This window comes from Actinoplanes palleronii (assembly GCF_016862315.1).
In the GTDB taxonomy this organism is placed as follows: Bacteria; Actinomycetota; Actinomycetes; order Mycobacteriales; family Micromonosporaceae; genus Actinoplanes; species Actinoplanes palleronii.
In genome coordinates this window covers 55,409-100,221 of sequence record NZ_BOMS01000122.1, presented here as the reverse complement: position 1 = coordinate 100,221, position 44,813 = coordinate 55,409, and the positions used below count along the sequence as shown (strand labels likewise).

The following is a 44,813-nucleotide window of genomic DNA, read 5'->3' as shown; positions in this document are numbered from 1 at the left end:
AGGCCTCAGCTCACCGTGGCGTGGGGGGTTGCTGCGGATGCCCGGCGGTCGCGGGCGGGGCCGGCGGCCAGGTGCAGGCCCGCGCCCACCGCCCCGACCGCGGCCACGATCATCCAGTGCGCCGAGCCGAAGTACTCCAGCCCGGCGCCGCCCAGCGCCGGCGCCACGAACGACGCCAGCGGGAAGCTCAGATAGAAGACCGCCTGGTACCGCCCGCGCAGCAGCGCCGGCGCCAGCTCCGAGTTGATCGCCGCGTTCGGTGGGGCGGCCAGCATCCCGCCGACCGTCCAGATCGCCGCGGCGAGCAGGTACACCGGCAGGCTGCCGGCCACGGTCAGCACCGCGAACCCGCCCGCCATCACCACCATCGACAGCGCCAGCACCCGGTCCTTGCGTCGCCGGTCGATCACCGCGGGTACGAACAGCTGCCCGAGAACGATCAGCGCCCCGCCGAGCGCGGTCACCAGGCCGTAGTCGCCCGGCCCGAGCCCGTCGTCGTGCATGGCGAGCGGCACGATCGTGTTCGTCTGGCTGGTCAGCAGCGCCTGCAGCACGGTCAGCCCGACGAAGGCCAGGAAGATCCGGTCGGCGAGGACGGTGCGCAGGCCACCCACGGACGACCCGGACCGCACCGTGGAGCCGAGCGTCTCCGGCACCTTCCAGGCGATCACCAGTGCGGTGATCAGAGTGCTGGCCGCGTCGATCAGGAACAGTCCGGGATAGCTCCACCGCGCCAGCACCCCGGCCAGCAGCGACGCCCCCGCGGTGCCCAGGTTGAACGCCCAGAACTGCAGGTTGAACGCCCGCAGCCGATGGCCCGCGGGCACCACGTCGGTGATCGCGGCGACGAAGGCCGGTCCGGGCATCGCCTGGGTCAGCCCGAGCAGCAGGCACAGCCCGGCGATCACCGGCAGCGGCGAGCTGAGCGCCAGCGCCACCAGCACCGCGGTGCAGGCCAGGTGGGACGCGAGCAGGGCCGGGCGGCGTCCCCACCGGTCGGTGAGCACCCCGCCGAGCAGGGTCCCGACCACCCCGCCGATCCCGTAGGTCCCGACGATCAGCCCGGCGAGCGCCGCTCCGGCACCGCGTTCGGCGGTCAGGTAGAGCGACAGGTAGAGCACCGCGAACCCGCCGACCCGGTTGATCAGCAGTCCGGCCCAGAGGTACCAGTACACCGGCGGCAGTCCACCGACCGCTCCGCGCAGCCACCCCCGCACGCGCACACTCCTCCCACTACTGGAAACTTTCCTAACCGTAGTGGGGAGGGGCGGGAGCGCGAAACCGGGTCACTCCGTGGCGTCCCGGCGCGAGGCTGCGGCCGGGGTGCGATCGTCCGGCGGGGGTGCGGCGGCCGCGGCGACGGCCGGGTCGAGGTCGCCGGCCGGCACCGGCGGCGGGGGCGCCAGGTGGGCGATCTCTTTCGTACGCTGGGAGGCCGCGCGTCGCTCCCGGGCCGGACCGGCCAGCAGGTGGCCGGCGCCCGCAAGGGCGCACAGACCGAAACAGCCCAGCCACAGCGCGGCCGGCCCGAACCCCTGCAGGGTCAGCCCGCCGAGGATCGGGGCCAGCGAGGACCCGATCGACCAGGACAGCGAGTTGAGCCCCTGGTACCGCCCGCGCAGCGAGGCCGGCGACAGTGCCGCGACGGTCGCCGCGTTGCTGGGCGACTGGAGCATCTCGCCGAGCGTCCAGATCACCACGGTCAGCGCGTAGACCCAGGCGGAGTGCGCGAACGCGACCAGCCCGAACCCGATCCCGACGATCAGCGCGGCGCCGGCCAGCACCCGGTCGCTGCGGCGGCCCTCGATCAGCCGGGGCACGAACAGCTGACCGACGACGATCAGGATGCCGTTCACCGCGATCACCCAGCCGTAGGTGGCCGCCGAGAATCCGTCGGCGAGCATCGCGATCGGCAGCGTCGACAGGTGCTGCAGGAACACCAGCACGGTCAGCAGGTTGAGCACCAGGTAGACGACGAAGACCCGGTCCCGCAGGCCGGTCAGCATGCCGCCGGTGGGCGCGGGCGCCTTGCCGGCGGTGACCGGTGGCCGGGCCGGCCGGGTCTCGGCCAGGAAGATCAGCGTGATCGTCGCGGTGGCCAGCGTGGTGGCCGCGTCGACCGCGAAGAGCAGGAAGTAGTCGGCCTGCGCGGCCTGGCCCGCGGCGATCGCGGCGAGCGCGAAGCCCAGGTTGATCGCCCAGTAGTTCAGCGAGAACGCCCGGACCCGGTCCTTCTCCGGCACGACGTCGACCATCATGGCCGAGAACGCCGGCCGGACCGCCTCGGCGAACATCCCGAGCACGCCGGTGGCGACGAGGATCTGGGTGTACGAGTGCGCGAACCCGAGGGTCAGCATCAGCGCGGCCGCGCCGAACTGGGCGACGAGCATCGTCGGCCGCCGGCCCCAGCGGTCGGCCAGCACCCCGCCGGTCATCGTGCCGATCGCGCCGCCGACACCGTAGAGGCCGAGGACCAGGCCGGCCTGGCTCTGCGTGAGGTGCCGCTCGCCGGTGAGGTAGATGCTCAGGAAGAGCACCACGAACGAGCCGACGCGGTTGATCAGGGTGCCGGTCCAGAGGAACCAGAACTGCCGCGGCAGTCCACCCGCGGCTTGCCGTAACCAACCCCGCACGTATGCCTCCCCGTAAGCAGTGAAACCCGCTTTGCTCCCTTACAACCTAGGGGATCACGCAATCGAGTTTCCACCCGCCCGGACGCGTGCCGGGAGCTGGAGGAAGATGTGGGTCATGACTGGAACCCTGGTGCTGTTGCGGCACGGCAACAGCGAGTGGAACGCCAAGAACCTCTTCACCGGCTGGGTCGACGTGGACCTGGACGCCAAGGGTGAGGACGAGGCCCGGCGCGGCGGGGAGCTGCTCAAGGAACAGAACGTGCTGCCCGACGTCGTGCACACCAGCCTGTTGCGTCGCGCGATCCGGACCAGCGAGATCGCTCTGCACCTGACCGACCGGCACTGGATCCCGGTGAAGCGCTCGTGGCGCCTCAACGAGCGGCACTACGGCGCTCTGCAGGGCAAGGACAAGAAGCAGACGCTGGAGCAGTACGGCGAGGAGCAGTTCATGCTCTGGCGCCGCTCGTACGACGTACCGCCGCCGCCGATCGAGGACGACTCGGAGTTCTCCCAGGCCGCGGACCCGCGGTACGCCGCGCTGCCGCCGGAGATCAAGCCGAAGGCCGAGTGCCTGAAGGACGTGCTGGACCGGGCCCTGCCGTACTGGTACGACGCGATCGTCCCGGACCTGCAGGCCGGCAAGACCGTGCTGGTCGCCGCGCACGGCAACTCGCTGCGCGCGATCGTCAAGCACCTGGACGGGATCTCCGACGACGCGATCGCCAAGCTGAACATCCCGACCGGCATCCCGCTGCGCTACGACCTGGACGAGAACCTGCGTCCGATCACCGCGGGCGGGACGTACCTGGACCCGCAGGCGGCCAAGGAGGCCGCCGCGGCGGTCGCCAACCAGGGCCGCTGACCGTAGCGAACGATGGAACGCAGGAGGGCCGGGTCACCCCCGTGGTGACCCGGCCCTCCCGTTCCCCCTGCGGTCAGTCCTGCTGAGCCGAGGCCGGTTCCCCGGTGATCAGGTAGATGGTGTGCTCGCTGATGTTCACGGCGTGGTCGGCGTAGCGCTCGTAGAACCGGCCCAGCAGCGCGCCGTCGATCGCGGTCTCCGCGCCGTACGGCCAGTCGTCGGCCAGCATGATCTTGAAGAGTTGACGCTCCAGGTCGTCGATCGCGTCGTCGTCCTTCTCCAGCTCGCCGGCGAGACCGGCGTCCGGGTGGACGAGCACGTTGGTGATCTTCTCGGCCATCTGGTCGGCGACCTCGGCCATCCCCTTGAAGACCGGGCGCAGCTCGGCCGGCACGGCCGGGGACGGGTGCCGGCGAGCGGCGGTCTTGGCCACGTGCTCGGCCAGGTCGCCCATCCGCTCGAGGTCGGCGGAGATGTGCAGGGCGGTGATGGCCCGGCGCAGGTCACTGGCGACCGGTGCCTGCCGGACGATGATGTCGGCGACCTTCGTCTCGACCTGCTGGTGCAGGGTGTCGACCTCGGTGTCGCGCTGGATGACGGACTCGGCCGCCTCCAGATCGGCGGTCAGCAGCGCGGTCGTTGCCTTGCGCAGCGCGCCGCGCACCGACTCTGCCATGGTCACCAGCAGGCGGCTCACCTCGGTGAGATCGGCCTGGAACTCCTCGCGCATGTTTTACAGTCCCGATTGTCGGGGCCGTCCCGCGACTCGGGCACGGCCAGGGGTGTGTGCAGCTCACGCTAGGTCGGCGGGGCTTCCTCAACATGAACGCCGGTGAACGACGCCAGACCTGGTGGTGAACATTATTCGACGCGTGCCGGATTTGCCGCTTTGGCCCTATGGCCCAGGTAAACAATGACCCTACGATCGCAGCGTGGAATGGGTATACGCCGTCGGCTTGGTTTCAGCCGCGCTCGCCGTCGGTGTCGGTGCTGGGCTGGTCATCGCCCGTTTCCGCCGGCCGGCGCCGGGGGACGTGGCAGTGGCCGGTCCGCCGGAGGGGAGAGCTGCCATCGAACCGGACGACGACCGCCCGGCAGGCAAACACGGACTCAAGGGGCTCGGCCGTAAGAGCCTCGACTCGCTGCGGGTCGGCGTGGTCGTGCTCGACGCGGACGATTACCCGGTATTGGTCAACCCGGCCGCGCGGGCGATGGGCCTGCTGCGCTCCGGCGGTGCCCCCGGCACCATCGCGGCGCACCCCATTCTTCGCACGCTGGCCGGCCAGGTCCGGCGCACCGGCGTACGCCGGGAGGTTGAACTTGATCTTCCTCGGGGACGGGCCGGCGGCGCGCAAGCACCGCTCGGTCTGCACCTGCGCGCCGTCGCGCTGAACGCGACGCATGTCGCCGTCGAGGCGGCCGACGTGACCGAGTCGCACCGGCTGGCCCGGGTCCGGCGGGACTTCGTGGCCAACGTCAGCCACGAGCTGAAGACCCCGATCGGCGCGCTCCAGCTGCTCGCCGAGGCGCTGCTGGACGCGACCCAGCTGCCCGAGTCGGTGCCCGAGGCGCAGTCCGAGGACCTGATGGCCGCCCGCCGGTTCGCCGAGCGGATCCACCACGAGTCGGCCCGGATGGGCCGGCTGGTGAGCGAGCTGCTCGAGCTGACCCGGCTGCAGGGCGCCGAGCCGCTGCCCAGCCCGGAGCCGGTCGCCCTGGACTGGGTGATCGCCGAGGTGCTCGACCGGACCAGGACGACGTCCTCGGCCAAGGGCATCGAGGTCGTGCACACCGGGCCGAAGGGCCTGATGGCGTACGGAAGTGACAGCCAGTTCGCCACCGCGGTGACGAACCTGGTGGAGAACGCCATCGCCTACTCCGGGCCGGACACCAAGGTCGAGGTGACCGTCCGGCAGGAGAATGAATGGATCGAGATCGATGTCGAGGACCAGGGCATCGGCATCTCGCCACAGGACGTGGAGCGGGTCTTCGAACGGTTCTACCGAGCCGATCAGGCCCGGTCCCGGGCGACCGGCGGGACCGGACTCGGCCTCGCCATCGTCAAGCACATCGCCACCAATCACGGTGGTCGGGTGGACGTGACCAGCGCCCTCGGCGACGGTTCTACGTTCACCTTGCGCCTACCGGCGCGCCCTCCGGAATCCCCCTCGCCGTCATCGACGGCAACTGAGATCGAGTCCGGTGTGGCCGGGCGTTGACCCGGCCACCGACGACGGAAGGAACCACATTGGCCCGCGTGCTCGTGGTCGAGGACGAGGAGTCGTTCTCCGACGCCCTGTCGTACATGCTGCGGAAGGAGGGCTTCGAGGTGTCGGTCGCAGCGACCGGAACCTCGGCGCTCACGCAGTTCGACCGGACCGGTGCCGACATCGTGCTGCTCGACCTCATGTTGCCCGAGATGTCCGGCACCGAAGTGTGCCGCCAGCTCCGGCAGCGATCCGCTGTCCCGATCATCATGGTCACCGCCCGGGACAGCGAGATCGACAAGGTGGTCGGCCTGGAGATCGGCGCCGACGACTACGTCACCAAGCCGTACTCGCCGCGCGAACTCGTCGCCCGGATCCGCGCCGTGCTGCGTCGCCAGGGCGGTGAGGCCGCCGAGGTGAGCACGCCGACGCTGGCGGCCGGACCGGTCCGGATGGACGTCGAACGGCACGTGGTGACGGTCGACGGCGCCGGCGTGCAGCTGCCGCTGAAGGAGTTCGAGCTGCTCGAGCTGCTGCTGCGCAACGCCGGCCGGGTGCTGACCCGCGGCCAGCTGATCGACCGGGTCTGGGGCGCCGACTACGTCGGTGACACCAAGACCCTCGACGTGCACGTCAAGCGCCTGCGCTCCAAGGTCGAACCGGAGCCGAGCGCGCCGCGCTACATCGTCACGGTCCGAGGATTGGGCTACAAGTTCGAGCCCTGATGGCCCCGCTTCGCTCGGTGGGCTGGGGTCAGATCTCTGCGGTGCGGGTGCTCTATTGCCGTCCGTCCTGAATTGGGTCGCCGGGGTTTGTCGGCCGGGCGGCGGGGTGGCTGCGTTGGCTTGCCAGGCGGCGGCCGCGTGGGGTCACGGTCCGCTGCGCCGGTCGCCATCCGCGGCCGGGCACGGCCGTCCCAGCAGATGGGCGGCCGGTCCCGGTCTATGGTCCGGCGCGAGCATTCCGGCGCGTTCCGAGCCCATGGTACGACGGTAAGTCCGCAATGTCCGCCTCTCGAGCCGGCGTGCGGCACCCCGGCTGGTGCTGGCGGCTGTCTCGAGGTCGCTGAGGCACCCCTCAGCGCCAGCCGGACTCGCGTGGCTGGTGTTCAGGGGTGTCTCGAGGTCGCTGAGGCACCCCTCAGCACCAGCCGAACTTGCGTGGCTGGTGTTCAGGGGTGTCTCGGGGTCGCTGAGGCACCCCTGACGACCAGCCGGGGGTCGTGACGCGCGCCGATGTCGTGCCGGGACTCGGGGCGGCGCGTTTTAGACGGTCGCGCCTGGCTGTGGGCGGTGAGCGGCGCGACGGGCCGTGACCCGCCGCCTCCGCCGCCTGGCTGCCCACCCCAGCCCCGCGCGGTCGGAAAGCGCGGCGGTGGCCGGAAATGAACGCGGTCGCCGGCGGTGGGAAGCGCAGCGGTGGCCGGAAATGATCGCGGTTTCGCGCAAGGTTTGTGCGGTCGGGAAGTGCGGCAGGGCCGGAAGGGAGCGCGGTGGCGCGCGGGATCGGAGCAGCGCGTGGCTTGTAGCCTGCGGCGGGGCTCTCGGTATTCGTACCCTATGGGGTTGGTTGGTAGTGCAGGCGGTTGAACGAGCAGCGGCGCCTGTCTGAGCACGTGGTCCGATTCGACCTGGTCGGGTGTCAGGCGGTGGCGGGTGGGGAAGCGGGCTGGCGGCCGCCGCGTTTCTTCGGGGCCGCGGCCGCTTGCGCGGCGGCGGTGGCCGGGTGGATGGCGATCAGGCCGGAGGCCAGGCGGGCGGCGCAGAGCTCGGCGAGTTTCCGGTACGCCGCCTCGCCGATCAACGCGGTCAGTTCCGGGGCGTAGGACAGGTACATCGCCTCGGTGCCCACGTGGGCGTCCGGGGACGACGTGCACCACCAGGCGAGGTCGTGCCCGCCCGGGCCCCAGCCGCGCCGGTCGAACTCGGTCACCGTGGACTGCAGCAGCTTCACGCCGTCCGGCCGGGTGACCCAGTCCTGCTCCCGGCGGACCGGCAACTGCCAGCAGACGTCCGGTTTGTACTCCAGCGGGTGTGCCCCGTCGCGCAGCGCCTGGGCGTGCAGCGCGCAGCCGCCCCCGCCGGCGAACGTCGCGTCGTTCAGGAACACACACGGGCCGTCACTCGATTGGGTGGCAGTGCGCCGGGCCGGCTTGGTGCCGTCCACGGTGTCCATCTCGGTCCAGTTCCGGAACCCGCGCCGGTGGTGCTGCCAGGTCTCCGGGGTGAGCTTGGTGACCGCCGCCTTCACCCGGGTCTCGTCGTCGGCGTCGGTGAAGAACGCGCCGTGCGAGCAGCAGCCGTCCTCGGCGCGGTCGGGCAGGATGCCGCGGCAGGCCGAGCCGAACACGCAGGTCCAGCGGGAGAGCAGCCAGGTCAGGTCGGCGCGGACCAGATGCTGCTCGTCGGCGGGGTCGAGGAACTCGATCCATTCCCGAGGGAAGTCGAGCGAGACTTCCACGGGGCGTTGCGTGCGGCTCATCCCGGTCAGCCTACGCGCGCGGGCCGACGACTGCCGGTCAAGCGGAGCTGCGGCGTGGCCCGACGGGATGACGACCGTTTGGAGCGGATATATCCGGCCGCGACGGACGTGGTTAGGCTGGAGGGCGTGAGTTCCCGCGTTCCCGTGCTTCTCTCCAGCTCCTCGGTCTTCCCCGAGCCGACGGCGGCCGCGTTCGAGATGGCGGCCACGGTGGGCTACGACGGACTCGAGGTCATGGTCTGGACCGATGCTGTCAGCCAGGATGCCGGCGCCCTCAAGGGCCTGGCCGATCACTACGGTGTGCCGGTTTTGTCGGTGCACGCTCCCTGCCTGCTGGTGACCCAGCGGGTGTGGAGCTCCGACCCGTGGGAGCGCCTCAACCGCGCGGCCCAGCTCGCCGAGTCGCTGGGCGCGCCGACCGTCGTGGTGCACCCACCGTTCACCTGGCAGCGTGACTATGCCAAGAATTTCGCCGCCGGCCTGGCCAAGGTCCAGGAGCGGCACCCCGGCCTGAGCTTCGCGATCGAGAACATGTTCCCGGTCAAGATGGCCGGGCGCTGGTTCGTGCCGTACACGCCGGGCTGGGATCCGACCGAGACCGGCTTCGACGCGTACACGCTTGATCTGTCGCACTGCGCCGCGTCCCGGATCGACTCGCTGGAGATGGCCGACCGGATGGGCGCCGCGCTCAAGCACGTGCACCTGGGTGACGGCACCGGCGAGGGCCGCGACGAGCACCTGGTGCCGGGCCGCGGCAACCAGCCCTGCGCCGAGCTGCTGCGGTCACTGGCCGGGCGGGGGTTCACCGGGTCGGTCGCGCTGGAGATCAACACCCGGAAGGCCGCGAGCCGGGCGGTGCGCGAGGCGGACCTGCGCGAGGCGCTGGAGTTCGCCCGCCGGCACCTGGCACCGGCCGGGGCGGCCACCTCGGCCTGAGGAACGCCTGCGCACAAAAAGCCGCCGCGCACAAAAGCCCGCCACGCAACGAAGCCCACCGCGCAACGAAGCCCGCCGTGCACAAGCCCGCCGCGCACAAGCCCGCCCTCCCTGGGGGAGCCCCCGCTGGACAGTCTGGCGGGGAATCGGCGGGCGGTGGTTCGGGGCTGTGGACGGCCCCGGCCTGTGGATTAGGCGGGCGTGAGGTCGGGCGCCGCGGCCGCGCGCTTGCGGGCGCGGTGCGCTGCCACGTGCGAGCGGGTCGCGCAGCGTTCCGAGCAGAACCGGCGGCAGTTGTTCGACGACGTGTCCAGGTAGACGTTGCCGCAGCGCTCGTCGGCGCAGATGCCGAACCGGGCGCTGCCGTACTCGCAGAGCCAGACGGCCAGGCCCCAGACCGCGCCGGCCAGGTATTCCGCGCTCACCGAGGAGCCGCGGCTGGTGACGTGCATGTGCCAGTCGCTGGCGTCGTGGCCGGAGATGCGTGGCTGCACCGGGTACGCCTCGAGGAGTGAGTTCAGCTCGCGCACCGCGTCGCCGTCGCGGCCGGCCGTGCCGTACTCGAAGACCTCGCGCAGGCGCCGTTGCGCCCGCCGGAAGACCGCGAGGTCCTTCTCCACGACCTGGTCGCGCATGTAGTCCAGGTCGGTGGAGAACAGGGCTCGCAGCCCGGCGAGATCGTCCAGGCCGGCGTTGACGAGGTCTACCGCCGTCCGGGCGTACGCATCGAAGTTCACCCGACCACGGTAGCCGCAACCGGCCGCGAGGTGCGATTCCTCGACCGCACTGCCGGGCCGGGGCCGGGCGGTGCGGTTACGCTCGGCGCATGCTCCGTTCCCTGTTCTTCGCCGCGGCCGGCTCCGCCCGGCTGGAGCGATTGGTCGAGTCAGCGCCCGCCAGCTTGGGGATCGTCCGGCGCTTCGTCGCCGGCGACGACGGCGAGGAGGCGTTGCGGGCCGCCCGGGAGCTGGCCGACGACGGGCTCGCCGTCAGCCTGGTTCACCTGGGGGAGGGCACCGAGACGACCGCGCAGGCGCAGGCCGTCCGGGACGAGTACGTCGCGCTGCTGGGCCGCCTGCGTCACGCCGGTCTGACGCCGGCGGCCGAGGTCAGCGTCAAACTCTCGGCCCTGGGCCAGCGGATCGACGAGAAGATGGCGTACGAGAACGCCCGCGCGATCTGTGCCGCGGCGGCCGAGGCGGGCACCACGGTGACCCTGGACGCCGAGGACCACGGCACCACCGACGCGACCCTGGAGACGCTGCTCGAGCTGCGACGGGACTTCCCGGCGACCGGTGCGGTGCTGCAGGCGTACCTGCGGCGTACCGAGGGGGACTGCCGGGAGCTGTCCACTGCCGGGTCTCGGGTGCGGCTCTGCAAGGGCGCGTACGCCGAACCGGAGTCGGTGGCCTACCAGTCCGCGCTGGACGTCGACAAGTCGTACGTGCGGTGCCTGAACATCCTGATGTCCGGTGAGGGCTACCCGATGGTGGCCACCCACGACCCGCGGCTGATCGCGATCGCCGAGGACCGGGCGCGCTGGTTCGACCGCTCCACCGGGGAGTACGAGTTCCAGCTCCTCTACGGCGTCCGCCAGGAGGAGCAGGCACGACTGGCGGCCGGCGGCCACGCGGTGCGGGTGTACCTGCCGTACGGGACCCAGTGGTACGGCTACCTGATGCGCCGTCTCGCCGAGCGACCAGGCAAGGTCACCCTCCTCGCACAGGCCCTTTCTTCTCGTAAGTGACTCTTTCGGTCTAATCGGACACGGATCTGGCGTGTCGCACTTGACTTTTTGTGGGCAAATTACGGAACGCAACGCCCTGGTCACAGCCGTATCGATACGGTTCTGATGACACGCACGTTCGTCGCCTCGACCACTTCCAGGGCCTTCCGGCGCCGGGGCGGCACATGCCTGCGGAAAGGATCGGTGCGACGAGATGACGGGTCCAGCCCAGACCGAGGAACGCCTCTCGGAGGTACGGTTCCTGACCGTGGCCGAGGTGGCCACCCTGATGCGGGTCTCCAAGATGACCGTCTACCGGCTCGTGCACGGCGGTGACCTCACCGCCGTCCGGGTCGGACGCTCGTTCCGGGTGCCCGAGCACGCGGTGCACGCTTACCTCCGCGGCGCGTTCTCGCAGACCGCCTGAGGCTCCTCGGGGGCTTGGGTGGCCGGGGTCGTGTTGGTCCTCCCGGAGCGTGCCGGTAGGCTGGACAGGTTGGCTCCCGGAATTTACGTGTGTGCCGCCTAGCAGTTGGCGCCGCTCCGGGCGCCGTCCAGATCGGTTCCGGTGTGCTGTCGTGGCCGCCGGTTCCACCCAAACATGGTTCGAGAGGCTTTCGTATGGGCTCCGTGGTCAAGAAGCGCCGCAAGCGTATGGCGAAGAAGAAGCACCGCAAGCTGCTGCGCAAGACCCGCGTCCAGCGTCGCCGTCTGGGCAAGTGACGACCGGCCGGGTGGATCACCCGGCTGACGTCGTTACTTGCCTCACTGGTTCTGGTTCCGAGGCTCAGCATCGAAAGGTGCGCTCGTGGTGACCTCATCGCCCAGCGTTGTCGTGGTCACCGGAGTCAGCCGTTATCTCGGCGCTCGGGTGGCTGCCCGCCTCGCCGCAGATCCCCGGATCGACCGTGTCGTCGGTCTGGACCCGCATGACCCACCGGCACGCCTGCTCGGCCTGCTGGACGGTGTGGAGCGGATCCGGGCCGACGCGCGCGCGGCCACCGAGGCCATCGCGGATCTCGGCGCCGAGGCGCTGGTGCACCTCGCGGTGACCAGCGTGCCCGACGCGGAGCACGGCGGCCGGAGCGGGATGAAGGAACAGAACGTCATCGGCACCATGCAGGTGCTGGCTGCCGCACAGGGCGCGCCGAAACTGCGCAAGCTGGTGGTGCGCTCGTCCACGGCGGCGTACGGCGCGTCGTTCCGTGACCCCGCGGTCTTCACCGAGGACACCGAGCCGCGGGCGGTGCCGCGCGGCCCGTTCGCCCGGGACATCCTCGACATCGAGGGGTACGTCCGCGGCTTCCGCCGCCGTCGTCCCGAAGTGGCCGCCACCGTGCTCCGCTTCGCCCCGATGATCAGCTCGTCCGCCGAGACGTCGCTGACCCGATACTTCGCCCAGCCGGTGGTGCCCACCGTGCTCGGCCGCGACGCCCGCCTGCAGTTCGTGCACGTGGACGACGCCCTGGAAGTCCTGCACCGTTCGGTGACCGAGAACCATCCGGGCACCTTCAACGTCGCCGGTTCCGGCGTACTGATGCTGTCCCAGGCGGTCCGCCGGGCCGGCCGCGTCGCCGTGCCGCTGCCCGAGAGCGGGCTGTCCACCGCCGCCTCCCTCGCCCGCTATCTGGGCGTCGAGCAGATCGGCCTGGACCAGATCGACCTCTTCGTGCACGGCCGGGTGGTCGACACCTCCCGGCTGATCCGGGAGTTCGGCTTCACCCCGCGCAGCACCGCCACCGCGTTCGAGGAGTTCATCCAGGCGCACGCGGCCGGATCCTCGCTCACCGCCGACCGCCTCGCCGCCGCTGAGCACGCGATCCTGGACGGCATCCGGCGAGTGCGCGCCGCGGCCGAAGGCGACCCGGCCCACCCTGCCAAGTCAAGGGCGTGATCGCTCGTGAGCCAGGATGAATACCGCGACATGCTGCCCGGGCACGCCGATTTCCGGCTGCCCGAGCCGTCCCCGCCGAAGAAGCTGAACGGCCGCCGGCCCATCCCGGAGAAGCCCGCGCCGGAGCCCGTCGTCGAGGAGCCCGCCGTGGCGAGTGCCGAGCCGGCGCCGACCGGCCTGGACCTGTGGGACCGCCGGGTCGCCGACGGGCTCGCGTTCCTGCGCCGCCGGCTGGCCGGCGCGTACGAGGTGGACGAGTTCGGCTTCGACCCGGAGCTGACCGCCGCGGTGCTGCACCCGATGCTGCGGGTGCTCTACCGGGACTGGTTCCGCACCGAGGTGTTCGGGATCGAGAACGTCCCGGCCGAGAGCGGCGGCCTGGTGGTCGGCAACCACTCCGGCACCGTCGCGCTGGACGCGCTGATGCTGACCGTGGCGCTGCACGACAACCACCCGAGCCGGCGGCATCTCCGCCTGCTCGGCGCCGACCTGGTCTTCCGGGTTCCGGGGATGAGCGAGCTGGCCCGCGCGGCCGGCGCCACGGTGGCCTGCAACCCGGACGCCGAACGGCTGATGACCAACAACCAGCTGGTCGGGGTGTTCCCGGAGGGCTTCAAGGGGATCGGCAAGAAGTTCTCCGAGCGGTACAAACTCCAGCGCTTCGGCCGTGGCGGGTTCGTGTCCGCGGCCCTGCGCACCGGTACGCCGATCATCCCGGTCGCCATCGTCGGCGCCGAGGAGATCTACCCGATCCTGGCCGACCTGAAGCCGCTGGCCCGGTTGCTCGGGGTGCCGTACTTCCCGGTCACCCCGACCTTCCCCTGGCTGGGGCCGCTGGGCCTGATCCCGCTGCCCAGCAAGTGGCTGATCCAGTTCTGCCCGCCGATCCCGACCGCGCACCTCACCGAGTACGCCGACGACCCGCTGGTCGTCTACAACCTGGCCGACCAGGTGCGCGAGACGATCCAGGCCAGCCTGCACGAGCTGCTGCAGAAGCGCCCGGACCCGTTCGCGCGCTGACAGCTGCGGTGACAGGTAGGCACCAACCGTCCTATAGTGACGTTTGAGGGGCGGCCCCGGATTTCTCCGGCACCGCCCCTCGCCACGTTCATATATTGACGAACTAGAACAAATCGCCCAGCAACCCGCCCAGGACTCCGTCTTCCTCGCCCGTCTCGTCGACACTGTCGGTCGTCGGGGCGACGTCGTACGGATCGTCCGGCGTGGTGGTCGCGGAGGTCGAGGCCTTCGTGCCCGGCGCCGAGGTGACCCGGGTACCCGGCACGGTCACCCCCGCGCTGCTGCTCGGGTCGACCGCCGCACCGGTACGTACCGACTTGCTCGGCGTCGCGTCCGGGTTGTTCTGCTTGTTCGACTTGGTGCCGCCGCCGGAGTGCGTCGACGTCGACGGCGTCTTGTCGGCCGGTTCGGCGCCGCCGCCGCAGCCGTCCAGCTTCGGTCCGAGCTGGTCGCTGCCGGCCGGGTCGAGCTTGTCGCAGCCCAGGCCCTTGCGCAGCTGTTCGGCCCGCTGAGTCACGTCCTCGAGCAGCCCCAGCGAGGTCATCGCCCGTTCCCGGTTGGCCGGGGAGAGCTTCGGCATCGCCGGTGCGAACGTGGTGCGCTGGTCGGTGACGAAAGTGTCCAGCGTGGTCAGCTGACTGATGTCCTTGCGGGACACCGCCGACGTGGTGATCAGTTTGACGCCCTTGCGGGTGTCCGCGTCCATGTCGTCCAGCACGTCCCGGAAGTCCGGCGCGTCACCGGCCATCGAGGTCGCCTCGTTCAGCCGGTTGCGGGCGAAGTCCAGTGACAGTTGCCCGCGGCTGGCGTCCGAGCCGGCGATCGCCAGCTGGGCCCGCTCGGTGGAGCGCTTGACGCCGTACAGCGCGTCGCCGGGCGTGGCGTTCTCGCTCGCCGCGGAGATTCCGGAGACGGCCATCGCGCCGGCGGCCACGCCGAGCACGATCGCGCCCCGGGTCCGGATCCGGCGGCCGAAGAGGGCCCGCCGTCCGTGGTGCGGAAGCTCGGCGATCTGCTCGGGTTCCGCCTCGACGGCGGTCCGGCCGATGCCGTCCCGCTCGGCGGTGGCGACCAGCATGGCGCGCAGCCCGACACGGAACTCGGTGTCGACCTGTCCGGCGGGCCGGGTGGCGCCGAGTCGGTGGCCGAGGGCCACCAGTTCGGTCAGCCCCTCATCGGCGTGACCACGACTGTGGTGCCGACCTACGCCACCGGGATCGTCGACCAGCTCCGCGAAGCGCTCGGCGCTCCGGCGATCCAGAAAAGGGATGTTCACCGTGGGCACCTCCCCTCGCTCGTGAGTGTCCCGCCGGCGCATGTGCCGGCGTCGGCGACCGGGGCACGATTGGCAGCCGTAGGTCGCATCCGGACAAACGCGCGACACGCGGGTCCGGTTACGGGTGCCGGGAGGGACCATCGGGTATCGGAGATCGACATCTGAGCGCGCCCGATCAAGACTGGAATCCTTCCGGCAGGAGCCGGTTGAGCGCGCGCACCGCCCGGTACTGCAGTGCCTTGATGGCGCCCTCGTTCTTACCCATGGTCTGCGCGGTCTCGGCGACCGAGAAGCCCTGCAGGAAGCGCAGCACGATGCACTCCTGCTGTTCCGGGTTGAGCTGTTTGACCGCGGTCAGCAGCGCGACGTTGGTGATGTGGTCGACCACCGCGGATTCCGGGCTGCCCTCCGGCCCGCGGTCCTCGCGGTCGGCGTCCAGCACGTCGCCGGTGGTCACCTCGAGGCGGTACCGGCCCGACTTGAAGTGGTCGGCGACCAGGTTGCGAGCGATGGTGACCAGCCAGGCGCCCAGGTCACGGCCCTGCCAGGTGAAGCTGCCGATGCGCTTGAGGGCACGCAGGAAGGTGTCGGAGGTCAGGTCCTCGGCCAGCTGACGGTTGCCGACCCGGAAGTAGACGAACCGGAAGACGGTGTCCACGTACCGGTCGTAGATCAGCCCGAACGCCTCGGTCTCGCCGGCCTGGGCCCGTTCGACGAGCGCCCACACCGCCGCCGCCGCGTCGCCCGGCGCCGGACGGGCCGGATACTTCGGTGGCTCGGTCTCGGTCGGCGGCCCGGTCTTGCTCTGGGTGGGCAGGACGACGGTGTGCTCACCGCCGACGGTTTCGGTCTCGGGCAGGTTCGAACGCTGCCCGGCGGTCGGCTGGGACGGCGGCCGTGGCGGGCCGACCCGGTTGCCACCGAACTTGCCGTTGGTGCCGGGTGCCGGCACCGAGGGCGAGTTGTTGATCGGTCGTCGGTTACCGGTGCGCTTCGGGCCGTCCCCTCGGATGGTGTTGGCGATGACTCCGTCGACCGACTCGCGAATGGCGTTCAAACCGTCGGTGAGCACATGTCTCCCGGCGAGCCCGTCGCGGTGGTACGGGTCTCCGGCGTACACATGAGTCACTGCGCCTCCTCAACCCGGCGGGCCTGCGGCGACCATGAATCCGTCCCGCCAGACAGGGATTCACGGTGGTTCCGTCGTTTGTGTGGCACAGCGGCCTCCTCGGGATGAGGGTGGTCACTCGCATACAAAAGGGGTGGGGTAACCCGCGGAAATCGCCGGTGACCTCACCCAATCGTGTGGAGTCTGTTACACAGACCGGAAGTATCACCGGGTTCGGACACGGGGAGTCGCACACCATGTGCGCTGCGCGCAAAGCCGCGAATCCGTCCGAACTCGGCATCCTGTGTCAAGGTCACCCTGTCTGATCCGGGGCCGGAGGCAACGGACCGGCTGTCCGCTATCCCGGCGGGGCGCGGTTTGTGCCAGACTCGGCGTTCGTGGAGGAACCCGCCCCCGATCCCGTCGCGCACGCCGCGGCCCGCCGTCCGGACGCCGCCGCGCTCATCGCCGGTGACACCGTGCTGACCTGGGCGGACCTGGATGCGAAGGTCACCGTGGCGGCCCGGTTCGTGGCCGCCCGGACAGCGCCCGGCGACCGGGTCGCATCCGTGCTCGGCAATACCGTTGACTTCGTGGTGACCTGGTTCGGCACGTTGCGGGCCGGTCGGGTCGCGGTGCCGATCAACCCGGGCTACACCGCCGACGAGGTGCGGCACGCGATCACCGACGCCGGCTGTGCGCTGATCGTCATCGGACAAACAGACCAAGTCCGTTTGGGCCTGACGGCGTTGTGCGTCGCACCGGAGTTCGACGGGGCGGCCGCGGCCGACCTTCCCGCGGTCGCCGCCGGTGACCTCGCGGTGCTGCTCTACACGTCCGGCACCAGCGGCCGGCCCAAGGCCGCCATGCTCACCCACGCCGCGCTGGCGGCGAACCACGAGCAGCTCGACCGGATCGAGCCGCCGGTGATCGGCCCGGACGACGTGGTGCTGCTCGCCGTGCCGTTCTTCCACGCGTACGGGCTGAACACCGGGCTGGGCAGCGTGGCGCACCACGCGGCGACCGGGGTGCTCGTCGACAGGTTCGACCCGGCGGCCACTCTCGACCTGATCGCCGAGCGCGGCGTGACCGTCGTGGTCGGCGTGCCCGGGATGTACCAGGCCTGGTCCCGGCTGCCCGCTGCGGGCGAGGCGCTGGGCGGGCTGCGGACCGCGGTGTGCGGCGCGGCGCCGCTGGACCAGGCGACCGCCGCGCGCTTCCGGGCCGCCACCGGCACGACGATCCTGATCGGGTACGGCCTGACCGAGTGCGCCCCGGTGCTGACCACGACCGCGGTCAGTGATCGCGGCAAGACCGGCTCGATCGGACGGCCACTGCCCGGGGTCGAGCTCTCCCTGCGTACCAAAAATGGGTTTGACCTGTGGCGGGACGGCACGGCCTCGCCCGAGGAAGATCTCGCCGAGCTGGACCTCGCGCCGGCCGCCTCGGCCGGGACCGACCCGGGCGAGATCGTGGTGCGCGGCCCGAACCTGTTCGCCGGCTACTGGCCGGACGGCCGCGACGGCCCGGACTCCGACGGCTGGTGGGCGACCGGCGACATCGCGTACGCGGACGGCGAGGGCGACCTGATCCTCGTCGACCGGATCGGCGAGCTGATCCTGGTGAACGGGTTCAACGTCTACCCCGCCGAGATCGAGCGGGTGCTGGACGCGCATCCGCGGGTGGCCGAGTCGGCGGTGGTGGCCCGGCCGGACCGGGACGCCGGGCAGCGGCCGCACGCCTACGTGGTGGCGGTCGGCGAGCCCGTGCCGTCGACCACCGAGTTGCAGGTGCACTGTGCCGCCCGGCTGGCCCGGTTCAAGCTGCCGACCATCGAGCTGGTCGCCGCGCTGCCCCGGTCGCTGAGTGGCAAGATCCGGAAGAGGGAGCTGTCTTGAGTCGCATCACCCTGATCAGCCGGGACGGCTGCCACCTGTGCGAGGTGGCCGAGCAGGCCCTGGACCGGATCGCGCCCGGCGACTGGACCCGGGTGGACGTGGACTCGTCGGTCGAGCTGCAGCGCGACTACGACGACCGGGTGCCGGTGGTGCTGCTGGACGGCAAGGAGCACGGCTACTGGCGGGTGGAGGAGGCCCGGCTTCTGCGGGATTTGGCTCGACAACCAGGGGAACCGCACCTGTAGTTTCTGCGAGCGTGACAGCTACACACCTGGTCTGGGACTGGAACGGAACCCTTCTCGACGATCTGCACCTGGTGGTGTCGTCGACGAACGAGGCGTTCGCCTCGCTCGGCGCGCGGGCCGTGGACGCGGACGAACACCGGCGTACGTTCCGCCGGCCGGTCGCCGAGTTCTACGCGGAGATGCTCGGCCGGGCGGTGAACGAGGAGGAGTTCGGCCGGCTGGACCGGATCTTCCACGACGCGTACCGGCTGGGGCTCACCGACATCACCCTGGCCGCCGACGCGATGACCGCGATCAAGAGCTGGCCCGGCACGCAGTCGCTGCTCTCCATGTGGTTCCACAGCGAGCTGGTGCCGGCCGTGGACACCTACGGCCTGGCCGGGGTCTTCACCCGGGTCGACGGGCTGCGCACCGAGGTGGGCGGTGACCTGAAAGCCGGTCACCTGGCCCGGCACCTGGAGGGCCTGGGCGTACCCGGCGACCAGGTGGTGCTGATCGGTGACTCGCTCGACGACGCCTACGCCGCGGACGCGGTGGGCGCCGCCTCGGTGCTCTACACCGGGGGCTTCACCCACCCGGTGCGCCTGCGGGAATCCGGCCGTCCGGTCGCCGACACACTGCTGGAAGCGGTGAACCTGGCCCTGTCACTCTGAGTCAGGTGGCCCTGGCGGTCCATCACCGGTAATACTCGACGGGTCGGCTCGGCTATCACAGCCGGGTCGATCCTGTCCAATTGTCCCGACAAGATCGCGATTTGTGCACGCCTTCACAAGCGCCTACTCTGTGACTCCGACGAGCCCCGCTACCACAGCCGCCCCACGAGGGTGGCACCGGTATCGCTCAGATCGGGCTCACCGCAGTTTCGCCTCGTCGGCACGGAGTCAGATGAGCCAGCACCGTCACGGAAGCACGTCCGGCGAAGCCGGTGGCGTCCCCGCCTTCCCGGATCTTCCGGAGGCGACGATCGCTCGGCTGCCCGAATACCTTCGCGCCCTGCACCATCTGGCCGAGGCCGGCGCAGAAACGGTATCCAGCGAGGGTCTGGCCGCCGCAGCCGGGGTCAACTCCGCGAAACTCCGCAAGGATCTCTCGCATCTCGGGTCGTACGGCACCCGCGGCGTCGGCTACGACATCGCCCTGCTCGTCGACCAGGTCGAGTACATCCTGGGCCTGGACAAGAACCGCGCGGTCTGCGTGGTCGGAGTCGGCAATCTGGGACACGCGCTGGCCGGGTACGCCGGTTTCGCCAGCCGCGGCTTCCGGGTCGTCGCGCTCTTCGACGCCGACCGCAAGAAGGTCGGCGAGGTGATAAACGGGATGGCCGTGCGGCACATCGACGACCTGGCCCGGGTCGCCGCCGAGGAGACGCTCGCGATCGGTGTGATCGCCACCCCGCCCACCTCCGCCCAGGCGGTCGCCGACCTGCTGGTCGCGGTCGGTGTGACAAGCATCCTGAACTTCGCGCCCTGTGTGCTGTCGGTCCCGCCGAACGTCGACGTGCGCAAGGTGGATCTCGCCATCGAGCTGCAGATCCTCTCGTTCCATGAACACCGCAAGGCGTCGCTGACCGCCCTTCCCGGCGGACGGCATGACGACCAGGAGGCAGTCGGGTCGTGAATCTGCTCAGCATCGGTGCGTCCTACCGCACCGCCGACGTCGCCGTACTGGAACGGCTCACCATCCCCGAGGCCCAAGTCCCGGAGATGCTCCAGAAACTCGTCGCCCAGCCGTACGTGAACGAGGCCGTCCTCGTCGCCACCTGCAACCGCGTCGAGGTGTACGCCTCGGTCACCGGTTTCCACGGCGGCCTGGGTGACATCTGCAACGTGTTCGCCCAGCACTCCGGCATCCCGGCCACCGACCTGGCCGGCCACCTCTACGTGCACTACGGCGAGGCGGCGGTCCGGCACTCGTTCCGGGTCTCGGCCGGCCTCGACTCGATGGTCGTCGGCGAGGCGCAGATCCTCGGGCAGCTGCGGGACGCGTACCACTCGGCGACCGAGGCCGACTCGGCCGGCCGGCTGCTGCACGAGCTGATGCAGCAGACGCTGCGGGTCGGCAAACGGGCGCACTCCGAGACCGGCATCGACAAGGCCGGGCAGAGCGTCGTCTCGGCCGCGCTGGAGGTGGCCGCCGAGCACCTCGGCGGTGACCTCACCGGCCGTCCCGCGCTGGTCATCGGGGCCGGCGCGATGGGCTCGCTGTCGGTCGCCACGCTCACCCGGACCGGTGTCGGCCCGCTGCGGATCACCAACCGCAGCGCGGAACGTGCCGACCGGCTGGCCGAGGCGTACGGCGCTGTCGCGGTGCCGTTCGACGACCTGGCCACGGCGCTCAGCGAGGTGGACATCGTGGTCACCGCGACCGCGTCCACCACGCCGGTGCTGACCCGTGAGCGGCTGACCGCCGCGCTCGCCGCCCGTACCTCGGTGACGCCGCTGGTGGTGCTGGACCTCGCGGTGCCCCGGGACGTGGCTCCGGAGGCCGCCGGGCTGCCCGGTCTCGCCGTGATCGACATCGACACGCTGGCCGCCAGCCGGCGCGCGCTGCCGGCCGTGGCCGAGACCGCCGCGGTCGAGCAGATCGTGGCCGGCGAGGTGGACAACTTCCTCGGCTGGATGCGTGGCGCCGAGATCGCGCCGACGGTGGCCGCGCTGCGGAACCGGGCCGAGGACGTGGTCTCCGCCGAGATGCGCAAACTGCTGACCCGGCACCCGGAATTCAGCGAGGAGCAGCGGGCCGACGTTTCCCGTACCCTGCACCGGGTCGTCCAGCAGATCCTGCACTCGCCGACCGTGCGGGTGCGGCAGCTGGCCGCCGAGCCGGGCGGGGACCAGTACGCCACCCTGCTCCGCGAGTTGTTCGACCTGGACGTCCCGCACGCCACCCACGCTGACGCGGTACCCGAGATCGGAGGCAGAGCGTGACGACCACACCGTTGCGCCTCGGTACCCGGGGGAGCGCGCTGGCGCTCACCCAGTCGCAGACGGTCGCCGACGAGCTGACCGCGGCCACCGGCCGTCCGGTCGAGCTGGTCCCGATCGTCACACGCGGCGACACCTCGTCCGCGCCGGTGGCCGAGCTCGGCGTCGGGGTGTTCGTCTCCGCGCTGCGTGACGCGCTGCTGGCCGGTGAGATCGACATCGCCGTGCACTCGTACAAGGACCTGCCGACCACCGAGCACCCACGCCTGCACATCGGCGCGGTGCCCCGCCGGGAGGACCCGCGGGACGCCCTGGTGGCGCGGGACGGCAAGACCCTCGCCGACCTGGCGCCCGGCGCGCTGATCGGCACCGGCGCGGTCCGGCGGATCGCGCAGTTGCGGTCGCTCGGGCTGGAGTTGCAGGTCACGCCGATCCGCGGGAACGTCGACACCCGCATCGCCCGCGTGCTCGGCCCTCGGGCCGACCTCGACGCGGTCGTGCTCGCCCATGCCGGACTGGCCCGCCTGGGCCGGACCGCCGAGATCACCGAGACGCTGGACCCGATGCTCATGCTGCCCGCCCCTGCACAGGGTGCGCTGGCGGTCGAGTGCCGGGCCGGCGACGCGGACCTGGTCGAGACGCTGGCTGCGCTCGACCACGCACCGACCCGCTCCGCCGTGCTGGCGGAACGGGCATTGCTGGCCACGTTGGAGGCCGGGTGTGCCGCCCCGGTCGCCGCCTATGCCCGCCTCGTGCGGGGTGGGCATGCCGGCTCGACCTTCGGGGACGGGCCTGGCGAGGAGATGATTCACCTGCGCGGTGCGGTGATCAGCCCGGATGGGGTTCGAGCCATCCGGCTGTCGCGCACCGGAACGCCCGCCAGCGCGGCGGAGATCGGCAAGGCACTCGCCGCCGACCTCCTCGACGCCGGCGCCGATACCCTGATGGGGAGCACAGAATGACCACCCGCACCGCCCGCAAGCCAGCCGGACGCATCGCGTTCATCGGCGCCGGACCCGGCGACCCGGAGCTGCTGACCCGCCGCGCCTACAGCGCGCTGACCGATGCCGACCAGGTGGTCTACGACCGCGGCGTCCCCGAGTCGCTGCTGGCCGCGGTACGCGCGGACGCGAAAGAGGACGCACAGTTCAGCCCGGCCGAGGGCGCCCCCGGCGACGTCGCCAAGGTGCTGCTCTCCGCGGCCAAGTCCGGCCTGGCCGCCGTCCACCTCGTGGCCGGCGACCCGTTCGGCCACGACTCGGTGGTCAAGGAGGTGCAGGCGGTCGCCCGGACCGCCGTGCACTTCGAGGTGATCCCGGGTATCGGGCAGGCCGAGGGCGTGGCCGCGTACGCGGGTGTGCCGCTGCCCGGCGTCCGGATCGCCGCCGACGTCGACGACGTCACCACCCTGGACTTCGACGCGCTGGCCGGTGCGGCCCAGAAGGGCTCGTTCGCGGTCGCGGTGGACGCCGGTGACCTCGCCGCGGTCCGGGACGGGCTGCTCGCGGCAGGTGTCGAGCCGGGCGTGCCGGTCGGCGTGACCGGCGACGGCACCGGGGAGACCCAGTACACGACGACCTCGACGGTGGACAGCTTCGTCGCGGCGGCGCTCGGCTTCACCGGCCGGGTGGTGCTGACCGTCGGCGCCGAGGTCGGCGAGCGCGACGCCCTGAGCTGGTGGGAGAACCGCCCGCTGTACGGCTGGAAGGTGCTGGTCCCGCGGACCAAGGAGCAGGCCGGTGCGATGAGCGCGCGGCTGCGGGCCTACGGCGCCATCCCGTGTGAGGTGCCGACCATCGCGGTCGAGCCGCCGCGCACCCCGGCGCAGATGGAGCGCGCGGTCAAGGGCCTCGTCGACGGCCGGTACGCCTGGGTCGTCTTCACCTCGGTGAACGCGGTTCGCGCAGTCTGGGAGAAGTTCGCCGAGCACGGCCTGGACGCTCGCCACTTCGGTGGCGTGAAGATCGCCTGCATCGGTGAGGCCACCGCCGAGGCGGTCCGCGCGTTCGGTATCCAGCCCGAGCTGATCCCGGCCGGCGAGCAGTCCAGCGAGGGCCTGCTGGCCGAGTTCTCGCCGCACGACGAGATCCTCGACCCGGTCGGCCGGGTGCTGCTGCCGCGCGCCGACATCGCCACCGAGACCCTCGCGGCCGGCCTGATCGAGCGGGGCTGGGAGGTGGACGACGTGACCGCGTACCGGACGGTGCGGGCCGCGCCGCCGCCGGCCGAGATCCGTGACGCGATCAAGTCGGGTGGCTTCGACGCGGTGCTCTTCACCTCGTCCTCGACCGTTCGCAACCTGGTCGGCATCGCCGGCAAGCCGCACGCCCGCACGGTCGTCGCGGTGATCGGCCCGAAGACCGCGGAGACCGCGATCGAGTTCGGTCTGCGGGTGGACACCCAGCCGCAGGACGCCTCGGTGCCGGACCTGGTCGAGGCGCTCGCCGAGTACGCCCTGGAACTGCGCGAGAAGCTGGCGGCGATGCCCGCCAAGCAGCGTCGTGGCTCCAAGGTGCAGGGCCCCACGGCTCTTCGTTTCCGCTGATCCGACTGCGCGCCGGGGGTTTCCTCCCCCGGCGCGTTTTCCGTTGAGGAGCACCCGATGTCTTTCCCCGACATCCGCCCGCGCCGGCTGCGGCGCACCCCGGCCATCCGCCGGCTGGTCGAGGAGACCCGCCTCTCGCCGGCCGAGCTGATCCTGCCGCTCTTCGTCAAGGAAGGGCTGACCGAGCCGCGCCCGATCGGCTCGATGCCCGGCGTGGTGCAGCACAGCCGTGAATCACTCCGCAAGGTCGCGCACGAGGCGGTCAGCGCCGGTATCGGCGGCCTGATGCTCTTCGGTGTGCCGGAGGACGCCAACAAGGACGAGACCGGCTCGGCCGGCCTCGACCCGGACGGCATCCTCAACGTCGGCCTGCGGGACGTGATCGCCGAGGTCGGCGACGCGACGGTGGTGATGGGCGACCTCTGCCTCGACGAGTTCACCTCGCACGGGCACTGCGGCGTGCTGGCCCCGGACGGCTCGGTGGACAACGACGCGACCCTGCAGGTGTACGCCGAGATGGCGGTGGCCCAGGCCGTGGCCGGGGCGCACGTGGTCGGCCCGTCCGGGATGATGGACGGCCAGATCGGCGTGATCCGCAAGGCCCTCGACCGGGCGGGGCATCAGGACGTCGGGGTGCTCGCCTACGCGGTGAAGTACGCGGGCGCGTTCTACGGCCCGTTCCGCGAGGCCGTCGAGTCGACGCTGCAGGGTGACCGCCGGCAGTACCAGCAGGACCCGCCGAACCTGCGGGAGGCGCTGCGCGAGGTGGACCTGGACGTGGCCGAGGGCGCGGACATGGTGATGGTCAAGCCGGCCCTGCCGTACCTGGACGTGATCGCCGCGGTCCGCGACCGGGTGACCGTCCCGGTCGCCGCCTACCAGGTCTCCGGCGAGTACTCGATGATCGAGGCGGCCGCCGCGAACGGCTGGATCGACCGCGAGCGGGCCATCCTGGAGTCACTCACCTCGATCAAACGAGCCGGCGCCCAGATCACCCTCACCTACTGGGCCCTCGAGGCCGCCCATCTCCTCCGCACCCGCTACTAAATTCGCAAAACGCCGCCGATGAGATGGCAGCTGATTTTTCGACGCCCGCGGGGTTTGCGGGCGGCGGAAAATCAGCTGCCATCTCATCGGCTTAAAAGGCGTTTTGCCGCGGAGCGAAGCGGAGCCAGCTGGCACAGCCAATTAGCACAGCCAGCCAGCTAGCTGGGGGCGAGCCGCTGGACCAGTTGGCCGACGTCGGCGATGTATTCGAACCAGTCGCGGTCGGACTGGTAGCCCAGCTCGGCGTTGACCTTCAGCATCGACTCGTTGTGCTGCGCGTTCCACGTCTGCACCTGGCCCAGGCCGGGCTCGGCGCCACGCAGCTCGAACAGCATCCGGGCCTTGATCGCCCGGTCGATGCCGTAGCCGCGGTGCTCGCGGACGACGATCGTGTCGTACTGATCGGCGCGTTCCGGATGCTGCGCCGGGACGACCACCTCGGTCAGCCCGGCGACGGCGCCGGTCGCCTCGTGGATGGCCAGCACGATGTACGGCTTCAGGCCACGCCGGTGCAGCGTCTCCAGCGACTCCCGGAGGCGTTCCGGGTCGGAGGAGCGTGGCGTCAGCTCGAGATCGTCGTCGTCGGTCTGCGCCTGCGCCTTGGCATGGGCGTAGGCCTCCAGGAGCGCGGCGGGCGGGCCGCCCGGGTGGTACTCCACCCGGTAGCCGCTGCTGATCCCGCCGGCCATCGTGGTCAGCGACGCCCAGTCGACGGTGTCCAGACTCAGGACACTGCGGGTCTCCACATACTCCCGCTCGAAGCCGAGCGCCTCGTAGAACCCGATGGCGGGGGTGCCGCCGATCGCTTCCACACCGATCGAGGAAAACCCTTCGAGGTACGCCCGGCGCGCGGCGACGGCGAGCAGCTCGCGGCCGAGTCCCCGGCGGCGCAGGTGCGGCTCGACGAGTATCTCGAGCACGCCGATGTCGCCCAGCAGCAGGATGCTGACCAGGGCGTAGATCTGGCTCTCCCCGTCCGGGAGCCGATCGTCCTCGGCGACCCAGCAGATCCGGCGTTCACCCGGCATCGTCTCGGCGAGATAGTCCCGGACCTGGACGTCGCGCCAGGGTGGATCGTCGGGGAGATCAGCCGCCAGCACCGCGTTGACCGTCTCCACCAAGGAGTGGATCTCAGCCGCGGACGCGGAGCGGGGATCCCATTCGCGCACCCTCACTCGTACATCGTGCCGTTTAACGGACCTTCAGGGAAGTGCTGACCACGCAAAAGTACGCACACACTCACCGAGCGTCGCGGCTGCTGGGCGGTTTCGGCCGGTACGGATCAGGCGCGGCTGCGGGCGCCGTAGTCGTTGGCGGCCTCGAAGACCTTCTGCGCCGACGTGCGGAGCGCGCTGTAGCTCAGCACCGCGTCCCACCAGGAGTCGGCCCGGGACAGGTCACGGACGCTGCCCTTGGCGTCCTTGCAGAGCGCGGTGGCGGCGGCCAGCGCGGCGTCGTCGATGTCGTTGATCTCCGGGGTGCCGTTCCGGTCGGCGTCCACCGCGTTCGCCTGCCAGGCGCTCGGGATCAGTTTCATCGGGCCGACCTCGCGGTCGTAGGTGGCGTCCTGGTCGAGCAGTCCCTGGTCGGTGTCCTTGACCAGCATCCGGCCGCCCTGGCCGTCCAGCGGCAGGCCGTAGATGGCCGGCTGGACCAGCCCGTCGACGCCGAGGACCGCGCCGTTCGCGCTGCCGTGCCCGGAGGCCACCTTGCCGATCGCGGCGAGCGTGGTCCAGTTCAGGTGGCAGGTCGGGACGGTCTGCGCGGTCACCAGCTCGGCGTACCCGTACGCCTGGACCGCGACCACCGGGATGCCCACCTTGGTGCCGGCCGCCTGCGCCCAGGAGGCGAGGGCCTCGGCCGGGCGGGTCACGCTCACGCCGCCGGTGGCGGTCGGGAACACGCCACCGGGCACGGTGGCCGGTGGAACCGTGTAGCCCGGGGCCGCGCCGGTGGCCACCGGGCCGGTCGGGAAGCCGGTCGGAAACCCGGTGGGGAAGCCGCCGGCCGGGAACGCGTACGGGTCGCTCGCGGACGGGGCGGGAGCGGCCGCGCCGGCGCCGAAGGTGGGGGTGGCGCTCAGGGTGGGTGCGGCCTCCAGGGCGCGGGGGACCAGGTAGACGCCCGCGGCGCCGCCGAGCCCGACCAGGATGACGACCACGACGCTGGGCAGGATCACCCGGCCGCTGGGTCGTTTCGACCAGGCCAGCACACCGCGGCCGCCCCGGCCGGCGAGGGTCAGCGAGCGCCGGACCAGGCTCTTCTTGGCCGGCACATTCGGCGTCGCGGTCTTGGCGGGCACGAGCAGAGGGGCAGTCTTGGCGGGCGCGGTCGCGGGCTCGGCCTTGGCGGTCGCGGGCGCAGCCGAGTCAGCGGGCTTGTCCGTTGTGGCCTTCTCGTCAGCTGGCTTGCCGTCCGCCGTGCCCTCGGTGGAGGCCTTGCCCTCAGGGGCGGCGGCCGCGCCGCCGGTGGGGGCCTTACCCTCAGCGGCGAGGGCCTTACCTTCGGCGGCGCCCGGCGAGGCCGGCGAGGCCGATGAAACGGTTTTGTCCGGCGCGACGGACTTGTCCGGCACGGAACCCTCGACCGGGGCCGCACCGGAACTGCCCAGCGGGCCACCCTGATGCGGCGCCGCCGCACGCAACTCCGGCCGCCCTGCTGGGATCTTCCGCTCCTCCGCCACGGGCTCGACCCTACCGGGCGGCGAGCCCGCTAGGTAGGTCGCCGGAGCGCGCTGGGCAAAGGGGCCCTACGCTGGTCCGATGCCGCGCTATGACTACCGCTGCCGCGCTTGCGGAGCCACCTTCGAGGTCAGCCGCCCGATGCGGGAGGCCGCCGCTCCGGCCGCCTGCCCGCAGGGCCACGACGACACCGTCAAGCTGCTGTCCACAGTCGCTGTCACCGGCCGCGGTGGATCCGCTCCGGCGCCGTCCGGCGGCGGAGGAGGGTGCTGCGGCGGCGGCTGCGGCTGCTGACCCGGCCGCCGTTCCCCGGTTCGAACGGGGTCGTCCGGGCCGTGGGGGCGCTCGGCTGACCCCGAACGGGCCTCGCGAAGAAGTGATCTGCGCCACTCCTTACGCAAAAATGCGCGATCCGGTCGTGCGTCGACATTGGTGGCCAACCACCTGTCCATTCTCACCCTCAGTGCCTGGCCCTCCACCCGTTGCAGGCAAATCCGCCCAGCTCAGGGCCGACTTCCCAGGGGGTGGGACACCACGTACGGGTACACCCGGACAGTCCGGCGGTTTTGCCCGCCCGCCTCGTTTCCGCGTTCGATCTCTTTCGTTACGACACGCGTAGTCCCGTATGCCGATGTCGATCCCACTCTTCGGTGATGTCCTCCGTAAGGGGTCGGCCATGGCGGGCAGATGGTTACCGTCCGTTTCTACGATGGGCGGTGACTCTGCGGTACGGCACCATGAGTCGCGACTTCTCGAAAGGGGCGGAGGTTCCACCGTGTCGAGACGGCTCGAGCTACCCAGTGGCCTCGTGACCTTTATGTTCACTGACATAGAGGGCTCAACACGACTGGCCCGGATGCTCGGTGACACCTATCGCGATGTGCTGAACGCACATCGCTCAGTGTTACGTGCTGCGCTGAGTGACTTCGGTGGTGTCGAACTCCTCACCGAGGGTGACTCCTTTTTCGTGGCGTTCGCCGACGCCGACGCCGCCGTGGCCGCCTGTGTGGAGGCCCAGCGGAGGCTCGCCTCGCACGACTGGCCGCGCGCCGACGCCGTCCCGAAGGTCCGGATGGGACTGCACACCGGCCGGGCCACCCCGATCGGCACCGAGTACGCCAGCGCCGAGGTGCACCGGGCGGCCCGGGTGTCCGCCGCGGCACACGGCGGCCAGGTGCTCTGCTCGGCGGCGACCGCGCTGGCGGTGACCGCCACGTACGCCTCGGCCGGGCCCGCCGGCGGTGTGGCGGCGGCGACGCTGGCCACCGTGGACCTGCTCGCCCTCGGCGCGTTCCGGCTGCGCGGCTTCGACGACGACGAGCAGCTCTACCAGGTGCTCGCGCCGGACCTGGAACGGGACTTCCCGCGACCGCGGACCGCCGAGGCGCCCCGGCACAACCTGCCGGCCGAGCACAGCTCGTTCGTCGGGCGGCAGGCCGAGATCGCCGAGCTGACCGAGCTGGTCAGTCACCACCGGCTGGTCAGCGTGGTGGGGCCGGGCGGCTCCGGCAAGACCCGGCTCAGTCTCGCGGCGGGTGAGCAGATGCTCAAGTCGTACCCCGGTGGGGTCTGGTCGATCGATGCGGTCAGCGCGGCAGGCGGCCTGCCCACCGCCCTCGCCGCGGCCCTCGGCCTGCGGCCGGAACCGGGGCGGCCGGCGATCGAGACCCTGGTCGAGGAGTGCGCCGAACGACGGATGCTGGTCATCCTGCAGACCTGCGACGCCGCGCCGGGGCTGACCGCGGTGCTGGCCCACCGGCTGCTGGCCCGCTGCCGCCGGCTGGACGTGCTGGCCACCGGGCGGGCCCCGCTCGGGCTGGCCGGGGAGACCGTGTGGCGGATCCCGCCGATGGCGCCGGCCGACGCGTTCGCGCTGCTGCGGGACCGGGCCGCGGCGGCGCGTGGCGGGCGGGACGGCGGGGACGACGAGCAGCTGGCCGAGCTGGCCGCGCGCCTGGAGGGCTCGCCGCTCGCCATCGAGCTGGCCGCCGGCCGGCTGCGGCTGATGCCGGCCGACCTGCTGGCCCGGCGGCTGGACGACCCGCTCGGCGCGCTGGACAACGACGCCTGCGGCGAGGGCCGGCACGACAGCCTGCGCAACAACCTGGAGTGGTCGTACCGCAGCCTGGGCAGCCGGGCCGCCGAGCTGCTGCGCCGGCTCGCGGTCTTCGCCGGGCCGGTCGACCTGGCCACCGTCGACTGGTGCGGCGAGGGGGCGCTCAGCGCGCTCTCCGAGCTGGCCGACAAGTCGCTGATCGAGGTGGTGCCGGGGCCGCGGTACCGGATGTCCGGGCTGGTGCGGGCGTACGCGCTGCGCCGGCTCGCGACCGCCGGTGACGAGCAGGTCGTCCGGGACCGGCACCTGGCCTGGTCGCTGGAGACGCTGACGACCGTCGCGGTGGACACCGACGGGCAGCTGCGGACCCTGTCGCTGACCGACCTGGGGCCGTACGTCGCGGAGTGGCAGACCGCGCTGCGCTGGGCGTCGGCGGGTGGCGACGTGCGCTCCGGGCTGCGGCTGGCCGGCGCGCTGAACCCGTGGTGGCGTGAGCACGGCGGCGCCGGCGAGGGCCGGAACCTGCTGGCCCGGCTCTACGAGCGGCTCGGCCCGGACGCGGACCCGGCCGAGCTGGCCCAGGCGTACCTGATCCACGCCGACCTGACCGACGACCGGGACGAGCGGGACGACTTCCTGCACCGCGCCGAGCGGGCGGCCCGGCGGGCCAGTGACCCGGCTCTGCTGGTGCGGGCGCTGGGCGGCAAACGGGTCCGGCTGGACGAGCGCGCCGACGAGGCCACCGAGCGGTCCTGCCGGTCGGTGATCGCCCAGGCCGAACGGGCCGGGGTGGCCACCGAGGCGCTGCCCGCGGTGCTGGCGCTGGCCGAGCTGTTCTGGCGCCGGGACGCGCTGACCGAGGCGGCCGAGCTGCTCGGCGCGGCCCGTCAGCTGGAGGCCGGCCGTCCCGAGGACCGTGGCCGGCGGGCGGTGGACTGGCTGCTCGGCATGGTCGCGCTGCGCCGCGGTGACCTGGTGGCCGCGCACGATCATCTGGTGGTGGCGCTGCGTTCGAGGCTGCGGCACGGGTTCCGGGGTGCGGCCGCCGACGCGGTGGCGGCCATCGCGGTGCGGTGCGCGCTGGGCGGGGACCCGACGAGCGCGACCGTGCTGTTCGGCGGGGCGGAGGCGGCGCGCGGGGCCCGGCGTACCGAATCGTTCGGCGCTTTCTGGTCTGCGCAGCAGACCGCGTTGCGGCTCGCGCTCGGTGACGCCGCGTTCGACGCGGCCTACGCCGACGGCGCGAACCTGGGCTTCGACCGGATCGTGGCGATGGCGCTGGCAGTGGAGCATCCCGACCTGGAGGACGGCGCGGCCCGGTTCGCCCAGATCGCCCGATAGCGGGTACTGGCTGGCCTGATGGTGCGGATCCGGCCGGGTACTGATCTGATGTCCACCGGGCGTGACCATCACATCGGCCGTTAGGGTGTCTTCCGTGCAGGCGGTTCCATGATTCACCTACCGCTGGTCCGACAAGGACCATTGCGAGCCCTCGCTGTCCGGCTGGCGATGGCGTTCACCCTGGTGTTGAGTGCGGTGACGGTCGTCTATCTGGATCGCGGCGGCTACCGGGACGTCAACGGCGACGGGCTGACGCTGCTCGACTGCTTCTACTACGCGGTCGTCTCGCTCTCCACCACCGGATACGGCGACATCACCCCGGCCACCCAGGGCGCGCGTCTGATCAACGTCCTGTTCATCACGCCCGCCCGGGTGCTCTTCCTGATCATCCTGGTCGGCACCACCCTGGAAGTGCTGACCGACCAGTACCGCCGAGGGCTCCGGATCAGCCGGTGGAGGTCCAAGTTGAAAGACCACGTGATCATTTGCGGCTACGGCACCAAGGGCCGGGCGGCGGTCGACGCGTTGCTCGAGACCGGGTACGTCAAGTCGCGGATCGTGATCGTGGAGAACCGGGAGGCCGCGGTCCGGCAGGCCACCGCGAACGGCCTCGTGGTGATCGAGGGCAACGCCACCCGCTCGGCGGTGCTGCTCGAGGCGGACGTGAAGAACTGCAAGTCGGTGATCATTGCGACCGACCAGGACGAGGCGTCCGTGCTGATCACCCTGACCGTGCGGCAGCTGACCGCCGGCCAGGTGCGGATCATCGCGTCGGTCCGTGAGCAGGAGAACGCGGCGCTGCTCAAGCAGAGCGGCGCGCACCACGTGATCGTCTCGTCGTCCACGGCCGGTCGTCTGCTGGGCCTGACCACCACCGCGCCGCCGCTGATCGACGTGGTCGAGGACCTGCTCACCCCGGGTCAGGGGATGGCGCTGGCGATGCGCTCCGCGGAACGCGCCGAGGTCGGCCGCAACCCGCGCCAGCTGCAGACCCTGGTGGTCGCGCTGATCAGGCGGGGCAAGGTGCTGCCGCTCGGCGGCACGGCCGAGGTCACCATCGAGACCGGTGACCTGCTCGTCTACATCCGCGACGACGAGTCAGCGCCGACCGGGGTCTCTGTCTAACCCTATTCGGTACGAATACCGGGTCCCGTCCGTAGGCTACGAGCCACGGCGCCGCCCGTGAGGCCGCCGCGAGACCGTGCCCGGCCCGGACCGCGCCGCGACTCGCGGTGCTTGGCTGGTCCTCAGGGGTGCCTCCGCGACGCGGAGGCACCCCTGAGAGCCAGCCGGAATCCTGCGCCCTAGGGGATGGTCCAGGTGTCGCCGGAGTTCAGGAGATCGTTGAGCATCTCCTCCGGGGTGCCGGTGGCCTGTGCCTGCGCGTCGAGCAGCTGTTTGCGGACGAGCTCGTCGTAGGACGGGCGCCGCACGTTGCGGAACACCCCGATCGGGGTGGTGCTCAGGTCCGAGCCGGAGAGCCGGCTCAGGGCGAACGCGTAGGCCGGGTCGTCGACAGTGGCGTCGTGCACGATCGCGGCGCCGCCCTCCTGCACCTGGAGGCCGAAACTGCCCTCCGGGTGCACCACCGAGAACCGGTCGTCGGCGCCGAACGTGATCGGCCGGCCCTGCTCCAGGCGGATCAGGTGCGCGTCCCGCGACTCGGCGTCCTTGATCAGGTCGAACGCGCCGTCGTTGAAGATGTTGCAGTTCTGGTAGATCTCGACGAACGCCGAACCCTCGTGCTCGGCCGCGGCGCGCAGCACCGACTGCAGGTGCTTGCGGTCCGAGTCGATCGTGCGGGCCACGAACGTCGCCTCGGCGCCCAGCGCGAGCGAGAGCGGGTTGAACGGCGAGTCCGCCGAACCGGCCGGCGTCGACTTGGTGATCTTGCCGAGCTCGGACGTCGGCGAGTACTGCCCCTTGGTCAGGCCGTAGATCCGGTTGTTGAACAGCAGGATCTTCAGGTTGACGTTGCGGCGCAGCGCGTGGATCAGGTGGTTGCCGCCGATCGAGAGCGCGTCGCCGTCGCCGGTGACCACCCAGACGCTCAGGTCCGGGCGGGACGCCGAGAGGCCGGTGGCGATCGCCGGGGCACGGCCGTGGATCGAGTGCAGCCCGTAGGTGTTCATGTAGTACGGGAAGCGCGACGAGCAGCCGATGCCGGAGACGAAGACGATGTTCTCCCGGGGGATGCCCAGCTCCGGCATGAAGCTCTGCACCGCGGCCAGGATCGCGTAGTCACCGCAGCCCGGGCACCAGCGGACCTCCTGGTCGGACTTGAAGTCCTTCATCGTCAGTTTCAGGGGTATCGCCGGGCTAGCCATTCTTGACCACGTCCTCCAGCATGTTCTCCAGCGTGGCCGCGGTGAACGGCAGGCCGCTGACCTGGTTGAAGGGCACCGCGTCGATCAGATACCGCGCCCGGATCACGTGGGCGAGCTGACCGAGGTTCATCTCCGGGATGACCACCCGGTCGTAGCCGCTCAGCACCTCGCCGAGGTTGGCGGGCAGCGGCGAGAGGTGCCGCAGGTGCGCCTGCGCGATCGTCAGCCCGCGCTGCCGCAACGCCCGGCACGCCGCCCCGATCGGGCCGTAGGTGGAGCCCCAGCCCAGCACCAGGACCCGGGCGGCTTCCGACGGGTCCTCCACGTCCACGTCGGGCACCTGGATCGCCTCGATCCGGGCGGCCCGGGTGCGGACCATGAACTCGTGGTTGTCCGGGTCGTAGGAGATGTCGCCGGTCTTGTCGGCCTTCTCCAGCCCGCCGATCCGGTGCTCCAGGCCCGGCGTGCCGGGAACCGCCCACGGCCGCGCCATCGTCTCCGGGTCGCGCAGGTAGGGCAGGAACTTGCCGTCCTCGGCGTTCGGGGCGGTGGTGAACTCGACGGACAGGTCGGGCAACTCGTCGACCGACGGCAGCAGCCACGGCTCGGAGCCGTTGGCCACGTAGTTGTCGGAGAGCAGGATGACCGGCGTGCGGTAGGTCAGAGCGATCCGCGCCGCCTCCAACGCGGCGTGGAAGCAGTCCGACGGTGACCTCGGGGCGATCACCGCGAGCGGCGCCTCGCCGTGCCGGCCGTACAGCGCCATGTTCAGGTCGGCCTGCTCGGTCTTGGTCGGCATGCCGGTCGACGGGCCGGCCCGCTGCACGTCGACGACGACCAGCGGCAGCTCGAGCGCGATCGCCAGGGAGATGGTCTCGCCCTTGAGCGCCACACCGGGACCGGACGTGGTGGTCACGCCGAGCGCCCCGCCGTACGACGCGCCCAGCGCCGCACCGATCGCCGCGATCTCGTCCTCGGCCTGCATCGTGGTGACGCCGAACCGCTTGTGCTTGGACAGCTCGTGCAGGATGTCCGAGGCCGGCGTGATCGGGTACGCCCCGAGGAAGAGCGGCAGCCCGGACCGCACCGCGGCGGCCACCAGCCCGAGTGAGAGCGCCTGGTTGCCGGTGATGTTCCGGTACGTCCCCGGGCGCATCTTGGCCGGCTTGATCTCGTACCGCACCGAGAACGCCTCGGTGGTCTCGCCGTAGTTCCACCCGGCCTGGAACGCGGTCTTGTTCGCCTCGACCAGCTCCGGCCGCTTGGCGAACTTGCGCTCCAGGAACCGCAGGGTTGACGCGAACGGGCGGGAATACATCCAGCTCAGCAGGCCGAGCGCGAACATGTTCTTGGCGCGCTCGGCGTCCTTCTTGGCGATGCCGAGCCCGGCCAGCGCGCCGACCGTCATCGAGGTCAGCGCGACCGGGTGCACGGAGTACTCGGCCAGCGAGCCGTCGTGCAGCGGATCGGCCGGGTAGCCGACCTTGGCCAGGCTGCGCTTGGTGAACTCGTCGGTGTTGACGATGATGTCGGCGCCCGGTGGCAGGTCCGACACGTTGGCCTTGAGGGCGGCCGGGTTCATCGCGACCAGCACGTTCGGCGCGTCGCCCGGGGTCAGGATGTCGTAGTCGGCGAAGTGGACCTGGAAACTGGAGACCCCCGGCAGGGTCCCGGCGGGTGCGCGGATCTCAGCGGGGAAGTTCGGCAACGTCGAGATGTCGTTGCCGAGCTGAGCGGTCTCCGAGGTGAACCGATCACCGGTGAGCTGCATGCCATCGCCCGAGTCGCCGGCGAATCTGATCACCACACGGTCCAGCTGCTCGACTCGCTTCGCGGGAGGGGCCACGTTTCAACCTCCAAAGAGCGCGGGCCGATCTTGTGTACGAACGTCGATGCGCCAGCCCGCGTGTCGTCACTCCCAGCCTACTTCGCCACCCCTTACGGAAGCGGGCGCGGACCGTTGCCCACAGTAGCCAGCCGGTGCTCCCGGCAGCTAGTGGTCTTGGGTAGGCTGCACGATCGTGGACGGATATCTGGGCTCCTACGCGCTCCTCGGGCTCGTCCTCGCCGCCGGGGTTCTGCTGTTCGTGGCCGCCTTCGGGGCGAACCGTCTGCTGCGCCCGGCACGTCCGGCCGAGCCCGCCGGCAAGCGGATCCCGTACGAGAGCGGCATCGACCCGGTCGGCGGTGACTGGGCACAGGCGCAGATCCGGTACTACGTCTATGCGTACCTTTATGTGCTTTTTGCGGTGGAAGCCGTTTTCCTCTTCCCGTGGGCGATCATCTTCGACCGGCCCGGCTTCGGCGGCGCGGCGATCGCCGAGATGGGCGTCTTCGTGGCGGTGCTCGCGCTGGGAATCCTCTATGCGTGGCGTAAGAAGATCCTCGGCTGGACCTGACAGGACGGGTGGCGGACTCGCCTACGGAAAGCCGACATGTCAACATCGTGCGCATGAGTCAGCTTCTGCTCTTCATTGTCGTCGCACTGGTCGTCGGGACGATCGTCTTCGGCGTGACCGTTCTCCTGAGCGGAGGCGACTCCGGGCTCACCCCGGTCGAGCCGGACGGTCAGTCGGTGCCGCTGCCCGGTGACCGCCCGCTGGGCGAGGACGACATCTCCCGGACCAGGTTCGACACCGCCTGGCGCGGGTACCGGATGTCCCAGGTCGACCAGGCGCTGCAGCGCGCGGCGTACGACATCGGCTACAAGGGTGAACTGATCGGCGTGCTGGAGGCCGAGGTGACGGCGTTGCGTGAGGGCCGGCTCGAGGACGCCGACGGCCTGCGTGCCGCCCGGGAGGCCGCTGTCGCCCCCGCTGTCGCCGCCGCCGAGCCCGCACCGGTCGCCCCGGACAAGGAGCCGGTGGCCCCGAACGAGGCGTCGGTCGCTCCGGACAAGGACGTGGACGAGAAGGACCCGGAAGGCCCCGCGGTGGAAGTGGCCGCGGTCCCGCCGGTCACCCCGCCGGCCGCCGACGAGGAGCCGGCGGAGAGCCGATGAGCGCCGGCGGCCCAGCCGACGACGCCGCAGCACCGGGATCCGGGGAGTTCACCGCCACGGTGATCGTGAACGCCCCGGCGGCGAAGGTCTTCGCCGCGTTCCTGAACTGGGAGAAGCAGTCCGAGTGGATCCCGTTCACCCGGGTCCGGGTGGTCGAGGGCGACGGCGGCGAGGGCAGCCTGGTCGAGGCGGTCACCACGCTCGGCCCGGCGGTACTCCGCGACGAGCTGCGCGTCGTCAAGGTCAACGCACCGTACGAGGTCCGCGTCGTGCACTGCGGCAAGGTGCTGCGCGGCCCGGGCTCGATGCGCTGCACGGCGATGTCCGGTGACCGTACCCAGGTCGTCCTGCACGAGTGGTTCCACCTGCCGCCCGGCCCGGTCGGCAAGATCGCCTGGCCGGTGCTCTGGCCCGGGTCGAAGCTGGGTTTCACCGGGGCGCTGAAGAAGTTCGGCCGGCTGATCGAGCAGGGTCGCCTGCCGTGACCGCGGATCTCGCGATCGGCGACGACGGGCGGGCCCGCTGCTTCTGGGGCGGGAGCTCACCGGAGTACGCGGCGTACCACGACACCGAGTGGGGCCGGCCGGTCCGCGGTGACGACGCGCTCTTCGAGCGGCTCACCCTGGAGGCCTTCCAGTCCGGCCTGTCCTGGATCACCATCCTGCGCAAGCGCCCGGCGTTCCGGGCGGCGTTCGACGACTTCTCGATCGCCAAGGTCGCGGCGTACACCGAGGCCGACGCGGCCCGGCTGATGGCCGACGAGGGCATCGTCCGGAACCGGATGAAGGTCGACGCCGCGCTGCACAACGCGCGGGTGGCCGCCGAGCTGGCCCCGGGTGAGCTGACCGAGCTGCTCTGGTCGTTCGCGCCGGAGAAGCGGCCGCGCCCGGCCGACCGCGGCGCGGTCCCGGCGATCACGGCCGAGTCCACCGCGTTGGCCAAGACGCTCAAGAAGCGCGGCCTGAAGTTCGTCGGCCCCACCACCGCGTACGCGTTGATGCAGGCCACCGGCATGGTCGACGACCACCTGATCGGCTGCTGGGTCCCCGTGATGGGATAGGGGCATGGCGCAGTGGTCGGTGATCATTGATTCGGAGCAGTGGGCGACGGAACGGTTGTTCCAGCAGGACGTCGTGGTGGTGCGGGGCGGCCCGGCCGGCGCGGCCGCCGGCGACGAGGCCCTGCTGATCGCCGACGGGAACGTGGTGGGGCTGGCCCGGGTGGAGAAGGCCGGCGAGTACCTCGCGCTGGCGTACCGGCGACGGGCCTTCGACGAACCGATCCCGTTCCCCGCCGCGACCGGCGGCCCGGTTGCCGAGGCCGACTTCCGGCGCTACGCCGACCGGCTCTCCCGGGCGCAGCCGAAGCGGAGCTGGCTGGTCAGCGTCGCGATGCCGATCGAGGCGACCGGCCCGGCCGAGGCGGTCCGGCAGTTCTGGTCGCACGTGAACGAGCTGGGCCCCCGGGAGCTGCCGACCTACGTCTGGCCGTCCGGTGACGAGCTGGCGATGCAGGCGTTCGTCCTCGGGGTCGAGGCGAACCAGGACCCCGAGGAAGACGACGAGGACGAGGACTAGCGGCCCTCGTAGACCGGCTTGCGCTTGTTGACGAAGGCCTCGACCGCGTTCCGGTGGTCCGCGGTGGCCCCGCAGATCGCCTGGGCCTGCGCCTCGGCGGCGAGCGCGTCGGAGAGCGTGCCGGCGTCACCGATCGACAGCTCCCGCTTGATCGCGCCGTACGCCACGGTCGGGCCGGCCGCCAGCCGCGCGGCCAGCTCCTGAGCCACCGGCAGCACCTGCTCGTCGTCCTCGAGCAGGCGGGTGAGCAGGCCGATCTCGTACGCCCGCTGGGCGCGCACCGGCTCGGCCAGCAGCAGCAGCTCGACCGCGCGGGCGTGCCCGACGATCCGCGGCAGCGACCAGGAGATGCCGCTGTCGCCGGCCAGCGCGACGTTCGCGAACGCCATCAGGAACGACGTCTTCGGCCCGCCGATCCGGAAGTCGGCGAGCATCGCCAGTGACGCGCCCGCGCCGGCCGCCATCCCGCGCACCGCCGCGACCACCGGCTTCGGCATGCTGGACAGCCGCTGGGCGATCGGGTTGTAGTGCACCCGGACGGTGTCCAGGTCGGTGGCGCCCTTGCCCAGCAGCTCCGCGTGCTCGCGCAGATCCTGCCCGCCGCAGAACGCCCCACCGGCGCCGGCCAGCACGATCGCCCGGCAGGACCGGTCCGTCTCGAGCTCGGCCAGGGTGTCCCGGAGGGCCTCCTTGAGGTCGACGGTGAACGAGTTCATCGCGTCGGGGCGGTTCAGGGTCAGTGTGACGACCGCGTCAGTGCGGTCGACGAGGAGGACGTCGGTCATGAGGTTGAGAATCCCACATGAGCGCTTCTATCGACCCGGGTGCAGGCAACGTTCGACGTAGCGGTCGGCGGCCGGCCGCAGCCGGGTGGCGTGCTTGTCGAAGAACGCGGCGGCGCGGATGCCCGGCCAGCCCGGTGGCAGCAGGGCGGTGGGCAGCTGCGGGTCGTGGAACAGGAACGAGCGCCACGCGTGCACCAGGCGGAACCGGGCGGCGTACGCCTCCTCGTCCGAACTGCGTGCGGTGACCGCCTTCACGACCGGCCGCAATTCCTCCTCGAACTCCCGGTACGACCGCCCGATCCGCTCCAGGTCCCAGGCCTTGCCGACGATCGCGGCGGCGCCCGCGGAACCGGCGGTGTGCGCGGCGCTGAACCGTTCGTACCCGGCGCCGGCCTCCTGGAGCACGGTTTCCACCTCGTCCGACGCGCGCGGCGCGACCCAGACCTGATCGCCGAGCGTCGCGTAGCCGAGAAAAGTGAGCCGTTCGGCGTCTCGTCGGGTCAGCGGTTGGTCACGGATCAGGATCAGATCGAAGCGCCCGTCCCAGCCGCCGCGTCCGGTTCGGTACACCCGGGCGGACGCCTCGTCCAGTCGCCGGGCCGCCTTCGGTGTGAGCAGATAGCCGGCGCCGGAGGCCATCCGCAGGGGGTGTAACCAGCCCTGTCGCACCATTCGCGACACCGCGGTACGCACTGCGGGGGCCGCGATGTCCAGCGGAGCGAGCAGCCGGACGAGGGCGGCGACCGGTGCCCGGGAGCCCCGGGTTCGCAGGTAGTCGCCGTACAGGTCGAAGAGAGCGGACCGCGCCTGCATGACCGCACATTGTGACAGCCAGAAAGGCGATATGCTAGATGCTGTCACATCCGCCCGGGCTGGGTTTGGGTTCGCCGGTGTTCATCAGGGAAAATGTTTGATCGGCACGGTGGGCCGCATTGCGTGAGGACGTGAAACGGCCTGTACGGCCGCCGGTCGGAAACGAGCACCGCGTCATGTGGGGCTGAGCACGTGACGAGGCTGCTGGCATTCCAGGAGCAAGTGGCTGTGGGGTAACCCACCGACCCTGACGTAGGTCTGAGGGGAGACAAGATGGCGGCGATGAAGCCGCGGACGGGCGATGGTCCGCTGGAGGTCACCAAGGAGGGGCGTGGCATCGTCATGCGCGTCCCGCTGGAGGGTGGTGGCCGTCTCGTCGTGGAGATGACCCCGGACGAGGCCAGCGCGCTGGGTGACGCGTTGAAGTCGATCGCCGGCTGACGTTTCACGCGAGCCCGCCGGTACGGTACCGCCCGTACCGGCGGGCTTTCCACGTCTTACGGAAAGGTCATCCTCCCGTGTTTGCTATCCGGTTGACTGCCGAGCTCGACGACTCCCGCACCTGGGTGATACCGGTCGGCGACGACCTGCCACCAGGCGATGTGGGCGCCGAGGCGGCCGCGCTGACGGCGGTCACGCCCGGCGCCGAGAAGGCCGGTGAGATCACCGTCCTGCCCCGCCCGTTGCGCCGTCCGGGCCGCGTTCTGCTGGCCGGCGCCGGGGACCGCGACGAGGCCGGCTGGCGTGCCGCCGGCGCCGCGATCGTCCGGTCGCTCACCGACGACGAGACGGCTCAGGTCCGGCTGCCGTCCGATCTGTCCGAGGCCGCGCTGCGCGGCCTCGCCGAAGGCCTCTGGCTGGGCGGCTATCGCTATCGCGACGCGCCGCTCGCCCCCCGGTCCGGGCAGGTGGAGCTGGTCACTGCCACCCCTTTCCGGTACGACCGGAGCCTGGCCCTGGCCCGCGCCACCGCGACCGCCACCTGGCTGGCCCGCGACCTGACCAACACGCCGCCCTCGACGAAGAACCCGGAGTGGTTCGCCGACCAGGTCGTCGCCGCCGCGGACGGGATCGCCGGCCTGTCGGTGACCGTGCTGGCCGGTGACGAGCTGGCCCGGTTCGGCGGCCTGCGGGCGGTCGGTGGCGCCTCGGTGACCCCGCCCCGCTTCGTCGAGCTGTCCTGGACGCCGCCGTCGGTGGCCTCCCCGCGGCACGTGGTGCTGGTCGGCAAGGGCATCACCTTCGACACCGGCGGCATCTCGATCAAGCCGCGCGAGTCGATGTGGCTGATGAAGAAGGACATGGGCGGTGCGGCCGCGGTGCTCGCCGCCACGCTCGCCGCCGCCGAACTGGAGCTGCCGGTCCGGGTGACCGCGCTGCTGCCGCTCGCCGAGAACGCGATCGGCGCGGCGGCGTTCCGGCCCGGCGACCTGATCCGGCACTACGACGGCACCACCAGCGAGACCACCAACTCGGACGCCGAGGGCCGGCTGGTGCTCGCCGACGCGCTCAACTACGCCACCGACCGGCTGGCGCCCGACACGATGATCGTGCTGGCCACCCTGACCGGTGCGAACGCCGTCGCGCTGGGCAAGCGCACCGCCGCGCTGTACAGCCCGGACGACGCGCTGGCCGGCCGGCTGGAGACCGCGGGCAAGGCGGCCGGCGAGGGGATGTGGCGGCTCCCGCTGCCCGGCGACTACGTCGAGTACCTGCGCAGCGACATCGCCGACCGGCACAGCTCACCGACCCAGGTGCACTCCCTGGTCGCCGCGCTCTACCTGCGCGACTTCATGGGCGACGTGGCGTCCTGGGCGCATCTGGACATGTCCGCGCCGGCCTGGGCCGCCGACCACGACCTCGAGCTGACCAAGGGCGCCACCGGCTGGGGCGCCCGCACCCTGATCCGCTATCTCTCAGCGCTTGACGGCGGCCAGTAACCCGGCGCCCGAGGAGATGACGGCGGGAGTCCAGTCCTCGGACTCGCGGATCGCCTTCACCGTCTCGCGGATCGTCAGGGTGTCCACGTCACGGGCGGCCGGGTCGTTGATCCGGCCGCCGGCGTGCACCCCGTTCACGATCAGCACGCCGCCCGGGCGCAGCAGCCGCAGCGCCGCCTCGGTGCACGCGGCGAACTCGGTGGTGTCCGCGTCCACGAAGATCAGGTCGTACGCGCCGTCGGCCAGCCGGGGCAGCACGTCCAGGGAGCGGCCGCTGATGATCCGGGTCCGGCCCGGCGCGAAACCGGCCTCGACGAACACCCGGCGGGCGATCCGCTGATGCTCGTGCTCGACGTCGATGGTGGTGAGCACCCCGTCCGGGCGCATGCCGCGGAGCAGCCAGATGCCGCTCACCCCGGTGCCGGTGCCGATCTCGACCACCGCCTTGGCGTTGCCCGCGGCGGCCAGCAGGCACAGCACCGAGCCGGCGCCGGGCGAGATGCAGGGCAGGCCGAGCTCGTGCGCGAGCGAACGGGCGGTCTGCAGGATCGGGTCCTCGGCCGCGTAGGTCTCGGCGAACGGCATGGAGTGGCCCGGGGTCTGACCGAAGGAGCGGGCGGGACCGATGATGACAAACCTCCGTGCGGCAAGGGGCGATGTCGCGGTACAACCACGCACATCGGATAAGAGAGTAGAGCGATGACTACCCGTGATGCACGGTGCTGTCGATGGATAAACAGCCCAGTAGGGACTCCCGGGTCACGGCTGGACGGCACGGCGCCACGGATCCGTGTCATCCTGGACACGGAGCCGGGCGAACGATGACTGGAGGCCCCACGTGACCGACGGCGGGAACTGGCGCCGGCCACCCATGGCGTCTTCTGTGCCCGGCGGGCAGCAGCAGCCGCCGTACGGGTCGCCCTGGTGGACCGACGCGTTGAACGACCCCTGGCGTGACCCGCAGGCTCCGTCCGCGGTCGTGCTGCCTCCACCCGCGCCCACCGGCGGGCCGGCCCTGGACCCGATCCCGGACCCGGACGCGCCGCGCCGGTCGTACACTCCGATTCTTTTGATCTGCCTGGTCACCGCCCTGCTGGCCGGCGGTATCGGTGGCACCCTCGGGTTTGTCTTCGCGGTCCGCGGGGGGTATGTCACCGGTGGTGGCACCACCCTCGGCGCGTCCGGCCAGGAGGCGCCGCAGTCGGTCAACCGGGCACCGGATTCGCTGGCCGGCGTGGCCGAGCGGGTCCAGCCCAGCGTCGTCACGGTGCACGTGACCGGCGCGATCGGTTCCGGTTTCGTGGTCTCCGCGGACGGCTACGTGATCACCAACGATCACGTCGTGGACGGCGCCGGCGAGACCATGTCGGTCTCCTTCAGCGACGGCTCCACCGCGTCGGCGAAGCTGGTCGGGCGGGCGCCGGAATCGGACATCGCCGTGATCAAAGTCGCAAAGTCCGGGCTGCCCCCGGTGGAGCTCGGCGACTCGGACGCCATCGCGGTCGGTGACTCGGTGCTCGCGTTCGGTTCACCGCTCGCGCTGGAGAACACCGTGACGTACGGGATCGTCAGCGCCCTGGACCGCACCATCGAGGCCGGCGAGTCCGGCGGTACCACCCGCTACTACGCGGCCATCCAGACCGACGCCGCGGTCAACCAGGGCAACTCCGGTGGCCCGCTGGTGAACGCGGCCGGTCAGGTGATCGGGGTGAACTCGGTGATCCGTTCGGTGGGCGGCACCGAGACCGAGGCCGGCAACATCGGTCTCGCCTTCGCCATCCCGGTCAACCAGGCCAAGCGGATCGCCCAGGACATCATCGACACCGGCAAGGCCCGCCGGACCGTGATCGGCGCCGAGGTCAGTGGCGGCGGCACCGGCACCGGCGGCGCGAAGCTGCGCTCGGTGGAACCGGCCGGCCCGGCCGCCGCGGCCGGTCTGAAGGCCGGTGACGTGCTCATCAAGCTGGACGGGCACCCGCTCCAGGACGGCACCGATCTGATCGCTCTGGTCCGCAAGCACGCCCCCGGCGCGGTGGTCGCGGTGGAGTACCGCCGGGGCACCAAGACCCAGTCCGCCTCGGTGACGCTGGCCGCGGTGACGAACTAACGAACCGGGTGGGGTGTCCGGGCACAGACTCCGTGCGTACGCTGGCTCCCGGACGCTTCAGGAGGGCCACTCGTGTTCGAGAATCTGAACTGGTGGGAGATCGGCGCGCTGCTCCTGCTCGCGCTGCTGATCTTCGGGGAACGCCTGCCCAAGGTCATCGGGGATGGGCTCCGGATGCTGCGCGGCCTGCGGGCGATGGCGCAGAACGCGACCACCGACCTGAGCAAGGAGCTGGGCACCGACATCCAGCTCGAGGACCTGCACCCGAAGGCGTTCATCCGCAAGCACCTGCTCAGCGAGGATGACGAGCAGGCGATCCGCAAGCCGCTGCAGAGCCTGTTCGACGACGTGAAGCAGGACCTGAACGGGGTCAAGAGCGAGCTGAACGAGACCGCCGCCGGCATCAGGGCCTCGGGTCTCAAGGGCGCCGGCACCCCGGCGGTGCAAAACACCGCGCCGGTCGAGACTCCCCGACCGGCGCAGCGCTTCGACCTGGATGCTACGTAAGAACTATCCGCCTGCCATCACACCGGCTTAAAGGCGAATTGCTGCGGAGCGAAGCGGAGCCGGTTACTTAGTGGTGACCAGCAGGCCCAGCGGCTTGCCGACCAGGGACTCGCGGCGGATCGCCAGCTGATCGGCGATGGCGTCGAGGGCCTTCGCGGCCGGCGACTCCGGCTCGGCCAGCACGATCGGGGTGCCGGCGTCACCGGCCTCCCGGACCCGGGTGTCCAGCGGGATCTGCCCGAGCAACGGCACCCGCGCACCGACCGTCTTGGTCAGCGACGCGGCGACGGTCTCGCCGCCACCGGCGCCGAAGACCTCCATCCGGGAACCGTCCGGCAGCTCCAGCCAGGACATGTTCTCCACGACGCCGACCAGGCGCTGGTGGGTCTGCAGCGCGATCGCGCCGGCCCGCTCGGCCACCTCGGCGGCCGCCATCTGCGGCGTGGTGACCACCAGGATCTCCGCGTTCGGCAGCAGCTGGGCCAGCGAGATGGCGACGTCACCGGTGCCCGGCGGCAGGTCGAGCAGCAGCACGTCCAGGTCGCCCCAGTAGACGTCGGCGAGGAACTGCTGCAGCGCGCGGTGCAGCATCGGGCCGCGCCACACCACCGCGGCGTTGCCGGAGGTGAACATGCCGATCGAGATCACCTTCACGCCGTGCGCCTGCGGCGGCATGATCATGTCTTCGACCCGGGTGGGCCGGCTGTCCACGCCGAGCATCCGCGGCACCGAGTGGCCGTAGATGTCCGCGTCGACCACGCCGACCGACAGGCCCCGCTTGGCGAGCGCGGCGGCAAGGTTCACCGTGACGCTCGACTTGCCGACCCCGCCCTTGCCGCTGGCCACCGCGTACACCCTGGTCCGGGAGCCGGGCTG

At 71.3% G+C, this 44,813-nt stretch carries 43 protein-coding genes and 1 pseudogene (1 of these 44 cut by a window edge); 29 read left to right on the top strand and 15 right to left on the bottom strand.

Annotated features, from left to right (window positions below; genetic code table 11):
- Positions 1–5: 5 nt before the first annotated feature.
- Positions 6–1,217 carry an MFS transporter gene (locus Apa02nite_RS36975; RefSeq protein ID WP_203829178.1) on the bottom strand — a complete coding sequence of 404 codons (1,212 nt, stop codon included), beginning with the start codon at positions 1,215–1,217 and terminating at the stop codon, positions 6–8.
- A 69-nt stretch (positions 1,218–1,286) separates the two neighbouring features.
- Positions 1,287–2,633, bottom strand: coding sequence for an MDR family MFS transporter (locus tag Apa02nite_RS36970; protein WP_203829177.1), 1,347 nt, complete (start codon positions 2,631–2,633; stop codon positions 1,287–1,289).
- Positions 2,634–2,748: 115 nt separating this feature from the next.
- Here Apa02nite_RS36970 and Apa02nite_RS36965 point away from each other — a divergent pair, with 115 nt between their 5' ends.
- Complete coding sequence (locus tag Apa02nite_RS36965) at positions 2,749–3,495, top strand: phosphoglyceromutase (RefSeq protein WP_067697682.1); 747 nt, start codon at positions 2,749–2,751, stop codon at positions 3,493–3,495.
- A 73-nt stretch (positions 3,496–3,568) separates the two neighbouring features.
- On the opposite strand, the gene phoU is transcribed toward Apa02nite_RS36965, so the two are convergent.
- Complete coding sequence (gene phoU / locus Apa02nite_RS36960; RefSeq protein WP_203829176.1) at positions 3,569–4,225, bottom strand: phosphate signaling complex protein PhoU; 657 nt, start codon at positions 4,223–4,225, stop codon at positions 3,569–3,571.
- A 202-nt stretch (positions 4,226–4,427) separates the two neighbouring features.
- On the opposite strand from phoU, the gene Apa02nite_RS36955 reads away from it, so the two are divergent.
- Both Apa02nite_RS36955 and Apa02nite_RS36950 read left to right on the top strand, forming a co-directional pair.
- On the top strand, positions 4,428–5,714 hold the full coding sequence (locus Apa02nite_RS36955; protein ID WP_203829175.1) for a sensor histidine kinase: 1,287 nt from the start codon (positions 4,428–4,430) through the stop codon (positions 5,712–5,714).
- A gap of 29 nt (positions 5,715–5,743) precedes the next feature.
- Entirely contained in the window at positions 5,744–6,427 is a 684-nt protein-coding gene (locus Apa02nite_RS36950) for a response regulator (RefSeq protein WP_067697652.1), read from the top strand.
- Positions 6,428–7,343: 916 nt separating this feature from the next.
- On the opposite strand, the gene Apa02nite_RS36945 is transcribed toward Apa02nite_RS36950, so the two are convergent.
- The gene (locus Apa02nite_RS36945; RefSeq protein ID WP_203829174.1) at positions 7,344–8,183 is read right to left on the bottom strand and encodes a DUF3109 family protein; all 840 of its coding nucleotides are present in this window, start codon (positions 8,181–8,183) and stop codon (positions 7,344–7,346) included.
- Positions 8,184–8,309: 126 nt separating this feature from the next.
- On the opposite strand from Apa02nite_RS36945, the gene Apa02nite_RS36940 reads away from it, so the two are divergent.
- Positions 8,310–9,119, top strand: coding sequence for a sugar phosphate isomerase/epimerase family protein (locus Apa02nite_RS36940; protein ID WP_067697648.1), 810 nt, complete (start codon positions 8,310–8,312; stop codon positions 9,117–9,119).
- Positions 9,120–9,310: 191 nt separating this feature from the next.
- Here Apa02nite_RS36940 and Apa02nite_RS36935 read toward each other — a convergent pair whose 3' ends face one another.
- Entirely contained in the window at positions 9,311–9,856 is a 546-nt protein-coding gene (locus Apa02nite_RS36935) for a CGNR zinc finger domain-containing protein (protein WP_067697645.1), read from the bottom strand.
- An 89-nt stretch (positions 9,857–9,945) separates the two neighbouring features.
- Here Apa02nite_RS36935 and Apa02nite_RS36930 point away from each other — a divergent pair, with 89 nt between their 5' ends.
- From Apa02nite_RS36930 to Apa02nite_RS36910, 5 genes are all read left to right on the top strand, one after another.
- Positions 9,946–10,866, top strand: coding sequence for a proline dehydrogenase family protein (locus Apa02nite_RS36930; RefSeq protein ID WP_203829173.1), 921 nt, complete (start codon positions 9,946–9,948; stop codon positions 10,864–10,866).
- Between the two features lie 193 nt (positions 10,867–11,059).
- On the top strand, positions 11,060–11,272 hold the full coding sequence (locus tag Apa02nite_RS36925) for a helix-turn-helix domain-containing protein (RefSeq protein ID WP_067697641.1): 213 nt from the start codon (positions 11,060–11,062) through the stop codon (positions 11,270–11,272).
- Positions 11,273–11,466: 194 nt separating this feature from the next.
- Positions 11,467–11,568, top strand: a complete 102-nt coding sequence (locus Apa02nite_RS36920; protein WP_007465623.1) for a 30S ribosomal protein bS22 — start codon at positions 11,467–11,469, stop codon at positions 11,566–11,568.
- 85 nt (positions 11,569–11,653) lie between these two features.
- Positions 11,654–12,739, top strand: a complete 1,086-nt coding sequence (locus Apa02nite_RS36915) for an NAD-dependent epimerase/dehydratase family protein (protein ID WP_067697638.1) — start codon at positions 11,654–11,656, stop codon at positions 12,737–12,739.
- A gap of 6 nt (positions 12,740–12,745) precedes the next feature.
- Positions 12,746–13,759 carry a lysophospholipid acyltransferase family protein gene (locus tag Apa02nite_RS36910; protein WP_198171058.1) on the top strand — a complete coding sequence of 338 codons (1,014 nt, stop codon included), beginning with the start codon at positions 12,746–12,748 and terminating at the stop codon, positions 13,757–13,759.
- Positions 13,760–14,180: 421 nt separating this feature from the next.
- Here Apa02nite_RS36910 and Apa02nite_RS36905 read toward each other — a convergent pair.
- Both Apa02nite_RS36905 and Apa02nite_RS36900 read right to left on the bottom strand, forming a co-directional pair.
- Positions 14,181–15,077, bottom strand: a pseudogene (locus tag Apa02nite_RS36905) (DUF5667 domain-containing protein); the annotation flags it as partial.
- Positions 15,078–15,210: 133 nt separating this feature from the next.
- Complete coding sequence (locus Apa02nite_RS36900; protein WP_083971854.1) at positions 15,211–16,107, bottom strand: ECF subfamily RNA polymerase sigma factor, BldN family; 897 nt, start codon at positions 16,105–16,107, stop codon at positions 15,211–15,213.
- 434 nt (positions 16,108–16,541) lie between these two features.
- Here Apa02nite_RS36900 and Apa02nite_RS36895 point away from each other — a divergent pair, with 434 nt between their 5' ends.
- From Apa02nite_RS36895 to hemB, 8 genes are all read left to right on the top strand, one after another.
- On the top strand, positions 16,542–18,041 hold the full coding sequence (locus Apa02nite_RS36895) for an AMP-binding protein (protein WP_203829171.1): 1,500 nt from the start codon (positions 16,542–16,544) through the stop codon (positions 18,039–18,041).
- Entirely contained in the window at positions 18,038–18,286 is a 249-nt protein-coding gene (locus tag Apa02nite_RS36890) for a glutaredoxin family protein (protein WP_067697632.1), read from the top strand. The genes Apa02nite_RS36895 and Apa02nite_RS36890 overlap by 4 nt, the downstream gene beginning before the upstream one ends.
- Positions 18,287–18,297: 11 nt before the next feature.
- Positions 18,298–18,939, top strand: coding sequence for an HAD family hydrolase (locus tag Apa02nite_RS36885; protein ID WP_067697629.1), 642 nt, complete (start codon positions 18,298–18,300; stop codon positions 18,937–18,939).
- A 232-nt stretch (positions 18,940–19,171) separates the two neighbouring features.
- Positions 19,172–19,903, top strand: coding sequence for a redox-sensing transcriptional repressor Rex (locus Apa02nite_RS36880; RefSeq protein ID WP_067697628.1), 732 nt, complete (start codon positions 19,172–19,174; stop codon positions 19,901–19,903).
- Positions 19,900–21,213 carry a glutamyl-tRNA reductase gene (locus Apa02nite_RS36875; protein WP_067697622.1) on the top strand — a complete coding sequence of 438 codons (1,314 nt, stop codon included), beginning with the start codon at positions 19,900–19,902 and terminating at the stop codon, positions 21,211–21,213. Before Apa02nite_RS36880 ends, Apa02nite_RS36875 begins: the two co-directional genes overlap by 4 nt.
- Complete coding sequence (gene hemC / locus Apa02nite_RS36870; RefSeq protein WP_203829170.1) at positions 21,210–22,172, top strand: hydroxymethylbilane synthase; 963 nt, start codon at positions 21,210–21,212, stop codon at positions 22,170–22,172. Before Apa02nite_RS36875 ends, hemC begins: the two co-directional genes overlap by 4 nt.
- Complete coding sequence (locus Apa02nite_RS36865) at positions 22,169–23,755, top strand: bifunctional uroporphyrinogen-III C-methyltransferase/uroporphyrinogen-III synthase (protein ID WP_067697618.1); 1,587 nt, start codon at positions 22,169–22,171, stop codon at positions 23,753–23,755. The genes hemC and Apa02nite_RS36865 overlap by 4 nt, the downstream gene beginning before the upstream one ends.
- Positions 23,756–23,812: 57 nt before the next feature.
- Entirely contained in the window at positions 23,813–24,802 is a 990-nt protein-coding gene (gene hemB / locus Apa02nite_RS36860) for a porphobilinogen synthase (RefSeq protein WP_203829169.1), read from the top strand.
- A 158-nt stretch (positions 24,803–24,960) separates the two neighbouring features.
- Here hemB and Apa02nite_RS36855 read toward each other — a convergent pair whose 3' ends face one another.
- Positions 24,961–25,977: a GNAT family N-acetyltransferase gene (locus Apa02nite_RS36855; protein ID WP_203829168.1), complete on the bottom strand. Its 1,017-nt coding sequence runs from the start codon at positions 25,975–25,977 to the stop codon at positions 24,961–24,963.
- A 107-nt stretch (positions 25,978–26,084) separates the two neighbouring features.
- The gene (locus Apa02nite_RS36850) at positions 26,085–27,485 is read right to left on the bottom strand and encodes a murein transglycosylase (protein WP_203829167.1); all 1,401 of its coding nucleotides are present in this window, start codon (positions 27,483–27,485) and stop codon (positions 26,085–26,087) included.
- A gap of 79 nt (positions 27,486–27,564) precedes the next feature.
- On the opposite strand from Apa02nite_RS36850, the gene Apa02nite_RS36845 reads away from it, so the two are divergent.
- The 3 genes from Apa02nite_RS36845 to Apa02nite_RS36835 all read left to right on the top strand — a co-directional run bounded on the left by Apa02nite_RS36845 (position 27,565) and on the right by Apa02nite_RS36835 (position 32,005).
- Complete coding sequence (locus tag Apa02nite_RS36845; protein ID WP_203829166.1) at positions 27,565–27,777, top strand: FmdB family zinc ribbon protein; 213 nt, start codon at positions 27,565–27,567, stop codon at positions 27,775–27,777.
- A gap of 523 nt (positions 27,778–28,300) precedes the next feature.
- Positions 28,301–30,880: an adenylate/guanylate cyclase domain-containing protein gene (locus tag Apa02nite_RS36840; RefSeq protein WP_239164796.1), complete on the top strand. Its 2,580-nt coding sequence runs from the start codon at positions 28,301–28,303 to the stop codon at positions 30,878–30,880.
- Between the two features lie 108 nt (positions 30,881–30,988).
- A complete protein-coding gene (locus Apa02nite_RS36835) occupies positions 30,989–32,005 on the top strand; it encodes a potassium channel family protein (protein ID WP_067697611.1) in 1,017 nt (338 codons plus the stop codon).
- Positions 32,006–32,184: 179 nt separating this feature from the next.
- Here Apa02nite_RS36835 and Apa02nite_RS36830 read toward each other — a convergent pair whose 3' ends face one another.
- Both Apa02nite_RS36830 and Apa02nite_RS36825 read right to left on the bottom strand, forming a co-directional pair.
- Entirely contained in the window at positions 32,185–33,207 is a 1,023-nt protein-coding gene (locus tag Apa02nite_RS36830) for a 2-oxoacid:ferredoxin oxidoreductase subunit beta (protein WP_203829164.1), read from the bottom strand.
- Positions 33,200–35,053: a 2-oxoacid:acceptor oxidoreductase subunit alpha gene (locus Apa02nite_RS36825; RefSeq protein ID WP_067697607.1), complete on the bottom strand. Its 1,854-nt coding sequence runs from the start codon at positions 35,051–35,053 to the stop codon at positions 33,200–33,202. The genes Apa02nite_RS36830 and Apa02nite_RS36825 overlap by 8 nt, the downstream gene beginning before the upstream one ends.
- A gap of 175 nt (positions 35,054–35,228) precedes the next feature.
- Here Apa02nite_RS36825 and ndhC point away from each other — a divergent pair, with 175 nt between their 5' ends.
- From ndhC to Apa02nite_RS36800, 5 genes are read left to right on the top strand one after another with little or no spacing between them, the layout of a single operon-like run.
- Entirely contained in the window at positions 35,229–35,606 is a 378-nt protein-coding gene (ndhC, locus tag Apa02nite_RS36820) for an NADH-quinone oxidoreductase subunit A (protein WP_067697605.1), read from the top strand.
- Positions 35,607–35,659: 53 nt separating this feature from the next.
- A complete protein-coding gene (locus Apa02nite_RS36815; RefSeq protein WP_239164795.1) occupies positions 35,660–36,208 on the top strand; it encodes a DivIVA domain-containing protein in 549 nt (182 codons plus the stop codon).
- Entirely contained in the window at positions 36,205–36,693 is a 489-nt protein-coding gene (locus Apa02nite_RS36810; protein ID WP_067697603.1) for an SRPBCC family protein, read from the top strand. The genes Apa02nite_RS36815 and Apa02nite_RS36810 overlap by 4 nt, the downstream gene beginning before the upstream one ends.
- Entirely contained in the window at positions 36,690–37,268 is a 579-nt protein-coding gene (locus tag Apa02nite_RS36805; RefSeq protein WP_275412571.1) for a DNA-3-methyladenine glycosylase I, read from the top strand. The genes Apa02nite_RS36810 and Apa02nite_RS36805 overlap by 4 nt, the downstream gene beginning before the upstream one ends.
- 4 nt (positions 37,269–37,272) lie before the next feature.
- Positions 37,273–37,785 carry a hypothetical protein gene (locus tag Apa02nite_RS36800; RefSeq protein WP_203829163.1) on the top strand — a complete coding sequence of 171 codons (513 nt, stop codon included), beginning with the start codon at positions 37,273–37,275 and terminating at the stop codon, positions 37,783–37,785.
- On the opposite strand, the gene Apa02nite_RS36795 is transcribed toward Apa02nite_RS36800, so the two are convergent.
- Positions 37,782–38,570 (bottom strand): enoyl-CoA hydratase-related protein, encoded by a 789-nt coding sequence (locus Apa02nite_RS36795; RefSeq protein ID WP_203829162.1) that lies wholly within the window; start codon positions 38,568–38,570, stop codon positions 37,782–37,784. The two genes, Apa02nite_RS36800 and Apa02nite_RS36795, sit on opposite strands and share 4 nt — an antisense overlap.
- 27 nt (positions 38,571–38,597) lie before the next feature.
- Positions 38,598–39,383 carry a PaaX family transcriptional regulator gene (locus Apa02nite_RS36790; RefSeq protein ID WP_203829161.1) on the bottom strand — a complete coding sequence of 262 codons (786 nt, stop codon included), beginning with the start codon at positions 39,381–39,383 and terminating at the stop codon, positions 38,598–38,600.
- A gap of 273 nt (positions 39,384–39,656) precedes the next feature.
- Between Apa02nite_RS36790 and Apa02nite_RS36785 the strand changes: the two genes are divergently transcribed.
- Both Apa02nite_RS36785 and Apa02nite_RS36780 read left to right on the top strand, forming a co-directional pair.
- On the top strand, positions 39,657–39,824 hold the full coding sequence (locus tag Apa02nite_RS36785; protein ID WP_014694782.1) for a DUF3117 domain-containing protein: 168 nt from the start codon (positions 39,657–39,659) through the stop codon (positions 39,822–39,824).
- A gap of 77 nt (positions 39,825–39,901) precedes the next feature.
- Entirely contained in the window at positions 39,902–41,323 is a 1,422-nt protein-coding gene (locus tag Apa02nite_RS36780) for a leucyl aminopeptidase family protein (protein WP_203829160.1), read from the top strand.
- Here Apa02nite_RS36780 and Apa02nite_RS36775 read toward each other — a convergent pair.
- Entirely contained in the window at positions 41,300–41,908 is a 609-nt protein-coding gene (locus Apa02nite_RS36775; RefSeq protein ID WP_203829159.1) for an O-methyltransferase, read from the bottom strand. The two genes, Apa02nite_RS36780 and Apa02nite_RS36775, sit on opposite strands and share 24 nt — an antisense overlap.
- 253 nt (positions 41,909–42,161) lie before the next feature.
- On the opposite strand from Apa02nite_RS36775, the gene Apa02nite_RS36770 reads away from it, so the two are divergent.
- Together Apa02nite_RS36770 and Apa02nite_RS36765 are read left to right on the top strand one after the other, a co-directional pair.
- Positions 42,162–43,430 (top strand): S1C family serine protease, encoded by a 1,269-nt coding sequence (locus tag Apa02nite_RS36770; RefSeq protein ID WP_373873084.1) that lies wholly within the window; start codon positions 42,162–42,164, stop codon positions 43,428–43,430.
- Positions 43,431–43,502: 72 nt separating this feature from the next.
- Positions 43,503–43,937: a twin-arginine translocase TatA/TatE family subunit gene (locus tag Apa02nite_RS36765; protein ID WP_203829157.1), complete on the top strand. Its 435-nt coding sequence runs from the start codon at positions 43,503–43,505 to the stop codon at positions 43,935–43,937.
- Between the two features lie 63 nt (positions 43,938–44,000).
- Here Apa02nite_RS36765 and Apa02nite_RS36760 read toward each other — a convergent pair whose 3' ends face one another.
- Positions 44,001–44,813, bottom strand: the 3' portion of a protein-coding gene (locus tag Apa02nite_RS36760) for an Mrp/NBP35 family ATP-binding protein (RefSeq protein ID WP_203829156.1). 330 nt of this gene lie beyond the right edge of the window; 813 of the gene's 1,143 nt are visible here — the last part of the coding sequence; its start codon lies beyond the right edge, outside the window; its stop codon occupies positions 44,001–44,003.

What these genes read in the sequence shown, in the direction of transcription:
- Apa02nite_RS36965 (WP_067697682.1), top strand. Translation starts at nt 2,749, where the DNA reads ATGACTGGAACCCTGGTGCTGTTGCGGCACGGCAACAGCGAGTGGAAC.
- Apa02nite_RS36800 (WP_203829163.1), top strand. Translation starts at nt 37,273, where the DNA reads ATGGCGCAGTGGTCGGTGATCATTGATTCGGAGCAGTGGGCGACGGAA.
- Apa02nite_RS36840 (WP_239164796.1), top strand. Translation starts at nt 28,301, where the DNA reads ATGTTCACTGACATAGAGGGCTCAACACGACTGGCCCGGATGCTCGGT.
- Apa02nite_RS36785 (WP_014694782.1), top strand. Translation starts at nt 39,657, where the DNA reads ATGGCGGCGATGAAGCCGCGGACGGGCGATGGTCCGCTGGAGGTCACC.
- Apa02nite_RS36880 (WP_067697628.1), top strand. Translation starts at nt 19,172, where the DNA reads ATGAGCCAGCACCGTCACGGAAGCACGTCCGGCGAAGCCGGTGGCGTC.
- Apa02nite_RS36930 (WP_203829173.1), top strand. Translation starts at nt 9,946, where the DNA reads ATGCTCCGTTCCCTGTTCTTCGCCGCGGCCGGCTCCGCCCGGCTGGAG.
- Apa02nite_RS36845 (WP_203829166.1), top strand. Translation starts at nt 27,565, where the DNA reads ATGCCGCGCTATGACTACCGCTGCCGCGCTTGCGGAGCCACCTTCGAG.
- Apa02nite_RS36925 (WP_067697641.1), top strand. Translation starts at nt 11,060, where the DNA reads ATGACGGGTCCAGCCCAGACCGAGGAACGCCTCTCGGAGGTACGGTTC.
- Apa02nite_RS36945 (WP_203829174.1), bottom strand. Translation starts at nt 8,183, where the DNA reads ATGAGCCGCACGCAACGCCCCGTGGAAGTCTCGCTCGACTTCCCTCGG.
- Apa02nite_RS36920 (WP_007465623.1), top strand. Translation starts at nt 11,467, where the DNA reads ATGGGCTCCGTGGTCAAGAAGCGCCGCAAGCGTATGGCGAAGAAGAAG.
- Apa02nite_RS36775 (WP_203829159.1), bottom strand. Translation starts at nt 41,908, where the DNA reads ATGCCGTTCGCCGAGACCTACGCGGCCGAGGACCCGATCCTGCAGACC.
- Apa02nite_RS36830 (WP_203829164.1), bottom strand. Translation starts at nt 33,207, where the DNA reads ATGGCTAGCCCGGCGATACCCCTGAAACTGACGATGAAGGACTTCAAG.
- Apa02nite_RS36795 (WP_203829162.1), bottom strand. Translation starts at nt 38,570, where the DNA reads ATGACCGACGTCCTCCTCGTCGACCGCACTGACGCGGTCGTCACACTG.
- Apa02nite_RS36790 (WP_203829161.1), bottom strand. Translation starts at nt 39,383, where the DNA reads ATGCAGGCGCGGTCCGCTCTCTTCGACCTGTACGGCGACTACCTGCGA.
- Apa02nite_RS36865 (WP_067697618.1), top strand. Translation starts at nt 22,169, where the DNA reads ATGACCACCCGCACCGCCCGCAAGCCAGCCGGACGCATCGCGTTCATC.
- Apa02nite_RS36815 (WP_239164795.1), top strand. Translation starts at nt 35,660, where the DNA reads ATGAGTCAGCTTCTGCTCTTCATTGTCGTCGCACTGGTCGTCGGGACG.
- phoU (WP_203829176.1), bottom strand. Translation starts at nt 4,225, where the DNA reads ATGCGCGAGGAGTTCCAGGCCGATCTCACCGAGGTGAGCCGCCTGCTG.
- Apa02nite_RS36810 (WP_067697603.1), top strand. Translation starts at nt 36,205, where the DNA reads ATGAGCGCCGGCGGCCCAGCCGACGACGCCGCAGCACCGGGATCCGGG.
- Apa02nite_RS36835 (WP_067697611.1), top strand. Translation starts at nt 30,989, where the DNA reads ATGATTCACCTACCGCTGGTCCGACAAGGACCATTGCGAGCCCTCGCT.
- hemB (WP_203829169.1), top strand. Translation starts at nt 23,813, where the DNA reads ATGTCTTTCCCCGACATCCGCCCGCGCCGGCTGCGGCGCACCCCGGCC.